Origin of the sequence: Actibacterium mucosum KCTC 23349 (assembly GCF_000647975.1) — a bacterium.
Lineage (GTDB): Bacteria > Pseudomonadota > Alphaproteobacteria > Rhodobacterales > Rhodobacteraceae > Actibacterium > Actibacterium mucosum.
Genome location: NZ_JFKE01000001.1, coordinates 563,795 through 618,613, shown reverse-complemented (window position 1 = coordinate 618,613; position 54,819 = coordinate 563,795). Strand labels below are relative to the sequence as shown.

The following is a 54,819-nucleotide window of genomic DNA, read 5'->3' as shown; positions in this document are numbered from 1 at the left end:
GGGTTTCGCCCACGCCAATTGCGCCGAAAGGCCAACGTGGCGCGGCCAGCCGATTACACAGGAATACATCGACACCCAGGAAGACCCGGTGGTCAGGGCGCATCTGGAGATCGCTCGATACTGGGCGGGATTCTCGGTGGACAGGCAGAAATCTTTGAAACGTAAACTGATGCCACCCGCCATTTATTCACATGAGGGTGACAAGGGAGAATTTCGAAAAAAGCTGGTCGCCGGAACTTTGCTGGATGTTGTGGACGCAATTGACTTTGGCAGCGAACCTCATCGGTTTCGCCACGAGGGTATCGAAGCCTATTGGCTGAACGGATGCGTAGACGAAGCAATTCAAGTTCTGATGGGCGGGCCCGGCGCGTCGGCCGACCAATACCAGATACCGATCGCCACAAGCTCGGCTGACTTGATGTATGAACTGGCCGACAGGTTCGAAGACGACGCAAGCCGTCAACAAAAGCTGACCGTTGCCAGACTTCTTGAGAAGCCCGATGCGGCCGAGGAGATTCTGAGGGCGTATCTTGGCTATATTGAAGCCAACACGGACAAAAGCGATCTTGAAGACCATGTCGAAAGGTCGGCCATTCGGACGGCGCTCAGCCTGTTTTCGGATGGTCCGCTGGTGTTGGACAGACCCGAGTTACCGCACCAGCCTTCCCAACATGACGTTCAGGCGTATTACCGATCGTGGAACCTGATCGTTGGGTGGTCACTACTGGCCGGTCATTGCGATGCGTTCGAAACGGCCAAAAGCGAATTGCTGGTTTTTCCAGACTCTACAATTTGGTCTTTTGACGAGTTTCTCGCGGCGGCCGCCATTCGCTGCATTGTGCTGACAAACGGGTAAGGACCAAACCGCACCTAACGGGGTGCAAAAGCGCGGCTGGAGATCTGGATCGAGTTGCCGGCGGGATCCTTGGCATTGGCGAAGGTATAGCCGTCGGCCTTGAACGGCCTGCCGAAGGTCAGACCGTTGGCCTTGGCCGTTTCGCAGAACCCGGCAACGTCTTCGATGTCAAAGACCAGTTTCACCATCACCTGCCCTTCTTTTTGCCGCGCCGAGGCCGGGTGCAGCAAGATCGCGGCTCCGGGGCCTTTGGGCGTTAGCTCGACAATCCGGTCACCTTCCAACCGGGTGATGGTGAAGCCGAAATGGCGGGCATAAAACGTCGCCATCTCGTCGATCTTCTTGGTGTAAATGACCAATCGGCCCAGCGGCGTGGACATGGGTTTACCCTTCGGTTTGTGTCGCCTTTCTATAGCATGCAAACGGCTGGGTTGTCGGTTTATCACCCGGTGCCGGCTGAAGAACACTCTGCGTCCCGTTCAACCGATTTGTGCCGCCTGCCACTGCGCCTGCCCCGCCAGAGAAACGCCGTGCGAGAACACATCGAACGAGAACTCGACCGGGGTCTGACCAGCGGCGATTTTTTGTGGCAGGTCGGGGTTCACCAAGGCCGATTTACCGACCGAGACAAAATCAGCCTCGCCCGCCGACATAATGTCCCGCGCCAGTTGAGGGTCTTGCAACCCGCCATTGGCGATCACCGGCAACCCGGTGCGCATCCGCGCCAGTTTGGTCAGGCTTTCACCCTGTTTGGTACGGCTGTGATAGGTGTAACCTTTGATTTCGCTGGCAAGGTGGATAAAGGCCGCCCCGGCCAGATGCACCGCGTCAAAGATCACCGCGGCGTCTTTCAGGCCGCCCTGCCAGAAATAGTCCGGCTGCGTGGCCTTGGCCTGTGACAGGCGCACACCCGTGGCGAAATCCTGGCCTGTGACTGCGCGAATTTCGGCAATGATCTCGCATGTCAGGCGGATCCGGTTTTGCAGTGAACCACCATACGGCGCGGTGCGCGAATTGGTTTCGGGTGTCAGGAATTGATCCAGCAGATATCCGTTGGCGCAATGGACCTCGACGCCGTCGAACCCGGCGCGTTCGGCGCGAAGCGCGGCCATGACAAACCCGGCCTTTGTTTCAGCGATTTGGTGGTCTGACAGGGGGACCGGAACGGGATAGGCGCCTTGCTTGGGGCCATAACCCTGCAACATCATACCATCGGGGCGCACGGGCGAAGGCGCGTGCGGAGTATCGACAACTTGCGAAACAGCACCGGCGTGAATCAGTTGCAGGATGATTTTGCCACCCGCAGCATGCACCGCGTCGACGGTGGCTTTCCAACCATGCGCGTGGGCATCCGTGCACATGCCGGGCTGGTTGCCATAGGATTGCGCCAGGATGGTATCGGTGTAGGCACCCTCGGCGATGATCAGGCCGTAGCCACCTTGAGCGAAACGGGCATAATACGCGGCCATTTCCGATGTGGGCACGCCGTCCTCCCCTGCACTTGCGCGCGACATGGGCGCGACGACATAGCGGTTCCTGAGGGCGAGGTTGTGGATTTTACCTGCGTCGAGGGCTGGATGTTGCGTAGTTTGGCTGTTCATCGGTTCCGGCTTTCGTTTGCGATGAGGCCGAGTTAGGCCTTGCATGCAATTGCCGCAAGAATGCACATTTATGGTATATACCTACAAAAAGGTAAGTAAGGGACCCCATGGCAAACCCATCCAAAGCGGAACAGCTGTTCTGCCCAACCGAGACAGCTTTGGGCATAATCGGTGGCAAGTGGAAAGGCATGATCCTGTGGTGCCTATGCCAAGGCACGATGCGGTTCGGGCAATTGCACCGGACCATCCCCGGCATCACGCAACGCATGCTGACCAAGCAACTGCGCGACTTGGAAGAATACGACATCATCACGCGCAAGGTGTACCCGCAGGTGCCCCCGAAAGTGGAATACGCACTGAGCGCGCACGGGCAGACCCTGAAACCAATTCTTGCAAACCTAGAAGCTTGGTCTAAGGACTACCTTGAACAAAAAATTGGCCGCAACGATGCGGGCTAGACTTCTGAGGCGTCGAAAAGGGCTATGAAACCTGCAAATGTGCATGCCGTGCTGATTGCATGGAATGACAAAATCGAGGATGCACGGGCCATAGGGGCGCAGCTGCTGCCTGTTGTCGACCGATTGACAACGGTTTGGTCGGATCCCGGGCACAAAGACCAAACTGGCCCGGGTGAGTGGATCCGCACTTCGCACAAAGAATTCTTCGGCCCCAAGATGGCCGTCGCGTTAGAGGCCTGCCATGGCGATATTCTTTTGTTGGTACATGCGGACACCCATTGCGATGACTGGGCAAAACTGGTGGCTGCCTGTCGCAACGATTTTGCCAATCTGTCCGAACTTGGCGTCTGGTCACCCGTGATCCGTGATACCTATTGGCACCAAGAAGACGTTTTGGTTGGGTCGATACGCGGCCATCCGCAACTTCGGTCAATTGCGCAAACAGACGGCATCGTGACTGCGTTTGGGCCACATGTTGTTGAACGGTTGAAGGCACTCGATTGTCGCAGCAACAATCTGGGCTGGGGGATCGATCACGCCGCTGTGGCCTTTACGCGTGTCTCGAATGGTTTTGTCGTTCAAAACCAAGACGTCGTGGTACTGCACGAGTTAGGGTCCGGGTATGACAACAGCGAAGCCTCTGTTCAAATGCGCCGTTTTTTAGGTCAGCTGACACCACAAGAGCAGGACCAAATTGCAATGCTTGAAGGTTATGCGCAGCGGCAACGAGGCTACAGGCTGAACCTTCGTAAAAGGCTGAAACGAAGGCTAAGGAAGCTTCTGAAGAAGTCCTAACGGCCCACTTTTGCGCAACCCGACTTGCCAGTGTCGGCAAGTTCAGCAATCCTGCCACGCGGGAGGATCGCTGTGAGTTTTGCCGGACGCAACGTGTTGTTGGGGCTTTTGCTGGCTGTTGTGGCTGGTGTTGCGTTGTTCTTTGGGTCGTCAGCGTTTTTCCGCACCGAAGAGGTGAACAAGGCTCAGGCGCGGCTGTCGCTGCATCGCGGGTTGCTGGTGGCCGAGGTTGGGCGGTTTGCCCATCTGACGTTTGTGCTGGCACGCGACGCCCATGTGCAGCGCGCCACGCTGGGCCACGACCGCGCGGCGCTGAACAGCCGGCTGGCAGCCTTTGCCGAACAGGCCGGGCTAGAGGCGATTTACCTGATGGACATGACCGGGCTGACCATCGCGGCGTCGAATGCCGGGCAGCCGGGCACGTTTTTGGGGCAGAATTACGGGTTTCGGCCCTATTTCCGCGAGGCTGCCGCCGGCCGGCACGGCACGTTTTACGGCATCGGTGCCACAACGCGGCGGCCGGGCTATTTCATCGCTGACCCGGTGCGCGGGCCGTCGGGTGACGTGGTGGCGGTGATTGCCATCAAGATCGATCTGGGCACCTTGTCGGCGGCCTGGGCCGAAAGCGGCGAGAACGTGTTGCTGGCCAATGATGACGGCGTTGTCTTTCTGGCCTCGGACCCGGCGTGGCGGTACCGCGCCTTGCAGCCTCTGACGACGGCGCAGCGGGCCGATATTCGCGCCGGTCAGCAATTCGCCGACGAACCCCTGACGCCACTGAACTGGGACGAAACCGGCGACCAGGGCGCACGGATCGGGGCCAAGGCGTTTCTGCACGTCACCAGCGATGCGTTGCCGCATGGCTGGGTTCTGCACTACTTTGCCGACCCGCGCGCGATGTGGGTGCGCAGCTGGCTGACGGTTGTGATTGCCGCGGTGGTGGCGGCGGCCACGATCCTGATCACGCAAGCGCGGCGCAATGTGCGCATCCGCCAAGCGCTGCACAAATCCGAGGCCGAAGAGGCGGCGCTGCGCGAAGCAAACGCGCGGCTGGCTGTCGAGATCGAGGAGCGGCGCACCGCGCAGCGCCGGTTGCACCGCACGCAGGACGAGCTGGCGCGCGCCTCGCGGCTGGCGGTGTTGGGGCAATTGGCGGCCTCGGTCACGCATGAGCTGGGCCAGCCCATCGCGGCGATGAAGAACCACCTGACAGCGGCCGAGATATCGGGCCAGAGCGGCAGGATGACGGGCCGTCTGCAAGGGTTGGTGGCGCGGATGGAGGCGATCACGCGGCAGCTGAAATTCTTTGCCAGCCCCGCCGCCGACGAGGCGTTGGAGCCGGTGGACCTGAACAGCGTGGTTGACGAGGCGCGCGCGCTGCTGGCCCCCAATATCGCGACATTGGGGGTGGAGGTGCAGGTAGAGACCTCGACCGGGCCGTTGCAGGTGCATGGCAACCGGATGCGGCTGGAACAGGTGATGACCAACCTGATGCGCAACGCGCTGGACGCGATGGAGGACACCGACACGCCGCGCCGGCTGCGCGTGGGTCTGGCCGCCATCGGCGACGAGGCGACGGTGACGTTGCAGGATACCGGCACCGGGCTGCGCGGTGCCGATCTGAGCGATTTGCAGGAACCGTTCGTGACCACGCGCTCGTCCGGCCAGGGTATGGGGCTGGGCCTTGCCATTTCGGGCGAGATCCTGCGCGAACATGGCGGGCGGATGAGCGCGCGCGACCTGCCCGAGGGTGGCGCCGAGTTTCGGGTGACCCTGCCCCTGATCCAAGCCGGCAGGGAGGCCGCCGAATGAACCAGAGCCCCGCGTTTCGGGTCTTGATCGCCGATGACGACAAGGCCATGCGCGAATCCCTTGCCGAATTGCTGGACGCCGCCGAATGGAACACCGCCGCCGTGGCGCGGGCGGACTACGTGGCCGACGAGCTGACCCGGTTTCAGCCCGATGTGATCCTGTCGGATGTGCGCATGCCGGGGATGAGCGGGCTGGAACTGCTGGGCAATCTGGGGGCCGACGCGCCGCCGGTTGTGCTGATCTCGGCCCATGGCGACATTCCGATGGCCGTGCAGGCGATGCAGGATGGCGCCTATAGCTTTATCGAGAAACCATATGATCCGCGCCGGTTGCTGACCGTGCTGCGCCACGCGGCAGAACAGCGCCGGATGGCGGCCGATACGGCACGGCTGAGGGCGCGGCTGGCGCGGCTGTCGGGGCTGGACCGCATCCTGTTGGGCCAGACCGACGACATCCGCGCGTTGCGCACCGACGTGATGGACCTGACCGACACCGACGCCGCGGCGCTGTTGCTGGGCGAGACCGGGACGGGCAAGGAACTGGTGGCGCGCGCGCTGCACGATCTGGGCCCGCATGGCGCAGGGCCTTTCGTAGCGCTGAACTGTGCCGCGCTGCCCGCTGACCGGTTCGAGGCCGAGATGTTTGGCCGTGCCGATGGCCCGCGCGGGCATCTGGCCGCGGCCGAGGGCGGCACGCTGTTTCTGGACGAGGTCTGCGCCTGTCCGATGGATTTGCAGGCCAAGCTGCTGCGCGCGCTGGAAACCCGCGAGTTCACGCCGCTGGGCCAATCGACACCGGTGCCGGCGCGGTTCCGGCTGGTCTCGGCCTCGAACGAGGACCCCGACGCGGCGGTGGCTGCCGGGCGGTTCCGGGCCGACCTTTTGTACCGGATCAACACGGTGGTTCTGTCGCTGCCCACGCTCAGGCAACGGCGCGATGACCTGCCGCTGTTGTTTGACCATTTCGCCGCCGAATACGCCCGCATCTACGAGGTGGCCCCGCCCGAGCGCACGCAGGACGACACCACCGCGCTGATGGCCCATGACTGGCCCGGCAATGTGCGCGAGCTGCGCCATGTGGCCGAACGCCGGGTGCTGGCGGCGCGGCGGGGGCGCGGCTCGGTCGCCGAGGCGATCCGCGCCGATCAGGGCATCAGCGACGTGCCCGATACGCTGCGCGAGGCCGTGGCCGCCTTTGAACGCGAGCTGGTCGCGCGCGCCATTCGCAGCCACCAGGGCCGCATGGACGCGGTGGCCGAGGCGCTGGGCATCGGGCGGCGGACATTGAACGAGAAGGTGGTGAAGCTGGGCCTGGACAAAGAGGCGTTGTTGTAGCCGATGCATGTGCTGTGCGTGATCGACCACCCCGAACCCGGTTCATTCTCTCACCAGATCGCCGCGCGCTTTGCCGAAGGGCTGGCGCGGGCCAGCCACAGCCACGAGGTTGCCGATCTGCATGCCGAGGGGTTTGACCCGCGCTGGACCGCGGCCGATGCGGCGGTGTTCCGGGGCGCGGCGGTTCCGGGCGACGTTGCCGCCGAACAGGAACGGATTGACCGGGCCGATGCGCTGGCGCTGATCTTTCCGCTGTTCTGGTACGGGATGCCGGCGATGACCAAGGGCTGGTTCGACCGGGTGTGGTCCTTTGGCTGGGCCTATGATCAGGTCGACGATCCCGGTGCCTCGTTGCAACGCCCGCGCCGCGCGCTGATGCTGATCCCGGCGGGTGGGCGGCCCGAGGATTGGCACCCCAAAGGCGTGGACAAAGACATCGCGCGGATCTGGCGCGACGGCATGCTGGGCCTGTTTGGCATGGGCACCGCCGATATCCGCCTGCTGACCGGTGCCGCGGTCGAGCCCGAGGCGCGGCGCGACGCGATTTTGACCGAGGCGTTCGAGGCCGGGCGCGCGTTTTGACCGCCTTGCGGGTTTCCGCAGGGCTTTGCCGCAGCAATGCGCGTTTTCCTTCATAGTCCGCCAATCGCCAATCGCTATCTTATCCACATAACGTTTCCGAATCTCAGGGAGGATAGAAGATGAAACGTGCATTCCGTGGCGCAGCGATCGCCGCGATTTCCTTTGCATTTGCGACCGAGGCCATGGCCGAAGAGTGGAATGTCTCGCTCTGGGGCAAACGCCGCGCCTTTACCGAGCATGTCGAAAAACTGGCCGAGCTGGTCAGCGAAAAGACCGGGGGCGAGTTCACGCTGAACATCAGCTATGGCGGCCTGTCGAAAAACCGCGAGAACCTGGACGGGATCTCGATCGGGGCGTTCGAAATGGCACAGTTCTGCGCCGGGTATCACCGCGACAAGAACCCGTCGATCACCGTTCTTGAACTGCCATTCCTGGGTGTCAGCACTCTGGAAGAAGAGCGCAAGATCAGCCAGGCGCTGTATCAGCACCCTGCCGCCATCGCCGATCTGGCCCGTTGGAACGCGACGCTGCTGATGCCGTCGCCGCTGCCGCAGTATAACATCGTGGGTGTGGGTGACGCGCCTGCAACGCTGGCCGATTTCGAAGGGCTGAGCGTGCGCGCAACCGGCGGCATCGGTGCCGCGATGGGTGCCGTGGGTGCCGTTCCGACCTCGATGAGCGCCACCGAAGTGCGCCAGGCGCTGGACAGTGGCGTGGTCAAGGCCGTGGCCTTTGCCCCGCATGCCCATATGTCGTTTGGCACCGTGGAAACCGGCAAGTGGTGGACCACCAACCTGAACCCCGGCACCGTGAACTGCCCGGTTGTGGTGAACACCGACGCGCTGAACGGTCTGTCGGATGCGCATCGCGACGCGCTGCTGGGTTCGGTGGACGAGGCGCTGGACTATTACATCGCCACCTATAACGGTGCGACGATGGATGCCTGGGGCCCGACGCTGGAGGAAAAAGGCATCGCACAGGTGACCTTTGCCGACACCGAGATTGCGGCCTTCAAGGAAGCTGCTGCCGGCCCGGCCGCCGCAGCCTGGATCGCCGACAACACCGCGCGCGGCCTGCCCGCGCAGGAGCTGTATGACTTCGTCACCGGCATGATCGGCCAGTAACGTCACGACATTTTGCCCGGCCCGCCAACACGCGGGCCGGGCTTTTTATTGGGGAGAGGGACAATGGCGGGGCATTCCGCGATTTTGGAGGATGGCAGCGCGCTGAGCCGGTTGGACCGGGCGCTGCTGCGGCTGGAACGGGCGCTGGCGCTGCTGAGCGGTTTGGCGGTGTTCGGGCTGATGGTTTTGGCGGTGGTGTCGGTGGGCGGGCGCAATTTCTTTGCCTCACCCCTGCCGGGCTATGTGGACTGGATCGAGCAGGCCATGCCCTTGATCGCGTTTATGGGCATCGCCTTCACCCAGCGCGAGGGCGGCCATATCCGCATGGATATCCTGGTGGGCCAGCTGCGCGGGCGGCCCCTGTGGGCGGCGGAGTTCGTGACCACCGCGTTGATCCTGATCCTGATGGTTTTGATGGTCTGGGGAAGCTGGGCGCATTTCGCCCGCAGCTTTGACTTTGCAGCACCGATGTGGAGCCGCGACAGCTCTATGGATATCGCGTTGCCGCTGTGGCCGGCGAAACTACTGGCGCCGGTGGCGTTTTCGGTGCTGTGCCTGCGGCTGTGCCTGCAATTGTGGGGCTTTGGCCGCGCCTTTGCCGGCAATCTAGAGCGCCCCGTCGCCGTGCCGCTGGTGCAATCGGCCGCCGAACAGGCCGCTGCCGAGGCTGAAACCGTATCGAACGGAGAGGGCTGAACCATGGAACCTATCGAAATTGGATTGTGGGTCAGCGGCGGGCTGCTGATCATGGTGGTTCTGGGCATGCGCGTGGCCTTTGCCGCGGGTCTGTCGGGCATGATCGGGTTGATCTGGATTTTCTGGGCCAAGAAAGATTACGGGCTGGACGATTTTGGCTGGGCGCTGACCGTGGCCACCAAAACCGCCGGCCAGGTGCCGCATTCCAAGGTATCAGCGCAGGAGCTGAGCCTGATCCCCACCTTTATCCTGATCGGCTATCTGGCCTATTACGCGGGCCTGACCAAGGCGCTGTTCGAGGCGGCGAAAAAATGGGTCGGCTGGTTGCCGGGCGGGTTGGCGGTGTCGACCGTGTTCGCCACGGCGGGCTTTGCGGCGGTGTCGGGTGCGTCGGTCGCGACGGCGGCGGTGTTTGCCCGCATCGCCATCCCCGAGATGCTGAAGATCGGCTATGACAAACGCTTTGCCGCGGGCGTGGTGGCCGCGGGCGGCACGTTGGCCAGCCTGATCCCGCCCTCGGCCATTTTGGTGATTTACGCGATCATCGTGGAACAGGATGTGGGCAAGCTGCTGCTGGCGGGGTTCATCCCCGGCGTGGTCTCGGCGCTGATCTATGGCGCGCTGATCGTGGGGCTGGCGCTGACGATCAAGGGGTTCGGCCCGCCGGTGCGCGGCTTTACCTGGGGCGAGCGTCTGCGCGCCCTGCCCCCGGCGCTGCCCATCGTGTTCGTGGTCGTGGCGATCATCTTCTTCGTCTACAACCCATTTGGCGGCGACGCCTGGGGCACCCCGACCGAGGGCGGGGCCATCGGCGCCTTTGTTGTGTTCCTTGTGGCCGTCTATCGCGGCATGCGCTGGACGCAGTTGCGCGACGCGCTGATGGAAACCGCCAAGCTGGCCGTGATGATCTTTACCATCATCTGGGGCGTGCTGGTCTATGTGCGGTTCCTGGGCTTTGCCGATCTGCCGGGCGCGTTTTCGGACTGGATCACCTCGCTGACCATGTCGCCGATGCTGATCCTGATCTGCATCCTGCTGGCTTATGCAGTGCTGGGCATGTTCATGGACGCCATCGGCATGCTGCTGCTGACCTTGCCGGTGGTTTATCCGGCGGTGATGGCGCTGAACGGGGGCGAGTTCGTGTCGGCCGCCGACAGCACCTTTGGGATGAGCGGCCCGATGTGCGCGATCTGGTTCGGGATCCTGGTGGTGAAGATGGCCGAGTTCTGTCTGATCACGCCACCCATCGGGCTGAACTGTTTTGTCGTGGCGGGTGTGCGCCCGGACCTCAGCGTGCAGGACGTGTTCAAAGGCGTGACGCCGTTCTTTATCGCCGACGCGGTGACCATCGCGGTGCTGGTCGCCATGCCGCAGATCGTGCTGTGGCTGCCCAGCCAGATCTAGAAAACCCGGCCCCGGCGTGTGATGCGCCGGGGCTTGTCCATTTACGCGGCCTCTTGCTGTGCGTCCGATTTGCCCCAGCGACGGGCGGCCAGCGCAACGTTGCGGCCATAGGCCCGCGCCGTTTCCAGGTCGGCCGAGGGGGGCGACTGATCCGGGCCCTGGTCAGCCAGCGACTGCGCCACCGCGCCCAGGCTGGCACCCATCCGGTTCAGGGCAGTGTCTGACCCTTGGGTCGAATTGTTGCCCGGCAGCATGTCCAGACCCACCCAGACCATGCCGTGCTGGATCGCAAAGACCGACAACGCCTGCAGGGTTGAGCCCTTGTCGCCCAGCTGGCTGGACGAGTTGGTGAACCCACCGGCGATCTTGCCCGACCAGCCGCGGTTCAGCCAGATACGGCTGGACTTGTCCATAAAGGATTTAAACGGCCCCGACACGTTGCCCATATAGGTGGGCGAGCCAAAGATCATCGCGTCCGCATCGGCCAGTTCCGACAGATCGTCGCTGAGATCATCCACGGCGTAAAGCGCGGCATTCACCCCGGCACCTTCGTCGGCGCCGGCATGCACGGCTTCGGCCTGAACTTTGGTATGGCCGTATCCCGAATGGTAAACGACCGCGATTTTGATGGTGTCCGACATCGTAAGTCTCCGTTTGTTGCGTTGCTGAAGACCTAGCTTCTTGATTATCTAATAAAAGTAGGTATTTAAAAGTAACCAAGTAACAACACGCTGGATTGCCCCATGACCAAGCCCGAAACAAGCTGTCCGATGGATGGGCTTTTGCGTTTGATCTCAGGCCCTTGGACCACCTTCATCCTGTGGCAGATGTCGCAGGTGGAAAAAATTCGGTTTGGCGAACTGAAACGCGCCGTGCCAGGGATTTCCTCGCGGGTTCTGACCGAACGGCTGCGCAAGCTTGAGGGCGCGGGGCTGGTGCATCGCGAGTATGTGCCCACGGTGCCGCCGCAGGTCAGCTATTCGCTGACCAAAGAGGGCTGGATGCTGCGCGGGGTGCTGGAACAGATGAACGACGTGGCGCACAAGCTGGGCCTGAACGTGCCCTGCCATATGAGCAATTCAAAAGACGCCGCCTGAGGGGTTCCGAGGCCCAGGATTATCGCTTAGGTTGAGGTCACATTTTGTGACCTCAATTGAATTGCGATCCCTCCGATGCCTGATATCGAAGCGCCTGCCGGCATTTACACCCTGCGTGGCCGTCTGGTTATGCTGGACCGCGATGTGGCCGATCTGTTCGGCACCACAACAAAGCGGTTGAACCAGGCGACGCTGTCCCGAAACGCGGACAAGTTCCCCGAAGACTATGCCTTTCGCGCAACCGACGCAGAGACCGAGGATTTGAGGTCACAAATTGTGACCCGAAACCCGGACGCCAAGCGCATCACGGCCCCCACGGTTTATACCGAAGAGGGTGTGATCATGTGCGCGACGGTTCTGAAGACAGACCGCGCGGTTGAGGTCACCAAGCGCGTGGTGCGCACCTTTGTTGCCGTTCAGCGGCAGATGGACGAGAGGCGCAACCGCGACGTGTCAGACCCCCTGCCCGATCTTGGCGCTGTCGAGGCCGTGCAGGTGCCACCGGTGCTGTCGCAAAAGGTGCAGGGCTATATCGACAAGCTGGCCAACGTGACCCTGACGCAGGCCCAGCGCGACGCGGTGATGGAAGAGGTGCAGGCGTTCAAGGCGGAAGGATTTGCCGCCCTTCATGCCTTCACCAAGCGCCCAACGATCAAAACAGCTACGGCCGCAGCAGATTTGAGAAAACGCATGGCCGAAGCAGAGTTGGCCGAAGAAAAAGTGCGTCAGGAACGCACGGAAACACGCGACAAGGAACGATTGGCCCTTATCCGCGACGCTCTGCTGGTAGCCGAATTCGAGCGGGCCCAAAAGGCTGCTACGGCAGAGGAATTTGCGCGCATTCTGCGCGGGTTGGACCCCGCGCAGAACTAGGTCGGATTACGACGGCAGTTTGGTTTTGCGCAGGTAGGGCAGGACGGCGTCGAAGCTGCCGAATTTGGCGGTGGCGTCGTCGTTGTTGACGGTGGGCGGAATGATCACATCCTGACCCACGGTCCAGTCCGCCGGCGTGGCTACGCCATGTTTCGCGGTTGTCTGCAGCGCATCCAGGGCACGCACGATCTCGGCAAAGTTGCGGCCCACGGTCATCGGGTAGGTCATCATCAGTTTCACCTGCTTGTCGGGGCCGATGATGAAGACGCTGCGCACCGTGGCGCTGTCCGCGGGGGTGCGGCCATCGGGCAGCACGGCCTCGGCCGGCAGCATGTCAAAGGCCTTGGCAACCTCCAGCCCGTCATCGGCGACAATCGGGAAATCGGGCGCGGTGCCACCAACCTTGGCGATGTCCTCTTTCCATTTGATGTGATCCTCGACCCCATCAACCGACACGCCCAGCACCTTGGTGCCGCGGGCGTCCCATTCCGATTGTAGCGTGGCAACGGCACCAAATTCGGTGGTGCAGACAGGGGTGAAGTCCTTGGGGTGCGAGAACACGATGGCCCAGCCATCGCCGACAAAATCATGCAGGGCAAAGCTGCCTTTGTCGGTGGTGACGGTCAGGTTGGGGATGGTGTCGTTGATACGCATGGGACCCTCCGTTGATGCGGTATGGCGCGACCTTAGGCGGGGGCTCGAGTCGCTGCAACCGGAAGGGTCAGAACGGACACTTTGCCGTGAAGGTCATGCCTCGCCCGCCGTCCGGATGGTTCACCCGCAGCTGTTCGGCATGCAGCATCATGCGCGGCGCCTCGGACGCATCCGCATACAGCGGATCGCCGATGATCGGGTGGCCCAGCGCCAGCATATGCACCCTGAGCTGGTGGCTGCGCCCGGTGCGCGGATACAGCCGCACGCGGGTTTCACCGTCGCGCTGGCGGACCACGCGCCAATCGGTGATCGCCTCTTTGCCGTTTTCATGATCCACCATTTGGCGCGGCCGGTTGGGCCAGTCGACAATCAGCGGCAGATCGACGGTGCCGGTTTTGGGCGTCAGCGCCCCGTGCACGCGCGCGACATAGGTTTTCTTGGTCTGACGCTTCTCGAATTGCATCGACAGGTGGCGCTGGGCGTGCGGGGTCAGGCCAAAGATCATTACGCCCGAGGTGTCGCGGTCCAGCCGGTGCACCAGCAGTGCCTGCGGAAAGGCCTCTTGCACGCGCGCAATCAGGCAATCGGCAAGGTGCGCGCCTTTGCCCGGCACCGATAACAGGCCCGCGGGTTTGTCGACCACGGCAATTTCATGGTCGGCATGCAGGATATTCAGCGGATCGTTCGGCGGGGCATAGGTGTCGGACATGGCCGGCGTTTTAGTTCAACAAGAGCTTGCCCGCCAGCCCGGCATAAACGGCCGCAGCCACCCGGTTCATCACCCGGCCCGCGCGGGCCAGACGCTGGCCCAACGCACCCGCCAGGGCGCCATAGCTGCAGGTGATAAAGGTGCCGGTAACCGTCAATGTCAGGCCCAGCACCGCCATTTGTGGGGCAACGGGCCCCAACGCGGGGTCAGCGAATTGCGGCAGAAACGCCAGCACGAAGATCGCGACCTTGGGGTTCAGCACGTTGGTGATCCACCCTTGGCGCAGGGCCCGGCCATAGCTGATTGCGGCCGTTCCGGGCGCGGGTGCCGGGGCGGTCCATGACTTATAGGCCAGCCACAAAAGGTATCCTGCGCCCGCCCAGCGCAGCGCGACAAAGGCCCAGGGTGCAGCCGCCAAAAGCGCCGCCACCCCGCCAACGGCCAGCGCGATATGTACCAAGCTGCCCAGCCCAACGCCGATGCCTGCCACGATCCCGGCCAACGGCCCACCGCGCAGTCCGGTGGCCGAGGCGAACATGACATCCGCCCCCGGTGTCAGGTTCAGCGCCAGTGCGGCGGCAAGGAAGGCCAGCCAGGTGGCGGCGGGGATGCTGAGGGCGGCCTCGATCATTGATCGCGCTGCGGCAGGCCGTCATTCAGGTGATAGCAATCACCCTTGTCGGCAACAAAGATGTGCTGGCTGATCATCATACCGGTTGGCTCGTCCATCGAGCCCATGGACACCGCAATTTCGCCCTCGCCATCCCCGGCCCAGAACAAAAAAGACCCGCAATCGCCGCAAAACCCGCGCCGCGCGGCGTCGCTGGCACGATACCAGCGCACCGGCCCATCGATGGTCAGCGCATCCTCGGCGACCGAGACCGAAGCCCAGCCATTCCCGGCCTGTCGGCGGCATTGCTTGCAATGGCAGATCACCGGTTCGCGCAGGGGGGCGTCGAACGCGTAACGAATGTTGCCACACAGGCAGTGTCCGGTTGGCATAAAAACCTCAGCCGTTAGAAAACAGGGTCTGGCGCGTTGGTGAATGCGGCCTCGAGGATGGGCGTCAGGGCCTCGGCATCGGCCCGAGTGAATGCCGCAGGCTGGTCGCTGTCAATATCCAACACGCCCAAAAGAGTGCCGCGCGCGTTGGTCACAGGCATGACAAGTTCAGACCGGGTAGAGGTGGAACAGGCAATGTGGCCGGGAAAGGCCTCGACATCTGCCACGATCTGCACCTCGCCCGTGCGGGCCGCAGCCCCGCACACTCCGCGTTCAAAGGGGATCACCAGGCAGCCATGGCCACCTTGGTAGGGACCAATCTTTAGCGTTTGTGGCGCAACCACGCGATAAAACCCGGTCCAGTCGAAGCGGTCATCGGCATGGTGCAGCTCGCAAGCAACCGTTGCCATCAACGCAACGGTGTCGGCCTCGCCCTCGGTCAGGGCTGCGATGGTTTTGGCGAGGGCGGTGTAATCAGCCATGTAAGTCAACCCGTTCTGTTGTCAGTTAAAAGGCGGCAGTGGCGCCTCTTACCCTTGGATACCGAATGGTAAGGATTGCCGTCTAGCTTCTGCAGTAACAATTGCAGGAGGACAAAATGGATCTGCGCGTTGAAGATCGCGGCGAAGCGCTGTTGGTAACAGTAAAGCAGGAACGGATCGATGCCGCCTGCGCCATTCAGTTCAAGGATCGGGTGCGCGAAGCCGTTGCCACGGATCATGAACGTGTTGTGATGGACATGTCCTGCGTGCGCTTTCTGGACAGTAGCGGGCTGGGCGCTGTTGTGGCCGCGATGAAACTGTTGGGGCCCGAACGAAAACTGGAACTGGCCAGCCTGACCCCGGCTGTAGCCAAGGTGTTTCGACTGACACGCATGGAATCGGTATTCAAGCTGCACAAAACCGTCGACGAGGCTTTTGGAAAGGATGCCAGCGCCGCATGAGTCGGGTCGCACAACGGATCAAGAACATGGCCAGCGAGAAGACAGCGGCCGAAACCCGCCTGCATGTCGGGTTTGTGGCTGATCCCTTTGCAGTCCGCGATTCACTTGGTCAGGCAACTGGCTGGATGGAAGGGCGTGGAATTTGTCAGTCCGACCGGGACCGGACCGAATTGGTTCTGGCCGAGATTCTGAACAACATCGCGGAGCATGCATATGCCGGACAGGACCCCGGTCCTGTTGAAATGTGGCTGATGCAAAGGCCCGAGGCTTTGACGGTTCAGATCGAGGACTGCGGGAGCCGTTTACCCGGCGATTCCCTGCCGCCAGGCAACCTGCCGTCCCACGATACCGCCCTCGCCGATCTGCCCGAAGGGGGCTTTGGCTGGTTCCTGGTGTTCAGCCTTACCGAGGATCTGACCTATTACCGCAGCCATGGTAAAAATATTGTGCATTTCCGAGTGCCTTTTGAAGATGCGGTTGCCAATTAGAGCAGCAGCTGCCCCGAAATTGCCGCAATTTTACCAAATCACCGCTGCATTGGCCGGTGATTGTCTCCGATGTAGCTGCAAAAAGCTTCCCTCGGCGCTGTGTTTACAGCCCCCACCCAGAACACGGCGTCGAGGATCTATTTGCTTTTGCCCACATTTCTCCAAAATGACAGTTTTATTGCTGCGCGCACGCGACTAAGCTCTGCAGAAATTCTTACGTAGGACGCCCCACATGCGCGATTTCCATCTGCCCGGCCGATCCGCCGTTTTTGCTGAAAACGGGATCTGCGCGACGTCGCATCCGCTGGCGGCGCGCACCGCCATTCAGGTTCTGGAAAGCGGTGGCAACGCCGTGGATGCCGCGATCGCAGGCGCGGTTCTTCTGGGCTTTTGCGAGCCGCAGATGACCGGGCTGGGTGGTGACATGTTCGCGCTGATCAACAAAGGCGGCAGCGACGAGATTATCGCCCTGAACGGATCGGGGCGCGCGCCCGCCGGGCTTTCCGCGGCCGAGATGCGCGATCGTGGCCTGACAGTTGTGCCGCCAAGCGGGGTAGAGGCTGTCTCGGTTCCCGGCGCGGTTGACGCGTTCTGCAGATTGTCAGCGGATCATGGGAAACTGGGCCTCGACCGCGTTCTTGCCCCTGCGATCCACTATGCTGAAAGCGGCGTGCCGGTTGCCCCGCGCACAGCGTTTGATTGGAACCTTGCCGCCCCCAGCTTGCAGGGATCCGCCCGCACGCATTTCCTTTTCAACGGCACCGCACCGCAACCCGGTCAGGTTTTTCGCGCCGCAGGACAGGCCGAAGTGTTGCGCAAGATCGCCGATCAGGGCCGGGCCGGGTTTTACGAAGGCGAAGTGGCCGATGATATGATCGCTTCGCTGAATGCGTTGGGCGGCAGCCACACGGCCGAGGATTTTGCCAATACGGCCTGCACATACACCGATCCTGTGGTTGGCACATATGGCGGTGTTGATCTGGTCGAGCATCCGCCAAACGGTCAGGGCGCAACTGCGATCCTTATGGCCAACATTCTGAAACACTTCGATATTTCCGGGATGGAGCCGTTTGGCACCGAACGCGCGCATATCGAGGCCGAAGCCGCAAAACTGGCCTATGACGCGCGCAATCGGTTTCTGGCCGACCCCGACCACATGACACGGCTGGACCACATGCTGTCGCCGGACACCGCGGCACGTCTGGCCGCATTGATCGATCCGAAACGCGCGATGCCAGACGCGCACAAGCTGTCGGAAATGACGCACAAGGACACGATCTACATCACCGTCGTCGACAGCAACCGCATGTCGGTCAGCCTGATCTATTCGATCTACGCCAGCTTTGGCGCCGGGTTGGCGTCGGACAAGTTCGGCATCTGTTTCCAGAACCGCGGGGCGGGCTTTACCCTGGAAGAGGGGCACCCGAACGAAGCCAATGGTGGCAAACGTCCGATGCACACGATCATCCCGGCTATGCTTCGTGAGAACGGGCAGGTCACGATGCCCTTTGGGGTCATGGGCGGCGCGTATCAACCCAACGGCCACGCCCGTATTGTGTCAAACATGGTCGACTTCGGGCTGCACCCGCAGGCCGCGATTGATGCGCCCCGCAGCTTTTCCGACGAGGGCAATATGAAGGTCGAACGTGGCTATTCCGACGCGGTCCGCCAAGAGTTGACGGATCTGGGGCACAAGGTTTCGATCCCCGAGGTGCCAATCGGCGGGGCTCAGGCAATTCGGATCGACCACGCGGGGGGTGTGCTGCAAGGCGCATCGGACCCTCGCAAGGACGGTTGCGCGCTGGGATACTAAGCGCGCCCATTTCCGAAATTTGGCCGTACGGTCAGTTCAACTGAAACTGTAGCGGATAATGGCCGTCTTCGAAGTCGCCGAAAAGGTCCGGCAGGTCGGGGTGGCCTACGGGCTCACCTGTTTCGTCAGGCAAGAGATTCTGTTCCGAAACATAAGCCACGTAATAGCTCTGCTCGTTCTCGGCCAGAAGGTGATAGAACGGCTGATCTTTCGACGGGCGGCTATCCTCGGGGATCGAGGCATACCATTCGTCGGTATTGGCAAACATGGCATCCACGTCAAAAACAACCCCGCGAAACGGGTGTTTGCGGTGACGGACAACTTGCCCAATGTGAAACTTGGCGTTTGACTTCAACATGCGTTCTTAACCCCCACCAAGGGTAATATCGTGTTATTCGCGCGCTTGTCCATGAACACGGCGCCGAATTCAAGAAACAGTGTGTGGACCGGTATCCGACAGTAAGAATCAGTCACCAATCCCGGCGAATTCACGCCTATTGGGCTGTTTTGATCTTAAATTATCGGAAATTTGAACGAATCTCTGCCAGTGGTTATTTCCTATCAGCCCGCAATTTCCTATTCTGTCGCAAAGAAAAAGAGCGAGGCGGGTATGAGCAGAAGTCTTCGCATTCTGGTACTGGTTCTGTTGGCCGGTTGCGGCGGTGGTGGGTCCACTCCTCCGCGCAACCTTGACGATGCGTGCAGCATTGTCAGCCAGCGCCCCAACTACCTGCGAGCGTTTGAAAAGACCGAAAGACGGTGGGGCGTGCCGGTGCATGTGCAGATGGCCACCATCTATCAGGAAAGCAAGTTCGACGGCGACGCACGGACGCCGTTGCGGTTTGCGCTGGGTGTGATCCCAATGGGTCGCCAAAGCTCGGCTTATGGTTACAGCCAGGCGCTGGACGCTACGTGGGACGAGTACCGGGTTGAAACAGGAAACCGCAGCGCGCGGCGTGACCGGATCAACGATGCGACCGATTTCATGGGCTGGTACATGAACATCACACGCGAGCGGAATGGCATCGCGTTGACCGATGCGCGCAACCAGTACCTTGCCTATCACGAAGGACATACAGGTTATGCCCGCGGCAGCTACAGGGCCAAGTCGTGGCTGGTACGTGTGGCGGGCGAGGTGGACGCCCGCGCCGATCTGTATGCCGCGCAACTGTCACGGTGTCGTTAAGGCGCCTAGTCGTTGGTGCCCAGGCGCTTTTCAGCTTCGAACACGATGTTGAACAGGAAACCCGAGAGTTTCACCCCAAGCTCCAGATCGCCGAGGATCACGGTGGTCTGATCGCCGGCCCCGTTTGTCACGACCCACCGGCGCAGGACCACCGGGTTGTCGGTAAAGGACATCGCGATCGAGCCGTATTCCGGGTGCTCGGGGTCTTGCGCAATTACGGTTGTGGACGTGTCGTCACTGGTGTGGCCAACAACCATGTTCGCCTGCTTGAGGTTCACATTGCGCTTCAGGATGATCGACAACGGCGTGCGACGCAGCGGGTATTCTTCGGGCCCCTGGTTCGACTTGTTGTCAAAGATCGCAACCTTTTGGCCACCGGCAATCACCAACGCATCGTTGGGCGCATCGTATTCAAACCGCATACGGCCGGGACGATGCAGGTACAATGTACCCGTTGACAGCGACCCGTCGCTGTTGATCTGGGTAAAGTCACTTTGTGCGGTTTTGAACCCGTTGAAATAGGCCGAGATCTGATCCAGCGGGATCTTGTCGGCCCAGGCGGGCAACGCGGTACAGGCGGTGGCCAGCGCCACCAGGGTCATACGAAGTGTTTTCATATTACTCAAAATAGCGAGGCCCCGATGATATTCCATATCACCGGGGCCAATGTCGCGCGGAATTGCAATTTACTGCTGATCGGGCACCAGGATTTCGCGTTTGCCCACGTGGTTGGCGGGGCTGACCAGACCGTTTTCCTCCATCTGCTCCACCAGCCGGGCGGCCTTGTTGTAACCGATGGCCAGCTTGCGCTGGATGTACGAGGTCGAACATTTGCGATCCTTGATCACGATCTGCACGGCGGTGTCATAGAGCGCATCCTCGGCGTCGGTATTGCCGCCCAGACCCAGCACAAGGTCGATATCGCTTTCCTTTTCCTCGTCCGGGCCGTCCACCACGCCGGACATATAGTCGGGCGGGCCAAAGGCCTTGAGGTAATTCACGATCTCTTCGACCTCTTCATCCGACACGAACGGGCCATGCACGCGGGTAATCTTAGAGCCGCCGGCCATATACAGCATGTCGCCCATACCCAGCAGTTGCTCGGCGCCTTGTTCGCCCAGGATGGTGCGGCTGTCGACTTTCGAGGTCACCTGGAAACTGATCCGGGTGGGGAAGTTGGCCTTGATTGTGCCGGTGATCACATCCACCGACGGGCGCTGCGTGGCCATGATCAGATGAATGCCCGAGGCCCGCGCCATCTGCGCGAGGCGCTGAATGCAGGCCTCGATCTCTTTGCCGGCAACCATCATCAGGTCGGCCATCTCGTCCACGACCACCACGATAAAGGGCAGCAGTTCGGGCGCAAATTCTTCGGTCTCGAAGATGGGTTCGCCGGTGTCCTCGTCGAACCCGGTCTGAACGGTACGGCTGAACAGCTCGCCCTTGGCCTGAGCGTCGCGGACGCGGCCGTTATAGCCCTCGATATTGCGCACACCCATCTTGGACATCTTGCGATACCGGTCCTCCATCTCGCCCACGACCCATTTCAGCGCCACAACGGCCTTTTTCGGGTCGGTCACAACAGGGCTGAGCAGATGCGGGATGCCATCGTAAACCGACAGTTCCAGCATCTTGGGGTCGATCATGATCAACCGGCATTCCTCGGGCGTCAGCTTGTACAGCAGCGACAGGATCATGGTGTTGATCGCCACCGACTTACCCGACCCCGTGGTCCCTGCAATCAGCAGATGCGGCATCTTGGCCAAGTTGGCCACCACGGAATCGCCGCCGATATCCTTGCCCAGCGCCAGCGGCAGGCGCTGATTGCCATCGCCGAAATCGCGGCTGGACAGGATCTCGCGCAGAACCACTTTCTCGCGGTTCAGGTTGGGCAGTTCGATCCCGATGACCGAGCGGCCGGGAACGGTGCTGACACGCGCCGAAAGGGCCGACATCGACCGCGCGATATCATCGGCCAGCCCGATCACGCGGCTGGCTTTCAGGCCGGGGGCCGGTTCAAGTTCGTACATGGTGACGACCGGGCCGGGGCGGACGCTGACGATCTCGCCCTTGACGCCGTAATCTTCCAGCACGTTTTCCAGCATGCGGGCGTTTTCCTCCAGCGCTTCGTCGCTGAGGTGGTGGCGCTCGATGGTGGTCGGGTTGGTCAGCAGGGCCAGCGGCGGGTGTTCGTATTGGGTGGCGGCCTCGTCAAACATCAATTGGGGTTGCGCTTCGGCCTGGGCCTGGCGGGACGGCTGTACGGGTTTCTTCGGCGGATGCTGAACAACCGATTGGCGCGTAACCGCAGGTGCGGCAAAGCTGGGTCGCTGAACCGGCTGCGGCGGTGCGATGTTTTCGAACTCGGGGTTTTCGGGCACCGGCATGCTGTCTTCGACCACTGGCATCGGCGCGTCAGCCAACGGTTCGTCTGCCGCCAGTGGCTGCGGGGGTGGTGCGTATTTGGGTGCGGTATCCGCAATCAGCGGTTTGGGGCCCCGGCGCCGTGCGACGGCGGCGCTGGCGATCGAATGCGCTTCGGCAGCCATCAAAGGCGGCTCGGCCCGCCCGGTCGGCGGGGGAGCGACCACCTTGCCCTGTGCGGCGCGGTTACGCACAACGTCAGCGATACGGGCGCGGATGTGATCCTCGGAAACGGACGGGGCATCGCCCAGATGGGCGGTGGGTTCAACCAGCTCGGGTTCGGGATCGGGTGCACGGCGGAACGGCACGCCAACGCGGGCAAAAAGGCCCGGTTGCGGCGCAGGCTCGGGATCATATTCGGGTTCCACCCCGGCGCGGTGCACAACAGGTTCGGCCTCGGCGGCTGCAACCTTTGCTGCGCGGCGTTCGCGATGTACGCGGTGCATTGTCTGTGCGCCGTTGACCGCCCCCACGGCCCCGCGGCTAAGCAGGAACCGAACGGTGGCGTAAATTGTGATCACGCCAACCAGAAGAAAGCGGGCAAAGATACGCCATTCGCGGCGATTGACACCCAGCACCCAAGCACCCGCCAAAACCAACAGCGCAAAGACCACCAGCGAGACAATCTTGATCGACAGCGCAGCCGAAAACGGCAACAGCGTAACGAACAGCGCGGCGATCATTTCGCCCAGTTCGCCCCCTTCACCGTAATGCGCCCAGAAACCCAGGCCGGGATCGGTGGTATGGGTGTATCCATAGGTCGCCAACAGGATCGTCGGCAAAAGGAAAAACGCGCTGATCAGCACCCGGTCTTCGCCAACATGCGCGATCAGACGGGTTCCCCAGACGGCAAGCGCCAGCGGCAAAAACCAGACCCCCGCACCAAAGACCCGCAACGTGGCAGAGGCAATTGTAGCGCCCAATGTGCCCATCGCATTGTGTACCGGCGCGTCCGTGGCTGCAAAGAACCCGGGGTCTTCGGGGTCGAACGTGCCATACATCAGCGTCACGATCAGCGCCGCGATCAGCAAGCAAATACCGATCAGCTCTTTGCCGCGCTGTTCGATAAAAGCCTGTGTTTTGCTATCAAAAAGCGGATCGCGTTGTTTCGCCTGAAAGGATGCCATGGCCTCCCCCTCTTACCTGTACAAACAGTCGCGGATGGCTGTCAGCCCGCGCTGCGTTTCTGTCATTGGGGCCACCAGAGCGGCCCGGATATAATGTGTGCCCGGATTGTGCCCATCCGCGTCACGCGCCAGATAGCCACCCGGCAAAACCATCACCCCGGTTTCGGTCCAGAGCTTGACGGTTGCGGCCTCGCCATCTTCGACGGGCAGCCACAGAAAGAACCCGGCCTCGGGCGGGCGATAACCCGGTACGTTACCAAGGATGCGGTCGGCGGCTTCGAATTTCTCAGCATAAAGCGCGCGGTTTTCCTCTACATGCACCTCGTCCGCCCAAAGCCGTTCTGCGGCGCGTTGCAATGGCAGCGGCAAGGGCGAGCCCGCATAGGCGCGCAGCTGCTTCAGCGCGCGGATGTTGCGCGGGCCGCTGGCCACAAAACCGGAACGCAACCCCGGCAGGTTCGACCGTTTCGACAATGAATGGAAAATCGCGACCCGTTCCGGATCGGCACCCACCTGGCGCGCCACCTGAATGGCACCGGGTGGTGGGGTGTCGCGGTAGATCTCGGAGTAACATTCGTCGGCGAAGATGCGGAAATCGTGCTGTTCGGCCAAGGCGATGAGGTCGGCCCAGTATTCCTTGGACGCAACCGCACCCTGCGGGTTCGAGGGCGAACAGAGGTACGCCACCGTCGTGCGGTCCAGCACCTCGGATGCCACCGCGTGGAAATCAGGCAAAAAGCCGTTTTCGGGATCGGCGGGCAGGTAAACCGGCTCGGCCCCGGCAGTCAGGGCGGCCACGGCATAGCATTGGTAGAACGGGTTGGGCAGCAGAACGACCGGCTTTTGGCCGCGCTTTTCCTCGGGGCTGAGCGCGATACAGGCGTTGAACAGCCCCTCGCGCGTGCCGTTGAGCGCCAAAATCTCGGTCTCGGGGTCGATCTTGGTGTCAAACCGGCGGCCAACCCAATCCGCCATCGCCGCCAGAAGTTCCGGCGCGCCGTCATTTGGCGGGTAGTTCCCGAAACCAGCGGCGTTTTCGGCAATAATCTCGGTGATCCATGGCGGAAACGCATGTTTCGGCTCGCCAATGGACATGCGGATCACGTCGCCGCCCGGCGTATGACCATCCAATAGCTGCCTCAGACGCGGAAACGCGTATTCTGGCAGTTCTGAAAACCGCTTGGGAAAGTCCATCGGGACCTGCTCTATCTGCCTCATTCTTCGGAGTCATTACGCCCCGTTAGTTATAGAATACAGACAGTTGGCGTGTTGGTCCAGAAAAACGCGGAATTTTCCTGTGGATGGGTTTTGCCGGCGCTGGCGGGCCAAGGCTGCGGCAAGCCGGGAAAGACCGCGGGTTGGCGATCCTACAGGGGTTTCAGTGCACTTTATGGCGGCAACTCGCATCTGTCGGATTTGCCCAGGTGCGGCCCCAAGCAAAATCGCCAGCCCTTCCGGGCGGTCTGGCGATCAGCCGGGCGCCTTCGGCGCTGTTAACCGGCTGGGTATACGGGGTTCAGGCCAAGGCCGCTTCGGCCGCCGCGCCAAGGCGCAACAGGCGGGCCTCGGAATTTGGTGGGGTCAGGAACATGATGCCTGTGGACGGCACTCCGGTGGGCAGGGTTAGCCCGGCCAGTCCCATCAGGTTTCCGATCCGCGTGTTGCGCAGGGTCAGCAGGTTTTCGGTGACGTAATAGTCACTGTCGGTTTCCAGCCGCGCCTTGTTGGGCGGCAGATTGGGCGCGGTTGGCAGGATCACGGCATCGTAACGGGCGGTTGCGGCAAGGTATTCGCGGCGCAGACGATCCAAGGCCAGCCAAGCTGCCACATAATCGGGGCCCGAGTATTGTGCGCCTCCACGGAACCGGGCGAGGATTTCGGGAAACATCTTGTCAGGCGCGTCTTCGATGACGTCTTTCCATGTGCCATAAGCCTCGGTCGCGTAAAGCACACCGGTCAGGTCCATCGCATCAGCGACTTGCGGGATTTCAGCATGAGAAACATGCGCGCCCGCTGTCTCCAGCCGCATAACGGCGTTTTCATAGGCCGCACGTGGAGCGTCACGCAGGTCATCCTGCGCCACAGTGCGCAAGGACAGCAGCCGCACACCGTTCAAGCTGCATTCACGAAGATCCGGGGCCTTGATGCCCGCCATCATCGCAAATCCCAACGCGGCATCTTCGACATTGCGGGCCAGCGGGCCGATTGTGTCAAACTTGGCGGCCAGTGGCACCACCCCGGTCAGGGGCAACAGTCCGGGGGTGGTTTTCAACCCTACAAGGTCATTCCACGCCGCGGGAATGCGCACCGAACCGCCAGTGTCCGAGCCCATCGCCATCGGCGCTAAACCGTGTGCGACCGAGGCTGCTGCCCCTGAAGACGAGCCACCAGGCACCGCGCCCGCGTCGTTTATGCAAGGTGGTGTTGCCGTAATCGGGTTCAGGCCCAGCCCGGAAAAGGCAAGTTCAGACATGTGGGTTTTGCCAAGGCATACGCTGCCCCTCAGCGTAGCGCGGCGCAAAACTTCGGCGTCTTGCGCCGGGGTGCGGCCCGCCAACAGGGCGCTGCCGGCCTCGGTTGCCACAGCCGCTGTATCGAAAAGGTCTTTCCAACTGACCGGCACGCCGTCCAGCGGACCAAAGCGCAGGCCGGACCGCGCGCGCGCCGCGGCGGCCTGTGCTTCGGCCAAGGTGCGCGTGCGCATCGTGCGCGCATAGATCAAGGGGCCAAGGTCATGGGCGTCGATGGCGTCGAGGAAATGCTCGGCCAGCGTGACCGGGTCGATCTCGCCCGCGTCGATCCCCCGGCCCAGTTCCGCCGCACCCATACTTTGCCAGTTGTTGCTCATGCCCTGCCCCCGCTCTTTGCGCGCAGCCTAGCGGCGACAGCGCACATGGACAATCCCGCCAATGCGCGCATAGTGCGGCCATGGATTTTGATTCCGATATCGTGATTGCCGGTGGCGGGTTGAACGGCCCGGCCCTGGCCTTGGCGCTGGCGGGCGCCGGCCTGCGGGTGACGCTGGTGGACCCGGCCAAACGAGCCGACCGAAAAGCCGACGATTTCGACGGGCGCGCCTATGCGCTGGCCCATGGCTCACGCAACCTGCTGGCCGCGGTGGGTGTCTGGCCCGCCGTTGCCGACAAAGCGCAGCCAATTCTGCACGTGCAGATCGGCGAGGGGCATGCCGGGCAAGGCGCGTCGCCTTTTTCGCTGGATTTCGACCATGCCGAGATCGAGGAAGGCCCCATGGGCTTTATGGTGGAAGACCGGCATTTGCGCCCTGCCCTGCTGGATGCGCTGGACGAAGCCGCGGGCATCGATTGCCTGCGCAACACGGTTACGGATCACGAGGCCCTGGCTGCCGGGGTGCGGGTCACGCTGGCATCCGGGCAGCAGATCATGGCGCGATTGCTGGTTGGCTGTGACGGGCGGAAAAGCTCTACCGCGCAACGCACCGGGATCACACGTCAGGGATGGGATTACGGCCAGACTGCTCTGGTCTGCGCGATTGATCACGAACGCCCGCATCGCGGCACCGCGCATCAGCTGTTCCTGCCCGGTGGCCCATTCGCCATCCTGCCGTTGCAGGGCAACCGCAGTTCTATCGTGTGGAGCGAAGAGCGCGCGCAAGCCGATGCCTTGGCCAAGATGGATGACACGGCATTTCTGACAGCATTGCGCCCTCGGTTCGGCGATTTCCTGGGACAGATCGGGCTGGCTGGCGCGCGGTTCAGTTATCCTTTGAACCTCACATTGGCCCAGGCAATCCACGGTCCACGCGTCGCGCTGGTGGGGGACGCGGCCCACGGCGTACACCCGATCGCGGGGCAAGGGCTGAACCTTGGCCTGCGCGATGTGGCCGCATTGGCCGAGGTCATTGTGGACGCGAAACGGCGTGGCGAGGACTTGGGCACCGAAGCCGTGCTAAGCCGCTACGCCGGCTGGCGCCGTTTTGACAGCGCGGCAATCGGGTTGGGATCGGATGTGGTCAACCGGGTCTTTTCCAGCCGCATGCCGGCGATCCGGGCCATTGGCGCGGCAGGGTTGAGTGTCACAAACGCGTTGCCAGGATTGCGCCGCCGCCTGATACGCGAGGCCGCGGGCCTGTCCGGGGACCGGCCGAGACTGCTGCAGGCCAAGCCGCTTTAGTCCAGTTGCCGCGCCTCATCGACCAGCAGGATCGGGATACCATTGCGGATCGGATAGGCCAAACCGGCTGTCTTCGAGATCAGTTCTTGGGTGTCCGCGTCAAACCTCAACGTGTCCTGTGTCAGCGGGCAAACCAGCGCCTCCAGCATGCGGCGATCGGTCTTGGTGGTTTCGCTCATTGCAACACCTCTTTGTCGCCGCCCGCCAGCAGTGCAAATTCTATCAGCGTGGTCATTGTTTTTCGCCGCTCAGCCAACGTTGCGGCCTGCAACAGCGCCTGCTTGTCCTCGGGCTCGAACGGGCACATCATCGACAACGCGTTTATCATCAGCTCTTCGTCGGCTTCCTTAAGACTGTCCCAATCGGTCGAAAGACCGGTCTCGTTGAAGTATTTTGACAATAGCGCAAGGAATACCGGGCGGTCGAACCCGTCATCATGTTCCGGGCCACCCAAATCACGGGCAAAACCGTCCCAGGCGACCTGCGCCCTGCGATACGGGGTGAATCCGGGCTCTTCCTGCAGGACCTGAAACCGCGATACGCCGGTCAACGAGATCATATAGCGACCATCATCGGTTTCGTTGAACCCGGTCACACGCCCCGCGCAGCCGACCTTGTGCAATGCGTCACCGTCACGACCCAAAGGCTGAATCATTCCAATCAGCCGATGCGAGGTTTTCAGAGTATCGTCCAGCATGGCCAGATAGCGCGGTTCAAATATCTGCAGCGGCAGCCGGCCGCGCGGCAAAAGCAGCGCGCCAGGCAGCGGAAAAACCGGGATCGTCTGGGGAAGGTCCGCAGAAGTGAACATGGCCTACACGATAGCCCGGAATGGGCGTCAGGCAAATATCATCGACGACAGGCGGCGGCGACCTGACAGAACCAGCGGGTCCTCGGGCTTGAGCGCATCAAAGATTGTGAACAATTGCGCCTTGGCGGCCCCATCGTTCCATTCACGGTCGCGCCGGAACATTTCAAGAAGTTCGTCGATGGCATCCGAAACGTCACCCGCCGCATGCAAAGCCTGCGCCAGATCCAGACGGGTTTGCATGTCGTCGGGGTTGGCCTCTACCGCGCTACGCAGTTCGGCCACAGGGCCCGCATCGGCAGCCTGACGCGCCAATTCCAGCTGTGCGCGCGCGGCCTCAACCTCGGGCGTTTCCGCAAGCTCGGCGGGGGCACCATCAAGGAACTGTTGCGCGTTTTCCAGGTCATTCAACGCAAGGTGGGCGCGGATCAGTCCCCCATATGCGGCGGCGTTCGAGGCGTCTTCGCCAAGAATGGCGGCAAAGGTCTGTGCGGCGTCTGACGCGGCCCCTTCGGCCAGCATTGCCTCGGCCGCTTCAATGGCTTCTGAAAGACCACCATCGCCGCCCAGCGCGGCAACCCGATCCACAAACGCCGTCAGTTCGGATTGCGGCAACGCACCTTGGAACATGTCTGCGATCTGGCCGTTATGAAAGGCCACAACCGTGGGGATCGACTGCATGGGCAGGCCCTGCTGCGCCAGCATCTGCACAAGGCGCTGGTTTTGATCCACGTCGATCTTGGCCATTTTGACCCGACCACCGGCGGCAGTTACCGCGGCTTCCAGCATGGGCCCCAGCGTCTTGCATGGCCCACACCAAGGTGCCCAGAAATCAACGATCACCGGAGTTTCGCGGCTGGCCTCGACCACGTCTTGCATGAACGTCGCTTCTCCCACGTCCTTGATCAGGTCCGCATCAGCGGGTGAAGTGTTCTCGGCGCCAAGTTCCAGCATGTTCGTCCCCAATAATCTTGGTATGTTGCCCCCTATATGCGCATCCTTGCGCAAAAGGCCAAGACCATTTCAGAAAGGACCCCCAACATGCCGACACTTCTGACCTTTGGGGACAGCAACACCCATGGCAGCCTGCCCATCGCAAAGCGCGGCGAGCGGCGGCGGCTGGGGCCACGCAAACGGTGGCCGGGCGTTGCCGCACGGCGGCTGGAATGGGAGCTGATCGAGGCCGGATTGCCGGGCCGCACGGCGCAGTTTCCGGACCCGGTGATGGGTGCCTATATGGACGGACGCGAAGGGTTGAACATCGCCTTGCGCAGCCACGGCCCCATTGATGTGATGACATTGATGTTGGGCACCAACGATCAAAAGACCCGGTTTGGTGCTGACGCGTCGATGATCACCGCCGGAATCGCGGCGCTTCTGGACATGGCTTTGGGCGACGAACTGCAGGATCGTCATGAAGGGTTCAAGGTCTTGCTGATCTCGCCACCGGCCGTGCGGGAAGTTGGTCTGTTGGCAGGCGAATTCCTTGGCGCGGCCAAGAAAAGTGCCGCATTGCCGGGCCTTTATGCAGAGTTGGCCGACAAGCGCGGCGCAGAGTTCATGGATGCCGGCGCAGTGATTGAAACGTCAGATATCGACGGCATTCATTTTGGAGCCGAGGCACATGCCGCATTGGGTAACGCCGTGGCAGAAAAGCTTGGGACGATGCTGACCTAGAGGTCAAAGGTTGCAAACACCGGTGCGTGGTCCGAGGGTTTTTCCCACCCGCGTGCGTCCCGGTAAACGCGACTTGAATGGGCGGCATTGCTGATATCTGGCGTGGCCCAGACGTGATCCAAGCGCCGCCCCTTGTCCGCCGCATCCCAGTCACGGGCGCGATAAGACCACCAGCTGTAAAGCTTCCCCTCGGGGATATCAGCGCGTGTCACATCAACCCAGCCGCCGGCATCCTGCGTTTCTGCCAGCTGTTCAACCTCGACCGGCGTGTGGCTGACCACTTTCAACAGCTGTTTGTGGCTCCACACATCGTCTTCACGCGGGGCGATGTTCAGATCGCCGACAAGGATCGACTTTTCCGGCTTTTCCGCATGGAACCAGTCGCGCATGTCGGTGAGATAGTCGAGTTTCTGGCCAAATTTCTCGTTCTGCTCCCGATCCGGAACGTCACCGCCGGCCGGTACATAGAAATTGTGGATTACCGTGCCGTCTTCCAACCGCCCGGCAACGTGGCGCGCGTGGCCTAGATCAGCAAAATCCTTGTCACCCACATCCTCTATCGGCAGTTTCGACAGGATCGCCACGCCGTTATACCCCTTTTGCCCGCGTGCCACGAGATGGGTGTAGCCCAGCGCGGCGAAACCTTCGGTTGGGATTTTTTCAACCGGGCTCTTGCACTCTTGCAGGCACAAAACATCGGGCGCTTCTTCCTGCAGAAGCTTCAGAACAATAGGTTCGCGCAGGCGGACCGAGTTGATGTTCCATGTGGCAAGGGTGAAAGGCATGACTGGGCTCACATTTCTAAAGGCTTGGCCACGCTAGCCGCTGCGCTGCAGTGCCTCAACCCGGAAGCTGCCACATGCCGACATAAAAAAACCCGGGCACGCGGCCCGGGCAAGTCCAACAGGGAGGTGCGTGCCATTGCCCCGGCACGCGAAGGGGGCTCTCTAACTCAAGCGTTCAAACGATACCCGCCCGATTCGGTCACAAGAAGGCGGGCGTTTGACGGATCTGGTTCAATTTTTTGACGCAAACGGTAAATGTGGGTCTCCAGCGTGTGGGTCGTCACACCGGCATTGTACCCCCAAACCTCGTGCAGCAGCACGTCGCGGGCCACCACACCTTCGGAGGCACGGTAGAGGAATTTCAGAATATTGGTCTCTTTCTCGGTCAGGCGGATCTTGCGATCATCCTCGGTGGTCAACATCTTGACCGCCGGCTTGAACGTATACGGCCCAAGCTGGAACACCGCGTCTTCGGACTGTTCGTGCTGGCGCAGCTGGGCGCGGATGCGGGCCAGCAGAACCGGGAATTTGAAGGGCTTGGTCACATAGTCATTGGCGCCGGCATCCAGGCCAAGGATCGTGTCGGCGTCGCTGTCATGGCCGGTCAGCATCAGGATGGGGCATTTCACGCCCTGCTTGCGCAGCAACCGGCACAGCTCGCGGCCATCGGTGTCGGGCAGACCCACGTCCAGGATCACAAGGTCATAGATCGCCTCGCGGGCTTTCTCCATCGCCTCGGCGCCATTGCCGGCCTCGAAGACGTCAAAGTCTTCGGTCATCACCAGCTGTTCGCTCAGCGCCTCGCGCAGATCCTCGTCATCGTCGACCAGAAGAATTTTCTTCAGGGTGCTCATGGGTGTCCCTCCGTGTCTGTTGTGACAAGAATTGTTGCCGGACGGCCTTACCGCAAGGTTTGCTACAGGAATTTCACGCGTACGTGTGTGCATGTGTCAAAAACCTGCGTAATGTTTCAATTCCGTGCGGGATACCCTATGTCCCTGACAAGGAATGTTACGGAATAACGTATGTCGCTGAAGCCCAATATCGTCGAATTGCAAGCCCGCGCCCGGTCAGATTTGCGAATGGGGTTGCCTGTTGTCTTTGGTCTGCGAGGAGACTTTGCGGTTGTCGCCTCGGCCGAGGCGTTGCCGCCGTCGCGATTGGACGAGTTGCGCAACCTTGCCCCCCGCCTGATCCTTGCGATCACGGCTCGGCGTGCAGAAACCCTCAAAGCTCGCGCCTATTCCGATCAGGTAGCGCGTGTTGTGATGCCGGCTGATGCTGACTGCGGCTGGGCGAAATCGGTCGCCGACCCTGCGGACGATATGCACAATCCGATGAAGGGACCCTTGCAAACACTGCGCGGTGGGGAAGAGGGGCTTTTCCGTGCCGCGATTACCTTTTGCAAGGCCGCGCGTTTGCTGCCCGCCGCCTTCGTGGCCGAAGTTGGCTCTGACGGGCCGGAACTGGCGGCACGGTACGGCCTGACATTGCTTGACGCAGATGAAGCTTATCCGGTGATGCATGACACCAGCCCTCTGAACCCCGTTGCCGCGGCGCGTCTGCCGATGCAGGCGTTTCAGGCGGGACGGCTGCACATTTTCCGACCTGAAGATGGCGGCGAGGAACATTATGCCGTTCAAATTGGCATGCCCGACCGCCAAAAGCCGGTTCTGGCCCGGCTGCATTCGGCTTGTTTCACCGGCGACGTTCTGGGATCGCTGAAATGCGACTGCGGCCCGCAGCTGAACGCGGCGCTGATGCAGATGGGGGCCGAGGGGGCGGGCATTCTGCTGTACTTGAATCAGGAAGGGCGCGGGATCGGGCTTGCCAACAAGATGCGCGCCTATTCCCTGCAGGACCAAGGGTTCGACACCGTCGAGGCCAATCACCGGCTGGGGTTCGAGGATGACGAGCGCGATTTCCGCATCGGTGCCAAACTGCTGGAGCGGATGGGGTTCGACCAGGTGCGCCTGCTGACGAACAATCCGGCCAAGGTCGCAATGCTGGAAGGCCACGGGATCAAGGTGACTGAACGGGTACCCCTGAAAGTGGGCCTGAACCCAATGAACGAAGCCTATCTGGCCACCAAGGCGCGCAAATCCGGCCATCTGTTATGAGCCACCTTGTCGTTACCCGCTGGGGCGCAAGGGTTGGTGCCCGCCGAATGCCATGTGCCATTGGACGTGGCGGGCTAACAGGCGACAAACGCGAGGGTGACGGCGCGACGCCGCTGGGCGCGCATCGTGTTGTTGGAGGCTATTACCGCGCCGACAGGATGGCACAACCGGCGGCCTGGCTGGCCCCGATTGGTCCCCGCGACCTGTGGTGCGATGATCCGACCCATCCTGCCTATAACCTGCCGGTACAGGCGCCGTTTGATGGCAGTCACGAAAGGCTGCGCCGGGGCGATCCGCTTTATGACCTTGTTTTGGCGACGACGTGGAACTTTCCCGATGCTGAACCCGGCCGCGGATCCGCCATATTTGTGCATCAATGGCGCAAACCCCGCCATCCCACTGAAGGATGCGTTGCATTTCACGCGCGCGATTTAAGGTGGTTGTTGCGCCATATAGGTCCGGGATCGGTGATCGAGATCAGCGGCTAACCCGCCGGGCGCACACGGTCCCCGAAAATGGCGGAACCGACACGTACATGGGTTGCCCCCAATGCGACGGCACGCTCGAAATCGCTGCTCATTCCCATGGACAGGCCGGCCAACCCATTGCGCTTGGCGATCTTGGCCAGAAGGGCAAAATGCAGGCTGGGTTCTTCATCCACCGGCGGGATACACATCAAACCTTGCAGGTTCAGGCCCAGTTCACGGCAGGTTGCAACCAAGGTATCAACCTCGGCCAGGGCGACACCGGCCTTTTGCGGTTCGTCGCCTGTGTTCACCTGAACGAAGATCTTCGGTGTCACCCCAATTTCACCCGAAATCATCGCAATGCGGCGGGCCAGTTTTTCACTGTCGACTGTATGAATGGCATCAAATAATTCTAATGCGGCGCGCACTTTATTGGATTGCAACGGGCCGATCAGGTGCAGTTCCACCCCGCCAAAGGCTTCTTTCAACGCTGGCCATTTGCCTTGTGCCTCTTGCACGCGGTTTTCACCAAAGACCCGGTGGCCGGCCTTCAACACCGCCTCAACCCGTTCAAGCGGCTGCACCTTGGACACGGCAATCAGCTGTGTGCTGCCTTCTTCACGACCGGCATTCCGCTCGGCCGCTGCAATGTCGGATGTGATCTGATCCAGTCCCATGGCCCATGCCTAAATCGGGTGGCCAAAAAAGAAAAGAGCGGGCCGAAGCCCGCTCTTCCGTAATTCAGAGAAACTCTGAATTAGAACTTCATGGCTACGCCCAGCGACCAAGTGCTTGCGCCACCGCTTACGTCGCCGTAACCAGCTTGCAGCTTGGCACCGCCCAGGTCGTACTGAGCAGCAACGCCCCAGCCGTCTACGCCGCCTTTTTCGCTGTACTGAGCGTTGAAGCCGTAAGCGCCGGTTTTGTAGCCAACACCAACACCCCAAGCTTCATTGCTAGCACCCGAAGCGTCTTCGTAGCGACCACCGAAGGCAAAGCCGTTGTCCAGCTTAACAACTGCCGAGAAGCCGAATGCGTCAGCAGCGCCAGCGTCCGAGTAACCCAGACCCAGGTCAACCGAACCCGAAGCCAGGTCGAAGGTGTAGCCTACACCGATCGAGTAGTGGTGGTCGTTCGAACCAGCAGCGTCGTCCAGGTTGATCGAAACTACGAATTCCAGACCGTTGAAGGTGTTCTTGTACGACAGGGTCTGCGAGTCAGGCTGACCAACACCGTCGCCATCGCTGGTGTTTGCTTCGTGTGCGCCGTCGATCGAGCCAGCGCCGCCCAGGCTGTGGATTTCGTCCAGAACAGCGTCGAAGCCCGAGTCGGTGTCACCCATGGTGATGGTACCGAAGTCACCCGAGATGAAGATGGTTTCGCCACCGGCCGACTTTTCAGCAAATGCAGGTGAAGCGCCCGAAACCGAACAAGCAACTGCGCCGTTGGCAAGGATGCCGCCAGGCAGGGTGCACGAACCCGAACCGTCCGACTCGTCCAGATCGATCGACGCGCCAAAGGTCAGGCCGTTGTCGGTGGTGCCTTCCATTTTGAAGGTTACGTCGATGTCGGTGTGGAACTGAGTTTCCTGAGCCGAGCCGCCTACGACGCCCATTTCAGCCGAACCCGACAGATTAACTTCTGCTGCGGCGATGCCTGCCGACGCTACCAGAGCGGTCGTGGCAAAGAGAACCTTTTTCATGGTTTTCCCTCATTTATCTAAAGGTGCACCCCAATCCAGGAATTGAATTGGGTATGCCGGATGTGTCGCGCTTTGGTTGGCCAATTGCAACAAACGCGTCCCGCCGCCGAGTTTTGCGGGCCAAATTGATGCAACGATGCCACACCGGCAAAACAGCGCCAAATCGCGCCCATCTAAGCAGCAGGCCAAAAAACCTTGCTGGCATCTTGGCGCTCGGCTAGACATCGTGAAAGCAGCAATGGGGCTCGACCTAATGACCTTTGGATCCAAACTCCGCCTTGGCATACTTGGCCTTACTGTATTGGCCGTTGGGGCCTGTGGCGGCAGAATTAGCAGCGGGGACAGTGGGTTATTCCGTTCGCGCGACAAAGCGCCCGAGGAACGTGCACGCCCACAGCCGGACGAAGATCGGCGCGACACGATCTGGACGCTTTTTGACAATGCGGACGACCCGAACTCGACGATCGAGGTCAACAAGTATCTTTGGAATGCGTCACTGGAAATCCTGAACTTCCTTCCGATTCGGTCAGTTGACCCGTTTTCGGGTGTGATTGTGACCGGTTACGGCACGCCACCGGGCGGCGGCACGGCCTATCGCGCAACGATTCTTGTGCAGGACCCGGCGTTGGACGCGCGTTCGCTGAAGGTCTCGCTCAGCACGCGCCGCGGCGCCGTATCAACCGCGACAGTGCGCGCCGTCGAAGACGCAATTCTGACGCGTGCAAGGCAACTGCGTATCCGCGACGGCGACCTTTAAGCCATCCGGCGCTGGACGGCGCTGCGAACAGAATTTAATACCGCGCCGGGCCCTGTTGCCCGGCGTTTGACTTGAGAGGACACGCGACATGGCGCGTTACGAGCCGCAGACCAGCGAATCGAACTGGCAGACCGCATGGGATGACGCAGGCGTTTTCACCGCGAAACGCGACCCGGCCAAGCCCAAATACTATGTGCTGGAGATGTTCCCCTATCCGTCGGGCAAGCTGCATATCGGGCATGTGCGCAATTACACGATGGGCGACGTGATCGCGCGTTACAAATCCTCCAGCGGCTTTTCGGTGCTGCACCCGATGGGCTGGGACGCGTTTGGCATGCCGGCCGAAAACGCCGCGATGGCCAGCGGTGGCCACCCGGCCGATTGGACCTATGGCAACATCGCCACCATGCGTGACCAGATGAAACCGCTGGGCCTGTCCATCGACTGGTCCCGCGAGTTTGCCACCTGCGACCCCGAATATTACGGCCAGCAGCAGTCGATGTTCATCGACTTCATGGAAAAAGGGCTGGTTTACCGCAAAAACGCCACCGTGAACTGGGATCCGGTAGATATGACGGTTCTGGCCAACGAGCAGGTGATCGACGGCTGCGGCTGGCGGTCGGGTGCGCCAGTGGAACGGCGCGATCTGACGCAATGGTTCTTTAAGATCAGCGACTATTCCGACGAATTGCTGACCGCCATCGACGGGCTGGATAACTGGCCCGACAAGGTGAAGCTGATGCAGCGCAACTGGATCGGCAAGTCGCGCGGGCTGCAATTCGCGTTTGAGCGTACCGATGGCGGTGAGGCGATCGAGGTGTATACCACGCGGCCCGACACGCTGATGGGGGCCTCGTTTGTGGGGATCTCGGCCGATCACCCAATCGCCAAGGCGCTGGAGGCTGAAAACGCCGAGGTTGCCGCCTTTGTCGCCGAATGCCGCAAGGGTGGCACCACCGAAGAGGCGTTGGAAAAGGCGGAAAAGCTGGGCTTTGACACCGGCATAAAAGTGCGCCACCCGCTGAACCCGGAATGGGAGCTGCCGGTCTGGATCGCCAACTTTATCCTGATGGATTACGGCACCGGTGCGATCTTTGCCTGCCCCGCGCATGATCAGCGTGATCTGGATTTTTGCCGCAAATACGACCTGCCGGTGATCGACACCTTCCTGTCGCTGGACGATCCCAAACCGGTCGAGACCGAGGCCTTTGTGCCGCCAAAAACCGAAAAGGTGAAGTGGATCAACCATTTCGCCGGTCTGGACGAGGCCACGGGTGATGCGGCGATCAACGCCACCATCGACCTGGCCGAGCGTGACGGATGGGGCAAAGGCCAAACGCAGTTCCGGCTGCGCGACTGGGGGCTCAGCCGCCAGCGCTATTGGGGCTGCCCGATCCCGGTGATCCATTGCGACACCTGCGGCGTGGTACCCGAGGCCAAGGAAAACCTGCCGGTGGAACTGCCCAAGGACGTGTCGTTTGACGTGCCGGGCAACCCTCTGGACCGGCACCCGACATGGCGCGACTGTATCTGCCCGCAATGCGGCGGTGCGGCCAAGCGCGAGACCGATACGATGGACACGTTCGTCGATTCGTCGTGGTATTTCGCCCGCTTCACCGCGCCGCGCGCCGAAACGCCCACCGATCTGGCCGATGCCGAATACTGGATGAACGTGGATCAGTATATCGGCGGGATCGAGCACGCGATCCTGCACCTGCTCTATTCGCGCTTCTTTGCGCGCGCCATGCATATCTGCGGCCACCTGCCCGCCAGCGCGGTGGAGCCGTTTGATGCGCTGTTCACTCAGGGCATGGTCACCCACGCGATTTATCAGACGCGCAACGCCGAAGGCCGCCCGGTCTACCACTATCCTGACGAGGTCGAGCTGCGCGATGGCGGCGGGTTCCTGAAAGATGGAACCGAGGTAGAGATCATCCCCTCGGCCAAGATGTCGAAATCCAAGAATAATGTGGTGGACCCGCAGGACATCATCAGCGCCTATGGCGCCGATACCGCGCGCTGGTTCGTTCTGTCCGACAGCCCGCCCGAGCGCGACGTGGAATGGACGGCCGCAGGCGCCGAAGCCGCCAACAAGCATCTGGCCCGCGTACACCGCATCGCCACCGATATCGCCGCGCAAACCGGCGACGGCAAAGGTGACGAGGACCTGCTGCGCGCCACCCACAAGGCCATCCACGACGTGACGATGGGCATCGAAAGCTTTGGCTTCAACACTGCGGTGGCCAAGCTTTATGCCTTTACGAACGTTGTTCAAAAATCCAAGGCCGGGGCCGAGGCGCGGCGCGAGGCGATGCGCGTGCTGGCGCAGCTAATGTCGCCCATGACCCCGCATCTGGCCGAAGATGTCTGGGCGATGCTGGGCGGCGAGGGCCTGATTGCGCAGGCACCCTGGCCCAAGGCCGATCCGGCCATGCTGGTCGAAGACAGCGTGACCATGCCGATCCAGATCAACGGCAAGCGGCGGTCGGAAATCAGCGTGCCAAAGGATATGGCCAAGGAAGAGGTTGAAAAGCTGGCGCTGGCTGACGATGCTGTGGTCAAGGCTTTGGCAGGCAACGCGCCGAAGAAGCTGATCGTTGTACCGGGCCGCATCGTCAATGTTGTTATCTGATCGCCGTCGCATTCTGTTGTGTCTTGCCGCGCTGCCACTGGCAGGCTGCGGCTTTGAACCCGCTTTGGGAACCGGATCCGCGGCGCGTGGTTTGGTGGGCCAAGTGCGCGTAGCCGACGCAACCGATAACCTCAGCTTTGCGCTGACCGGTCAGTTGGAACGCCGCCTGGGCCGTGGCGATGGCGGGCGATTTACCCTGACTTACGCCATTCGCACAAAACGCGACGGGCTGGGGATCACACCGGGGCAGGTAACCACGCGGTTCAACCTGTCAGGCGACGTCGACTATGTGCTGACCGATGCCACCACCGGCGCAGCGGTCGCCCAAGGGACGGTCACGAACTTTGTCGGCTACAGTGCCACATCAACCACGGTTGCCAACCTACGGGCGGAAAGCGACGCGAAAGAGCGATTGATGGTCATCCTTGCCGACCAACTGGTAACGGAACTGATCGCGAAAGTTGACGCATGAAGCTATCGGCGCGGGATGCCAACCGGTATTTCGAAAAGCCGGATCCCGGCAAGACAGGTCTTTTGATCTTTGGCGCCGACGCCATGCGCGTGGCTTTGAAACGCCAGCAGGTGATTGCTGCGTTGATTGGCCCACAAGGCGAAGAAGAAATGCGCCTGACCCGCATTCCCGCAAGTGAGTTACGTGGAGATCCGGCGCAATTGCTGGACGCGTTAAAAGCCCAAAGCTTTTTTCCCGGCCCCCGCGTGGTGTTCGTCGAAGATGCCCCCGACAGCGCCGCCAAGGCGATCACCGCGGCGATGGAGGATTGGGCCGAGGGCGATGCACAACTGATCGTCACCGCAAAACAGCTGACCCCACGCGCGGCGTTGCGCAAATTGTTCGAAGCCCACAAGAACGCTTTTGCTGTCGGTATTTACGATGACCCGCCCGGACGGGACGAGATCGAGACCGAGCTGCGAAAGGCCGGGTTGCAACCGGACCGCGACGCGATGGCGGATCTGACGGGGCTGGCGCAAGTTCTGGACCCCGGTGATTTCCGGCAGACGCTGGAAAAGATCGCGCTTTACAAGCTAAACGACGACACACCTGTCACGCCCGAAGATGTGGCCAACTGCGCCCCCGCCTCGACCGAGGCGGCGACCGACGATGCATTGATGGCGGTGGCCGAGGGCCGCGTCGGGGATATCGGTCCGCTTCTGCGCCGATTGCAGGCGCAGGGCACACAGCCTGTGGCGCTGTGCATTGGTGCGAATCGCCACTTTCGTGCCTTGCATGCAGCGGCCAGCGATCCCGGTGGCCCGTCGCAGGGCATTGGCCGTTTGCGCCCGCCTGTACCCTTCAAACTGCGCGACCGCATGGGGCGTCAGGCGTCACGTTGGGGGGTTCACAAGCTGGAACAGGCTTTGGGCATTCTCACCGAAACCGACTTGACCCTGCGGTCTTCCCAAAAGGCACCGCCCATGGCGACCGTTGAACGGGCCTTGATCCGGTTGGCCATGCTGGGCGCGCGCTGACGGGGTTGCAATCGCCTCCAACCGCGCCACATTTGCAGCAACGGGGGGCAGCACATGTATCAAGTCTATGGAACGATCCTAACGCGCACTTTTCGTGTGCTTTGGGTATTGGAAGAAATCGGGCAACCTTACGAGTTGATCGCTGTTAGGCCGCAATCGCCCGAAATCCGCGCCCAGAACCCGTCGGGCAAGGTGCCGGCAATGGTGGCCGACGGCGTCACACTGACCGATTCCGTAGCGATCATGACATATCTGGCGGACAAACACGGCGCATTGACCTATCCGGCCGGCAGTATTGAACGTGGCCGACAGGACGCCCTAACCCATCAAATCCTTGATGAGATGGACGCCGTTCTGTGGACTGCCTCGCGCCACAGTTTCATTCTGCCCGAAGACCTGCGAACGCCCGAAGTGAAGGACAGCCTGAAATGGGAGTTCTCGCGCGCGTTGCAACGCATGACGGACCGATTGGGTGACGGGCCATACCTGATGGGTGAAACAATGACGATTGCCGATATTCTGTTGGCGCATTGCCTGCGCTGGTCTGCCGGTGCGCGATTTCCGCAGGATCAGCAGGCACTTCTGGCGTATCGTGACCGGATGTATGCCCGCCCGGCAGCCGTTAAGCTATTGGCGCAGGCGGCGGCCTGATGGGTGTGATGATCAACGGCGTCTACCACGCCGACGACCCAACCCCTGACAGCGCCGCAGACGGCGAATACCGCCGCGCAGCCAGCAATATTCGCGACCGGATCACTGTCGATGGCGCCGAAGGGTACGCGCCCGAGCCGGGCCGCTATCACCTCTACGTCGCGTGGAACTGCCCATGGGCGCACCGCACTTTGCTTGCGCGTGGCATTCTGGGACTTCAGGACGTGATCAGCACCTCTTACGCCAAACCGCGCCGCAACGAGGATGGCTGGATATTCGACGTTGACGGCCCGTTTGCCGATCCCGAGCTGGGCGTTTCCGCGATGCATCACGTCTATGCACGTCAAACTCCGCCATATACCGGTCGTGTGACGGTACCCGTTCTGTGGGACCGGCAAACCCAACGAATCGTGTCGAATGAATCAGCGGACATCGTTCGGATGCTGGGGCAAGCATTTGCACCCGAGGCGGGCCTTTACCCCACCGATTTAGCCAACGAAATCGATCGCTGGAATACCCGTATCTATGCCGACGTCAACAACGGCGTCTACCGCGCCGGTTTTGCCCGCACGCAAGCGGCCTATGACACGGCGGTAATTACCCTCTTTGACGCGCTGGATGTGATCGAGGCGCAGCTGTCCCGCACCCGCTATCTGACCGGGGATCGGTTTACCGAAGCTGATCTTCGGCTTTTCCCCACGCTTGCGCGGTTCGACGTCGCCTATCACACAGCCTTCAAATGCAATCGAAACCGGATCGCGGATTACACCAACCTCTGGGCCTATGCGCGCGATATCTACCAGATGCCGGGGGTTGCCGGGACGGTGGATTTTGACATCTATAGGCAGGGCTATTTCTCTCCCTCACCGCACCGCAATCCGCATGGGATTGTCGCCATCGGCCCGCGCTTTGACTGGACCGCTTCGCACGGCCGGGGCTAGGTCAGGTATCTGACAGCAGCCTGTCCGGCCCAGCGTCCCGTCGCCATGCAGGCCGTCAAAAGATAGCCCCCGGTCGGCGCTTCCCAATCCAGCATCTCGCCCGCGGCAAACACCCCTGACCAATTGCGCAGCATCAGCCCATTGTCCAACGCAGGCCAAGGCAGGCCACCAGCGACCGAGATCGCCTCGTCCAAAGGGCGTGGCCCGTTGTGACGCAGAGGCAGACGCTTGATCACGCGGGCCAGCGCCTCGCCTTCGGACAAAGGGCGGGCAAATTCCATCAGAAGCGCCTGTTTGACCGGAGACAGGTTCAGCGCTTTGCGCAAATGGTTGGCGACCGTAGCTTTGCCACGCGCGCGTGCCAGGCGGCCGGCGATCTGTGCAATACTGCGGTCAGGCAAGAGATCGACGAACAGGGGCGCCCCCCCTCGCAAGGCCCGCGACAAAGCATAAATCCCGCCGCCTTCCACCCCGCGTTGCGACACCACGAATTCACCCCGATGAACCGCCGCGCCGCACTGCAAAGCCACCGCTTTCACCGGAGCCCCGAAATGGCGAACCATGTGATCGGACCACGCCACTTCCAGCCCCATATTGGCCGGCACAAATGGCGTAATGTCGATGCCTTTTTCGGCCAACACCGGCGCCCATTGTCCGTTTGATCCCAGCCTTTCCCAGCTTGCGCCGCCCAGCGCCATGACGGTGACTTTGGCCGCGACTGTGGTGACACCATCGGGCGTTTCGAACTGCATCACGTCCCCCGCGCCACCCAGCCACCGCCAACGCGTGCGCAACTGCGCGCCCCCCGCCTGCAGTCGTGCCAATTGCGCGCGTAACAGCGGTGACGCCTTCATTGCCTTGGGGAATACCCGCCCAGTAGAACCGGTAAAGACATCCTGCCCTAAACCTTGCGCCCAATCCACAACCTGCGCCGGACCAAATGCGCGCAGCATGGGTTCCAATTCGGCGGGCCGGTCAAAGCTCTGTAGGAAGGTATCGAACGGCTCGTCCTTGGTCAGGTTCAGACCGGACTTGCCAGCCATCAGGAACTTGCGCCCGACCGAGGGCTTGGCCTCGACAATCAGCGTTGCGTGCCCAGCCGCAACCAACACCTCTGCCGCCATCAGCCCTGCAGGCCCGGCCCCGATGATCAGCGCGTCAGTGGTGATCGCATTGTTGTCCATCCCGTCCCTATACCGCATCCTGCGGGCATGTCCGACCCGATCTGCCCTTTATGCCTGCGCCCCATTCCGCCTGACGTGCGCCAAAGCCTGCACCATCTGACGCCAAAGCTGAAAGGTGGCAGGGGTGGGCCGGTCGTCCGTTTGCACCAAATCTGCCACACCATGATCCACGCCACCTTTTCCGAAAGTGAACTGGCCCGGCGCTACAACACGCCCGAGGCCTTGCGCGCGCATCCCGAGATTGCGCGTTTTGTCGATTGGGTGGCCAAGCGACCGCCCGGGTTTTACGCCCCCACGCCGGGCCCGCGACGCCGTTAAGGCGTGCACATGGCCTTGATCGCATTGCGGTGGTCTGCATTGGCCGCCGCCGGCGCAGCGCAAAGTTCGGCTGCACGGTCCACAAGCGCTTCGCCTGCAGCCAATTCGTCGACCAACCCGAACTGCAACGCCTGTTCGGCGCTGATCTTTTGCCCGGCCATCAGGATCAGCTTGGCCCGCGCTGGCCCCACAAGCGCACGAAGGCGCAACGGGTCCGAGGGTTGTGGCAGAAAGCCCAGCGACATAACCGGATAGAAAAACCGCGCACTTGGTACCGCAATGCGCAGATCACAGGCCAACACCATCCCGAAAGCTCCGCCCGCCACCGTGCCGTTCAGCGCGGCAACAGACAGCCCCTGAAACGCAACCATCGCGCCCGAGACCTCTTCCCACAAGGGACTGGTCGCCAATCCGGCCCGTGCCGCGTCCAGATCGGCACCGGCAGAAAACACCTTGCCGCGACCTGTCAGGATCAAGCTTGGCGCGGCTTCTTTTTGAGCGCTCACAAACGCGGCGGCAAGATCTGACAGCATCTCGGGCGTCAAGGCATTGGCTTTTTCGGTCCGGTTCAACGTGACAACCATCCCGACATCGGTCCGTTCTGTTTCGATCATTGCGCCCCTCCGCGGTTTTTCGAACCATGACGTAATTTCGTCATTCCGGCCAAGCGGCAGTTTGACGCCAACTGCACAAATTTTCCCCTGACCTTTTCCTTGACGGGCTGTGCCACAAGACCGAATTGTTAGGTAATGGATTTTACCTGGGAGGGATGACAATGCCCCGTTTTTCAATTGCAACAGCTTTAATGACAACCGCGCTTACCGCGCCCATGGCAATGGCAGATGTTACTGCCGAGGACGTGTGGAATAACCTCGTCACCGCTGGTGACCTGTATGGCGAGCAGTTTTCCGGCTCGATCGCTAAGAACGGCAATATCACGCAAGTGAGCGATCTGAACGCAAGCGTTGTCTTGCCCGATGGTACCTTCAAAATTTCGCTGGGCGGCATGTCGATGACCGAACGCGGCGACGGCACTGTTCTGTTGCAATTCGACGCCAGCAGCGATGTTGAGATTGAAGGCGACATGACGTCCATCGGTGAAAGCTTCAAGCTCAGCGGCAAGATGAACGTTTCCGGCCTCGACGCCGTTGCGTCGGGCGAGCCGGGCAATCTGACCTACACTTACGCGGTTCCGAACGCCAATGTGACCCTGACAGACTTCAAACTGGAGTTTGACGGTTTGTCCGAAGAGGACGTGAACGCCGACGTGACGGTCAGCATCGACATGACCGAATTCAACAGCGTCTATCAGATCGATACGACCGCGGGACTGACATCTTCGGGCAATGCGAACTACGGTGGAGTATCCATCGATGTGGACGCGGAAATCGTGGAAGGCGGCGAAGCCGGAACCATGTCGTTCAACATTGATATTGCGGACCTGCTTGGGACGTTTGATTTCACGTTGCCTAACAAAGCCGCAGCCCCTGACCTGCCATCGTTGATCGAAGCCGGCCTTGATATGGTCTATACTTTGACCATGGGCGCGTCGAATACGTCCATGTCCGTCGATGCACCGGATGAACAATTCGCCTTCAATTCGACGTCAACGGGCGGCAAGCTGGATTCCGTGGTGAATACCAAAACCCTTTCCTATGGCTTTGAAAGCACCGGCACCAACATGGCGCTAAGCGGTTCGGACATTCCGTTCCCCGAAGTTACCGCAGGAATAGGGCGCATGGCCTTGGGTCTGACGATGCCCTCGGGCGTTTTGGCCGAAGATGGCGACGTTGGCCTTGAGATCGCTTTGGAAGACGTGACCATTGCCGATTTCCTGTGGGGACTGTTCGACCCCACCGGCAAACTGCCGCGTGACCCGGCCACGGTTGCCGTTGAACTGTCGGGCAAGGGTAAATTGCTGGTCGACATCTACGACCCACAGGCGTTGGAGACGATGGCCTTTGGCGGCATGCCGGCCGAACTGGCGAATATCGACATCGACCGTCTGGAAGTTCGCGCTGCTGGTGCCGAGGCGACCGGTTCGGGTGGCTTCACTTTCGACAATACCGACCTGGCAACTTTCCCGGGCATGCCGCGTCCCGAAGGCAGCGCCAGCATCCGCATGACGGGGGTTAACGGCCTGATGGACAACCTGGTGGCGCTGGGTTTGCTGCCGAAGGATCAGGTTCTGGGTGCGCGGATGATGATGGGCATCTTTGCACGTCCCGGCGAGGGCCCGGACACGCTGGAAACGGAACTGGAGGTCACCGCTGACGGTGCGGTAATGGCCAACGGCCAAAGTTTGCGCTGAACGCACGAACGATAAATTCTGACACATGCGCGCCCCGTGTTTCCTTGCACGGGGCGCGTTTGCATATTACCTCGGACTGAACTCATAACGCGCAGAGACCCCATCCATGACCCAATCGCTTGAACGTCTGACCGGCGCCCTGATCGAAGCTGCGACCAAGGCGGGCGCCGAGGCCGCCGATGCGATTGCCGTTGATGGCACCTCGCTGTCGATTGACGTGCGGGGTGGAACACTGGAACAGGCAGAACGCGCCGAAGGTGTTGATCTGGGCCTGCGTGTGATCATCGGCCAACGGCAGGCGTGCGTGTCAGCATCCGATACCGCGGATCAGACCATTGCCGAAATGGCGGAACGGGCTGTCGCCATGGCACGCGAAGCACCCGAAGACCCCACCGTGGGGCTGGCCCAAGCCGCGCAGCTGTCGACGCGCCGCGATGCCGACGGTTTGGAACTGGCCGATGACGCCCCGGAACCCGCCGCCGCCGCGTTGGAGGCCAGCGCCCGCGAGGCCGAGGCAGCAGCGATGGCCATAGAAGGGGTGACACAGGTTTCGTCGACATCGGCCGGCTACAGCCGTCACAACATCCATCTGGCGGCCACCAATGGGTTTTCAGGCGGTTATACGCGCACCAGCCACGGGCTCAGCTGCGTGGCCATATCGGGGGAAGGCACCGATATGCAGCGCGATTATGCCGGTGAAAGCCGCGCAATGGCGGCCGACATGCCCAGCGCGGCCGCGACCGGCACGCTGGCCGGCACCCGTGCCGCCGAGATTGCCGGGGCCAAACAACCGCCAACCGGGGCTTATCCTGTGCTCTTTGACGAACGTATTTCGTCCAGCCTGATCGCCCATCTGGCCAGCGCGGTGAACGGCTCGGCGATTGCGCGGGGCGCATCGTGGCTGCGCGATGCGCTGGATCAGGCAGTTTTGCCAGACCACTTGTCGCTGGAGGAAATTCCGCACCAACCACGTCTTGCCGGCAGCCGGTATTTCGATGCCGAGGGTCTGCCCACAGCCAACCGCAAGCTGGTGGATAACGGGGTTCTGACCGGTTGGGTTCTGGACCTGGCCACAGCCCGCAAGTTGGATCTGCAATCTACTGCCAACGCGCAACGCGGAACCTCATCCCCGCCTTCACCCGGCCTGACGAACTTGCGTTTGACCCAAGGCGAAGTGACCCGCGAAGACCTTCTGGCACAGATGGGAACCGGCCTTTTGGTGACCTCGATGATCGGTTCGACCATTAACCCGAACACCGGTGACTATTCGCGCGGCGCTTCGGGGTTTTGGGTGGAAAACGGCCAGATCACCTATCCGGTGAACGAATGCACCATCGCCGGCAATCTGCGTCCGATGCTGCGCAGCATCATCCCGGCCAATGACGCGCGGTTGCATCTGTCGCGCCAGGTTCCCAGCCTGCTGGTCGAAGGGTTGACCCTTGCCGGCGCGTGATCTTGCCCTGTTGGTCGAGGCTGCAAAGGCCGCGGGCGAAGTTGTTGCTCCGTTCTGGCGCCACGCGCCCGAACATTGGGACAAACCCGATGCCCAAGGCCCTGTATCCGAAGCGGATCTGGCGGTAGATGCCTGCTTGCGCGACATCCTGTTGTCGGCGCGCCCAGACTATGGCTGGATTTCAGAAGAAAGCGTCGACGAACGCGATGGCGCGGCCGAGCGCAATCGCAGTTTCATCATCGACCCAATCGACGGCACGCGCAGCTTCCTTGAAGGGGCACGGACCTTTGCCCATTCGCTGGCCATCGCCGAAAACGGGCGAATCATCGCAGGTGTGGTGTTCCTGCCCATGCATGACCGCATGTTTCAGGCGGCTAAAGGCGGCGGTGCTTTTCTGAACGAAACGCCACTGCGCGCGGGGGCGCATATGGGAATGGATGGCGCAGATATCCTTGCCGCCCGTCCGACATTGGCCGCTGAAAACTGGGATACGCCCGCGCCTGCCGCCAATCGCCATTATCGCGCTTCGCTGGCCTACCGCATGGCGTTGGTTGCCCAGGGCCGGTTCGATGCAATGATCACCCTGCGCCCCACATGGTTTTGGGACATAGCCGCCGGTACCCTGATCGCAGAAGAAGCCGGGGCCGAAGTGCGAAACGCCTTTGGTGATCACGTCGATTTCGCAGACACCGATCCGCGGGCGGCTGGCATCGTCGTTGCGAACCCGACCCTACGTGCCGATATTCATGCCCGACTGTCACCCACGGGCCTTTCAAGCCGCCTCGCCATCCAGTAAGTTAGCGCCAAAAGCCTGATTTCAGTGGAGATTGAGATGACCCAGCGCCTGCACCTTGTATTCGGCGGCGAGTTGGTTGACCCTACCAAGTCGACCTTCAAAGATGTCGATGACATCCATATCGTGGGTATGTTCCCCGACTATGCAACCGCCTATAACGCCTGGAAGGCCGAGGCACAGCGCACCGTGGACAACGCCCATATGCGTTACTTCATTGCGCATATCCATCGCTTGCGCGACGAGGAAACAGCGGCCAGCGCCACCGAAGAGCTGGGCGGCTGAGGCCCGCGCCTTGGGCATCTTGCAGCGTATACGGAATTGGCTGCGCCGGATAAGCATCAGGCTTGGCCGGCACGCGCTGCCCAACGTCCAAGCCGACCTTTCCAATGAAAACCAACGGGCGGTGCTGATCTTCGCAGAAACCGCGCTTGCCCGCGCATCGTTAACCGCGCTGGTCCGGTCGATCGCAGAACGTGAACCGGACATGGACGTGTTGCTTTCCGCCGATCCCGAAGATCGGGACGAACTGGGTATTGAAGCGTGTAAAGCGCTGCCGTCGCTTGCACGGCTGTCACGCCGGGACCTTGCGCAGATATTTGACTCGGAGGCCCCGGAAATCATGCTTGTATTTGCATCAAGCATGCCCGCCGCTGCCGTGCGCGCAGCAACCGCACGCGGGGTTCGTGTGCACCTGATTTGTGATGCCACGCCTTCGGAATTGCCACGCGGCGTCTTGCGGAACCTGACCCATGTCTTTGCCGCAGACAGTCGACAAGTGATTGCCTTGCGAAAACTTGGAGTTCCCGACAGTGCCATTGTGGTTACGGGCCGCCTTTCGTCAGGCCGCCCACCGCCCCATTGCGATTGGAACGAACATGCCCGGCTTTCGTCATTGCTGGCTGGGCGCCCCATGTGGTTTGCAAACGCCGCACATGCCGGAGAGATTCCGACCCTGATTGCGGCGCATGCCCGCGCTGCTCGTCTGTCGCATCGCCTGCTTCTGATTTTGTCGCCGGTCGATATGTCGTCGGCGGACCAGATGGCCGAGGATCTGCGCGCACAGGGGTGGCGCGTTGCAAGACGCTCCAAGGCAGACGAACCAACAGAAGAAACACAAATATTCCTGTGTGACGAAGAAGATGAAAGCGGACTGTTCTGCCGCCTGTCCCCACTAACCTTCGTAGGTGGCACTCTGGTTCCGTCGCAGGGCGCGACGGGGGGCAATCCCGCGCATCCTGCAGCGCTGGGATCTGCCGTGATCCACGGCCCATTCACAGGGCGGCACGAGAATTTTGCACGGCGACTGGACGCGGCCAAAGCCGCTCGGCTGGTGGTCGACGCGCCCAGTTTGACCCGCGCACTCGAGGCTCTGATTGCACCGGATAAAAGCGCACAATTGGCGCGAAACGCGTGGGAAGTTGTGACCGAAGGGGCCGAGGCCACGGAACTGGTCGTTTCAACACTCGTGGCCCGCCCGGCCCGACAGCGGGAAGCCGCGTGATGCAGGCCCCGAGATTTTGGTTTAAGCCTCCGAAACGCCCCGGCTGGCAGGCGCACGCATTGGCGCCACTTGGTGCGATCTATGCCGCAGCAACCGCCCGCCGGGTTTCACGAAACGGGTATTGTGCCGATGTGCCGGTGATCTGTGTCGGAAATATCAATGCAGGCGGAACCGGCAAAACACCAACCGTAGCGTGGTTGCTGCAACATTTCGGCGATGCGGGTCGCTCAGCACACGTGGTCACGCGCGGCCATGGTGGCAACCTGGAAGGCCCGGTTGCGGTTGATCCGCGCAATCACCGGGCCGAGGACGTAGGCGACGAGCCCCTCTTGCTGGCCGCTTTTGGTCCTGTCTGGGTCGCCAAGGACCGCGCCGCCGGTGTGCGCGCCGCCCAGGATGCCGGGGCACAGGTCGTTATTCTGGATGACGGCTTTCAAAATCCGGCGGTGGAAAAAGACCTGTCCATAGTTGTGGTGGATGCATTGCGCGGGTTTGGAAATGGCCGCGTTATTCCTGCCGGTCCGCTGCGTGAACCCGTTTCCAAAGGCATGAAACGCGCGGATTTGCTGTTGTCCATCGGGTCAGAGAAAGACAGTGATCGCATGCTTGAAGCTTGGTACGATCCAAGTTGGCCACCAGTAGTCAGCGGATCTTTGGAGCCGTTACAAACGGGCATGGCGTGGGACGGGCTGCCCGTATTGGCATTTGCCGGAATTGGCCACCCCGAGAAGTTTTTTGCCACGCTCAGGTCGCTCGGCGCAAAAGTCATCCACGGAGAGGCTTTGTCCGATCATCAGCCCCTGACGCCAGCGCTGATGCAACGGTTGCAATCCGATGCCAATCGCACAGGCGCACAGATGGTGACGACGGAAAAAGATGCTGTCCGTCTGCCGGCAGAGTTTCGTGCAAAGGTGCTGTCGGTCCCGGTGCGCTTGTCATTGCGCAACCCGGAACCACTTTTGTCAAAGCTCGACGCGCTTTAGCTTTCCAGCTGCGCGTCCAGCTGTTCTTTCAGTTGTTCGAATGACATGTTGCCATGGACAGTGCCGTTGATCACCAGGCCCGGCGTGCCCCGAATTTCGTACTCGGCCATGTTTTTCTCGTAATGTGCCACCATGGCTTGGGCCATGTCACCGTCGGACAAACAAGCCTCCATTTCCGCCTCGCCCAAACCGGCTGCGCGCCCGATGGTGCGCAGGTTGTTGGCAATGACGGCGCCGCCTTGGCTGGGCACGTTCCACTCGCGTTGCTTTTCGTAAATCATGTCGGCAATCGCGAAATACCGCATCTCGCCACCACACCGCGCCAGCATCGCGGCCCACAGACCGGGGCGGTCAAAATACACCTCGCGATAAACGAAGTTGATCATGCCGGTATCAACATACTCGGCCTTGAGCTGAGGCATCACATCCGAATGGAACCGGGCACAGTGCGGACAAGTAAACGACGCGTATTCGATCAATGTCACTGGCGCGTCGGGGTTGCCCAGAGTCATGTCGGCAACCTCGACCCCATTTTGGGCCTCCTGTGCAAGGGCAGGCATCGCGGCTGCGGTGGCCAGGCCAGCGGCCCCAAGGGACAGAAGGTTTCTGCGGTTCAACATCTCAGCGGCTCCTTACCGTTTTGGTTGTCTCGATAGTACGTTTTTGCCCAAGGTTTCCAGCGCATTGCGCAGCCCGTCGTCAGCCACATCCTGCGACATGTCCGCGGCCCGGCGGGCCATTTCAGGGGTGGGAGTTGTCTTGGGGCCTTCGAACGCCGTTGCAGGCTCGGCAAAGCCTATGGGCGCAGTTTGGGTCAGCTTGATCCGCGAAATCGCAGAGTAGCCGTAGCAGGCGTTCACCCGTTCGCGGATGGATTCCTTTTGCATTTCCAGCATCGGCGCCTGCGCGCCGGTGGTCAGCAATGTCAGTGTGGCCCCAAACCCCTGGCGGCCATATTGCACCTTTACCGGGCGGGCGGCACGGGCGGTTTCAGCGCCAACAACGTCTTCCCAGTGAGTTAAAAGGCGTGAAACGGCAAAGCCCCGGCTTTCCCCTGCCTTTGCAATCCGCGCAGACAAAAGCGACGCGGTTCGTTCGAACCCGCGCTTGCGGCGTTTTGGTTGATCGGGGCGTCTGGGTTGCATTGCACCGTGGCTTCCGTTCACATGAAGCTCATCGTACTGCGCCAAAACCGTGCCAGCCAGCCCCAACGCCCAAGAGGAAGCATAAAGATTGTGTGAAGATGCGGTGAGTCAGCGGCTTTTGGCCTGGTATGATATAAACGCGCGCAAACTGGCGTGGCGCGTGGGGCCCGATGCATGGCGAGCAGGGCAGCGGGCCGACCCGTACGCGGTCTGGATGTCCGAGATCATGTTGCAACAGACCACCGTTGCCGCGGTGGACAAGTATTTTCGCCGCTTCACCACTCTGTGGCCCGATGTTCATGCGCTGGCCTCGGCAAAGGATGCCGATGTCATGGGCGAATGGGCCGGGCTTGGCTACTATGCCCGGGCGCGCAACCTGCTGAAATGTGCCCGCGTGGTCAGCGGCGAATGGGGGGGCGTCTTCCCGGGTACACGCGCCGGACTGCAGGCCCTACCGGGCATCGGCCCTTATACGGCCGCAGCCATTTCGGCGATTGCTTATGACCGGCCGGAAACCGTTGTGGATGGCAATGTCGAGCGTGTCATGGCCCGTCACTTCGCGGTTCAGACGCCCTTGCCCAAAGCCAAGAAGGACCTGACAGACCTGGCGGGCGCAGAGACACCCGAGCATCGCCCCGGCTGCTATGCGCAGGCGGTGATGGATCTGGGTGCCACGATCTGCACCCCGCGCAACCCGGCCTGCGGCATTTGCCCGTTGTCAAAGACTTGCCTTGGCCGCGCCCGCGGCATTGCAGCCGAATTACCCCGCAAAACACCAAAGAAACCCAAACCCACCCGCAGGGGCATTGCCTATTTGGCCCGGCGTGACGATGGTGCCTGGCTGTTGGAGGATCGCCCGGCGCGTGGCCTGTTGGGCGGCATGTTGGGTTGGCCCACCGAGGGCTGGGACGGCACCGATGACGGTGCACCGATGCCTGCCAATTGGCAGGATGTCGGGGTGGAAGTCACCCACACGTTCACTCATTTCCACCTGCGCCTACAGGTTCTCGCAACACAGGTTCCGCAAGGTGCCAACCCGGCTCGCGGCAACTTTCGCGCGTTGCGGCCCGCCGACTTGCCGACGCTGATGCGCAAAGCCTTTGATGCGTCGCAACGTTACTTTGATCAATCCGAGCCGGACACATTAGGGTAGCGGCAGGAGGACCGGCGACATGAGCACCGCACAGATTTCCACCACAAATGCCCTGCCGTTCTGGATCTCGGTCACCGGGGTGCCGCTGATCTTTGCAGGAGCTTATTTTGGCGGCTGGATCCTGATCACGCTGCCGGTCTATTTTGTGCTGTCCAGCACGTTGCTGGATGCGCTGGTGGGCCTGAACACCGACAATGCCGACCCCGATACGCCGGATGACGATCTGTTCTGGTACAGGCTGGTCACACTGATCTGGTTCCCGCTGCAATGCGCCACCCTGATTTGCCTGGTCTGGTGGGCCGGGCGCGGCCAGTTGGCGGTGTGGGAGTTCCTGGTACTGGCTTATTCCACCGGCCTTTTGACCGGCGGGGTGGGCATCAACTACGCGCATGAGCTGATGCATCAGAAGAACCGGCTGGAACGGTGGCTGGGCGATCTGCTGATGGCCAGCGTGCTGTACAGCCATTTCCGCAGCGAGCATTTGTTGGTGCACCACCTTTATGTCGGCACCCCGCGCGATCCGGTCAGCGCCCGGTATAACGAGGGGTTCCACCGCTTCTTTCCACGCGTTTTGCGGCAATGCCTGGCGTCGGCATGGAAGGCGGAAAAGGCGATGCTGGCCCGGCGCGAACGGCCCGTCTGGCATGCGTCCAATCCGTTCTGGCGCTATGGCGCGCTGCAGGTTGGGTTCCTTGCCCTGGCGCTGGCTGTGGGCGGCTGGGCCGGGCTGGTGTTCTTTGTGCTGCAGGCGTTTTTTGCGGTGCTGTATCTGGAGCTGACCAATTACGTGGAGCATTACGGGCTGACCCGAAAGCATCTGGGCGATGGCAAATACGAGCATGTGCAACCCCGCCACAGCTGGAACGCCGCGCACCGGGTGACCAACTGGCTGTTGATCAACCTGCAGCGCCATTCCGACCACCATTATAAACCCAACCGCCGGTTCCCGCTGTTGCAGACCTATACCCCCGACGAAGCCCCGCAATTGCCGCTGGGATACCCGTTCATGACCGGCATGGCGCTGATCCCGCCCCTGTGGCGGCGGCGCATGAACCCGCGGGTTCGGGCCTGGCGCAAGACGTTTTATCCAGAGATTGAAGACTGGACCGCCTATAACAAGGGCACATTGCCCCTGCCCAAAGGAAGCTGACCGCATGATCATCCGAAAAGAGGAACCCGGCGACATTGCGTTGATCCGGGACCTGACCGAACGCGCCTTTGCGCCTATGCCCTATAGCGATGGGACCGAGGCGCCGATTATCGATGCGCTGCGCCGCGACGGCGACCTGACGCTGTCGTTGGTGGCAGTTGACGGGGGGCTCATCGGCCATGTGGCCTTTTCGCCAGTGACCATCGAGGGGGTGCGCAACTGGTACGGGTTGGGCCCGATCTCGGTAGAACTGTCGCGGCAAAAACAGGGGGTCGGCTCGGCCCTGGTGGCCGAAGGGTTGGCCCGGCTGCGTGATATCGGCGCGACGGGTTGTGCGCTGATTGGGCGGCCGGCGGTCTATGGCCCGATGGGGTTTCGCAGCAACGGGCAGCTGAGCTATCGCGGGGTGGACCCGGCCATCGTGCAGTTCATCACCTTTGGCGATGAACCAACGGGCGCGCTGCGTTTTGCGCCCGCGTTCGACAAGGACACCGCCGGGACATGAAAAAAGCCCCGCCAACAAGGGCGGGGCGAAGTCGATGCCGTGACTTTGGCCACAGGCATTGGCGGTATTCGATTAATTCGGGCGCGCGGCCATTTCGGCGCGGATCTGTTGGCGCAGCAGGTCAATTGGCACATTCTTGCCCTCGCGCTTGAACTGCCAATAGGTCCAGCCATTGCAGCTGGGCGCGCCTTCCAGCGCGGCGCCAACCTGATGGATCGAGCCCTTCACGCCATCGGCCACCAGCGAACCGTCGGCACGCACCTTGGCGACCTTGCCGCGCGGCGAAGTCAGAACCTCGCCCGGTTGCAGCAACCCGCGTTCGACCAGCTGGCCGAAGGGCACGCGCGGCTCGGCCCGTTTCGAAGCGCTGACGATCAGCGATTCCTTGTCGAACTTACGGACATTGGCGATACGGTCGGTTGCGACCTTGCGGTATTTCTCTTCCCGTTCGATGCCGATGAACTCACGGCCCAGTTTCTTGGCCACCGCACCGGTGGTGCCGGTGCCAAAGAACGGGTCCAGCACAACGTCGCCCGGATTGGTCGTGGCCACCAAAACGCGGTGCAGCAGGCTTTCAGGTTTTTGCGTCGGATGCGCCTTGTCGCCGTTTTCATCCTTTAGCCGCTCGTGCCCGGTGCAGATCGGCAGCACCCAGTCGCTGCGCATCTGCACACCTTCGTTCAGCGCCTTCAGCGCCTCGTAATTAAACGTGTATTTGCTGGCTTCCTGTTTCGAGGCCCAGATCATCGTTTCATGCGCATTGGTCAGCCGCTTGCCGCGGAAATTCGGCATTGGGTTCGACTTGCGCCACACCACGTCATTCAGGATCCAGAACCCCTGGTTCTGCAGCTCGGCACCCATGCGGAACACGTTGTGATAGCTGCCGATCACCCAGATCGCGCCGTTGGGTTTCAGGATGCGTCGCGCGGCCTTCAGCCAGTCGCGGGTGAACCGGTCATAGGCGCGGAAACTGTCGAACTGATCCCAGTCGTCATCCACCGCATCCACTTTGGAGTTATCGGGGCGGTGCAGATCACCCTTGAGCTGCAGGTTATAGGGCGGGTCGGCAAAGATCAGGTCAACCGAGTTCTCGGGAAGTGCATTCATCACTTCCACACAATCGCCATCCAGAATCTGGTTCAGCGGCAGCGTGGCTGCCGGT

60 protein-coding genes (2 of these 60 only partly in view) are annotated in these 54,819 nt (G+C 61.5%); 35 read left to right on the top strand and 25 right to left on the bottom strand.

Going from position 1 to position 54,819, the window contains the following annotated elements; genetic code table 11:
* Window positions 1-856 carry the 3' portion of a hypothetical protein gene (locus ACMU_RS03030; protein WP_152544484.1) on the top strand. 134 nt of this gene lie to the left of the window's left edge, so the window shows 856 of its 990 coding nt (coding positions 135-990); the start codon falls outside the window, past its left edge; it ends in the stop codon at window positions 854-856.
* Between the two features lie 14 nt (window positions 857-870).
* Here the strand turns inward: ACMU_RS03030 and ACMU_RS03025 are convergent, their stop codons facing one another.
* Entirely contained in the window at window positions 871-1,236 is a 366-nt protein-coding gene (locus ACMU_RS03025) for a VOC family protein (RefSeq protein ID WP_035255879.1), read from the bottom strand.
* Between the two features lie 99 nt (window positions 1,237-1,335).
* Window positions 1,336-2,457, bottom strand: a complete 1,122-nt coding sequence (locus tag ACMU_RS03020; RefSeq protein WP_035255877.1) for an oxidoreductase — start codon at window positions 2,455-2,457, stop codon at window positions 1,336-1,338.
* 107 nt (window positions 2,458-2,564) lie between these two features.
* On the opposite strand from ACMU_RS03020, the gene ACMU_RS03015 reads away from it, so the two are divergent.
* The 8 genes from ACMU_RS03015 to ACMU_RS02980 all read left to right on the top strand — a co-directional run bounded on the left by ACMU_RS03015 (window position 2,565) and on the right by ACMU_RS02980 (window position 10,662).
* Entirely contained in the window at window positions 2,565-2,915 is a 351-nt protein-coding gene (locus ACMU_RS03015) for a winged helix-turn-helix transcriptional regulator (RefSeq protein WP_035255876.1), read from the top strand.
* Between the two features lie 24 nt (window positions 2,916-2,939).
* On the top strand, window positions 2,940-3,710 hold the full coding sequence (locus ACMU_RS03010; protein WP_035255874.1) for a hypothetical protein: 771 nt from the start codon (window positions 2,940-2,942) through the stop codon (window positions 3,708-3,710).
* Window positions 3,711-3,782: 72 nt separating this feature from the next.
* Window positions 3,783-5,522, top strand: coding sequence for an ATP-binding protein (locus tag ACMU_RS03005; RefSeq protein WP_081805362.1), 1,740 nt, complete (start codon window positions 3,783-3,785; stop codon window positions 5,520-5,522).
* Window positions 5,519-6,856 (top strand): sigma-54-dependent transcriptional regulator, encoded by a 1,338-nt coding sequence (locus tag ACMU_RS03000; protein WP_035255873.1) that lies wholly within the window; start codon window positions 5,519-5,521, stop codon window positions 6,854-6,856. The genes ACMU_RS03005 and ACMU_RS03000 overlap by 4 nt, the downstream gene beginning before the upstream one ends.
* A 3-nt stretch (window positions 6,857-6,859) precedes the next feature.
* The gene (locus ACMU_RS18595; protein ID WP_051587840.1) at window positions 6,860-7,438 is read left to right on the top strand and encodes an NAD(P)H-dependent oxidoreductase; all 579 of its coding nucleotides are present in this window, start codon (window positions 6,860-6,862) and stop codon (window positions 7,436-7,438) included.
* A gap of 119 nt (window positions 7,439-7,557) precedes the next feature.
* A complete protein-coding gene (gene dctP, locus ACMU_RS02990; RefSeq protein WP_035255872.1) occupies window positions 7,558-8,562 on the top strand; it encodes a TRAP transporter substrate-binding protein DctP in 1,005 nt (334 codons plus the stop codon).
* 63 nt (window positions 8,563-8,625) lie between these two features.
* Window positions 8,626-9,258, top strand: coding sequence for a TRAP transporter small permease subunit (locus tag ACMU_RS02985; RefSeq protein ID WP_035255871.1), 633 nt, complete (start codon window positions 8,626-8,628; stop codon window positions 9,256-9,258).
* Between the two features lie 3 nt (window positions 9,259-9,261).
* The gene (locus ACMU_RS02980; RefSeq protein WP_035255869.1) at window positions 9,262-10,662 is read left to right on the top strand and encodes a TRAP transporter large permease; all 1,401 of its coding nucleotides are present in this window, start codon (window positions 9,262-9,264) and stop codon (window positions 10,660-10,662) included.
* Window positions 10,663-10,703: 41 nt separating this feature from the next.
* Here ACMU_RS02980 and ACMU_RS02975 read toward each other — a convergent pair whose 3' ends face one another.
* The gene (locus ACMU_RS02975) at window positions 10,704-11,303 is read right to left on the bottom strand and encodes a flavodoxin family protein (RefSeq protein WP_035255867.1); all 600 of its coding nucleotides are present in this window, start codon (window positions 11,301-11,303) and stop codon (window positions 10,704-10,706) included.
* A gap of 102 nt (window positions 11,304-11,405) precedes the next feature.
* On the opposite strand from ACMU_RS02975, the gene ACMU_RS02970 reads away from it, so the two are divergent.
* Window positions 11,406-11,759 carry a winged helix-turn-helix transcriptional regulator gene (locus tag ACMU_RS02970; protein WP_051587838.1) on the top strand — a complete coding sequence of 118 codons (354 nt, stop codon included), beginning with the start codon at window positions 11,406-11,408 and terminating at the stop codon, window positions 11,757-11,759.
* Between the two features lie 75 nt (window positions 11,760-11,834).
* Window positions 11,835-12,632: an ORF6N domain-containing protein gene (locus ACMU_RS18590; protein WP_051587836.1), complete on the top strand. Its 798-nt coding sequence runs from the start codon at window positions 11,835-11,837 to the stop codon at window positions 12,630-12,632.
* A 6-nt stretch (window positions 12,633-12,638) separates the two neighbouring features.
* On the opposite strand, the gene ACMU_RS02960 is transcribed toward ACMU_RS18590, so the two are convergent.
* The 5 genes from ACMU_RS02960 to ACMU_RS02940 all read right to left on the bottom strand — a co-directional run bounded on the left by ACMU_RS02960 (window position 12,639) and on the right by ACMU_RS02940 (window position 15,479).
* A complete protein-coding gene (locus ACMU_RS02960) occupies window positions 12,639-13,286 on the bottom strand; it encodes a peroxiredoxin (protein ID WP_035255864.1) in 648 nt (215 codons plus the stop codon).
* A 67-nt stretch (window positions 13,287-13,353) separates the two neighbouring features.
* Window positions 13,354-13,995, bottom strand: a complete 642-nt coding sequence (locus ACMU_RS02955; protein ID WP_035255862.1) for an RluA family pseudouridine synthase — start codon at window positions 13,993-13,995, stop codon at window positions 13,354-13,356.
* 10 nt (window positions 13,996-14,005) lie between these two features.
* Window positions 14,006-14,626 (bottom strand): LysE family translocator, encoded by a 621-nt coding sequence (locus ACMU_RS02950; protein WP_035255859.1) that lies wholly within the window; start codon window positions 14,624-14,626, stop codon window positions 14,006-14,008.
* Window positions 14,623-14,997: a GFA family protein gene (locus ACMU_RS02945; RefSeq protein WP_035255856.1), complete on the bottom strand. Its 375-nt coding sequence runs from the start codon at window positions 14,995-14,997 to the stop codon at window positions 14,623-14,625. The genes ACMU_RS02950 and ACMU_RS02945 overlap by 4 nt, the downstream gene beginning before the upstream one ends.
* 14 nt (window positions 14,998-15,011) lie before the next feature.
* Window positions 15,012-15,479 (bottom strand): GAF domain-containing protein, encoded by a 468-nt coding sequence (locus tag ACMU_RS02940; protein WP_035255854.1) that lies wholly within the window; start codon window positions 15,477-15,479, stop codon window positions 15,012-15,014.
* 116 nt (window positions 15,480-15,595) lie between these two features.
* Here ACMU_RS02940 and ACMU_RS02935 point away from each other — a divergent pair, with 116 nt between their 5' ends.
* From ACMU_RS02935 to ACMU_RS02925, 3 genes are all read left to right on the top strand, one after another.
* On the top strand, window positions 15,596-15,940 hold the full coding sequence (locus ACMU_RS02935; protein ID WP_035255852.1) for an STAS domain-containing protein: 345 nt from the start codon (window positions 15,596-15,598) through the stop codon (window positions 15,938-15,940).
* A complete protein-coding gene (locus ACMU_RS02930; RefSeq protein WP_051587835.1) occupies window positions 15,937-16,428 on the top strand; it encodes an ATP-binding protein in 492 nt (163 codons plus the stop codon). Before ACMU_RS02935 ends, ACMU_RS02930 begins: the two co-directional genes overlap by 4 nt.
* Before the next feature lie 232 nt (window positions 16,429-16,660).
* The gene (locus tag ACMU_RS02925) at window positions 16,661-18,241 is read left to right on the top strand and encodes a gamma-glutamyltransferase family protein (protein ID WP_035255850.1); all 1,581 of its coding nucleotides are present in this window, start codon (window positions 16,661-16,663) and stop codon (window positions 18,239-18,241) included.
* A gap of 31 nt (window positions 18,242-18,272) precedes the next feature.
* Here ACMU_RS02925 and hspQ read toward each other — a convergent pair whose 3' ends face one another.
* A complete protein-coding gene (gene hspQ / locus ACMU_RS02920) occupies window positions 18,273-18,599 on the bottom strand; it encodes a heat shock protein HspQ (RefSeq protein WP_035255848.1) in 327 nt (108 codons plus the stop codon).
* Window positions 18,600-18,851: 252 nt separating this feature from the next.
* On the opposite strand from hspQ, the gene ACMU_RS02915 reads away from it, so the two are divergent.
* Window positions 18,852-19,427: a transglycosylase SLT domain-containing protein gene (locus ACMU_RS02915; RefSeq protein WP_035255847.1), complete on the top strand. Its 576-nt coding sequence runs from the start codon at window positions 18,852-18,854 to the stop codon at window positions 19,425-19,427.
* A 5-nt stretch (window positions 19,428-19,432) separates the two neighbouring features.
* Here ACMU_RS02915 and ACMU_RS02910 read toward each other — a convergent pair whose 3' ends face one another.
* From ACMU_RS02910 to ACMU_RS02895, 4 genes are all read right to left on the bottom strand, one after another.
* The gene (locus ACMU_RS02910) at window positions 19,433-20,044 is read right to left on the bottom strand and encodes a LolA family protein (protein WP_035255845.1); all 612 of its coding nucleotides are present in this window, start codon (window positions 20,042-20,044) and stop codon (window positions 19,433-19,435) included.
* A 69-nt stretch (window positions 20,045-20,113) separates the two neighbouring features.
* Window positions 20,114-22,978, bottom strand: a complete 2,865-nt coding sequence (locus ACMU_RS02905; RefSeq protein ID WP_035255844.1) for a DNA translocase FtsK — start codon at window positions 22,976-22,978, stop codon at window positions 20,114-20,116.
* 12 nt (window positions 22,979-22,990) lie between these two features.
* Window positions 22,991-24,172, bottom strand: coding sequence for an aminotransferase class I/II-fold pyridoxal phosphate-dependent enzyme (locus tag ACMU_RS02900; RefSeq protein ID WP_035255843.1), 1,182 nt, complete (start codon window positions 24,170-24,172; stop codon window positions 22,991-22,993).
* Between the two features lie 322 nt (window positions 24,173-24,494).
* Window positions 24,495-25,826, bottom strand: coding sequence for an amidase (locus tag ACMU_RS02895; protein ID WP_035255842.1), 1,332 nt, complete (start codon window positions 25,824-25,826; stop codon window positions 24,495-24,497).
* Between the two features lie 80 nt (window positions 25,827-25,906).
* On the opposite strand from ACMU_RS02895, the gene ACMU_RS02890 reads away from it, so the two are divergent.
* Window positions 25,907-27,130, top strand: coding sequence for an FAD-dependent monooxygenase (locus ACMU_RS02890; RefSeq protein WP_035255840.1), 1,224 nt, complete (start codon window positions 25,907-25,909; stop codon window positions 27,128-27,130).
* Here ACMU_RS02890 and ACMU_RS02885 read toward each other — a convergent pair.
* Genes ACMU_RS02885 through ACMU_RS02875 form a run of 3 tightly spaced genes read right to left on the bottom strand, consistent with a single transcriptional unit; the run spans window position 27,127 to window position 28,892 of the window.
* Window positions 27,127-27,309: a Trm112 family protein gene (locus ACMU_RS02885; RefSeq protein WP_035255839.1), complete on the bottom strand. Its 183-nt coding sequence runs from the start codon at window positions 27,307-27,309 to the stop codon at window positions 27,127-27,129. The two genes, ACMU_RS02890 and ACMU_RS02885, sit on opposite strands and share 4 nt — an antisense overlap.
* Window positions 27,306-27,941 carry an LON peptidase substrate-binding domain-containing protein gene (locus ACMU_RS02880; protein ID WP_035255837.1) on the bottom strand — a complete coding sequence of 212 codons (636 nt, stop codon included), beginning with the start codon at window positions 27,939-27,941 and terminating at the stop codon, window positions 27,306-27,308. Before ACMU_RS02880 ends, ACMU_RS02885 begins: the two co-directional genes overlap by 4 nt.
* 27 nt (window positions 27,942-27,968) lie before the next feature.
* Window positions 27,969-28,892, bottom strand: coding sequence for a tetratricopeptide repeat protein (locus ACMU_RS02875; protein ID WP_035255835.1), 924 nt, complete (start codon window positions 28,890-28,892; stop codon window positions 27,969-27,971).
* A gap of 87 nt (window positions 28,893-28,979) precedes the next feature.
* On the opposite strand from ACMU_RS02875, the gene ACMU_RS02870 reads away from it, so the two are divergent.
* The gene (locus tag ACMU_RS02870; RefSeq protein ID WP_035256125.1) at window positions 28,980-29,615 is read left to right on the top strand and encodes an SGNH/GDSL hydrolase family protein; all 636 of its coding nucleotides are present in this window, start codon (window positions 28,980-28,982) and stop codon (window positions 29,613-29,615) included.
* Here the strand turns inward: ACMU_RS02870 and ACMU_RS02865 are convergent.
* Both ACMU_RS02865 and ACMU_RS02860 read right to left on the bottom strand, forming a co-directional pair.
* Window positions 29,612-30,400 (bottom strand): exodeoxyribonuclease III, encoded by a 789-nt coding sequence (locus tag ACMU_RS02865; RefSeq protein ID WP_035255834.1) that lies wholly within the window; start codon window positions 30,398-30,400, stop codon window positions 29,612-29,614. The genes ACMU_RS02870 and ACMU_RS02865 overlap by 4 nt on opposite strands.
* 167 nt (window positions 30,401-30,567) lie before the next feature.
* On the bottom strand, window positions 30,568-31,254 hold the full coding sequence (locus tag ACMU_RS02860; protein ID WP_035255832.1) for a response regulator transcription factor: 687 nt from the start codon (window positions 31,252-31,254) through the stop codon (window positions 30,568-30,570).
* Between the two features lie 171 nt (window positions 31,255-31,425).
* On the opposite strand from ACMU_RS02860, the gene ribA reads away from it, so the two are divergent.
* Both ribA and ACMU_RS02850 read left to right on the top strand, forming a co-directional pair.
* Window positions 31,426-32,520: a GTP cyclohydrolase II gene (ribA, locus tag ACMU_RS02855; RefSeq protein ID WP_035255829.1), complete on the top strand. Its 1,095-nt coding sequence runs from the start codon at window positions 31,426-31,428 to the stop codon at window positions 32,518-32,520.
* On the top strand, window positions 32,517-33,008 hold the full coding sequence (locus ACMU_RS02850) for a L,D-transpeptidase family protein (protein ID WP_035255827.1): 492 nt from the start codon (window positions 32,517-32,519) through the stop codon (window positions 33,006-33,008). Before ribA ends, ACMU_RS02850 begins: the two co-directional genes overlap by 4 nt.
* On the opposite strand, the gene ACMU_RS02845 is transcribed toward ACMU_RS02850, so the two are convergent.
* On the bottom strand, window positions 33,005-33,664 hold the full coding sequence (locus ACMU_RS02845) for a YggS family pyridoxal phosphate-dependent enzyme (RefSeq protein WP_035255825.1): 660 nt from the start codon (window positions 33,662-33,664) through the stop codon (window positions 33,005-33,007). The genes ACMU_RS02850 and ACMU_RS02845 overlap by 4 nt on opposite strands.
* An 80-nt stretch (window positions 33,665-33,744) precedes the next feature.
* A complete protein-coding gene (locus ACMU_RS02840; RefSeq protein ID WP_035255823.1) occupies window positions 33,745-34,689 on the bottom strand; it encodes a porin in 945 nt (314 codons plus the stop codon).
* Between the two features lie 253 nt (window positions 34,690-34,942).
* Here ACMU_RS02840 and ACMU_RS02835 point away from each other — a divergent pair, with 253 nt between their 5' ends.
* From ACMU_RS02835 to ACMU_RS02810, 6 genes are all read left to right on the top strand, one after another.
* A complete protein-coding gene (locus ACMU_RS02835) occupies window positions 34,943-35,446 on the top strand; it encodes a DUF3576 domain-containing protein (RefSeq protein ID WP_035255820.1) in 504 nt (167 codons plus the stop codon).
* A gap of 88 nt (window positions 35,447-35,534) precedes the next feature.
* On the top strand, window positions 35,535-38,078 hold the full coding sequence (gene leuS, locus ACMU_RS02830; protein ID WP_035255818.1) for a leucine--tRNA ligase: 2,544 nt from the start codon (window positions 35,535-35,537) through the stop codon (window positions 38,076-38,078).
* The gene (gene lptE, locus ACMU_RS02825) at window positions 38,065-38,550 is read left to right on the top strand and encodes an LPS assembly lipoprotein LptE (RefSeq protein ID WP_035255816.1); all 486 of its coding nucleotides are present in this window, start codon (window positions 38,065-38,067) and stop codon (window positions 38,548-38,550) included. Before leuS ends, lptE begins: the two co-directional genes overlap by 14 nt.
* On the top strand, window positions 38,547-39,566 hold the full coding sequence (gene holA, locus ACMU_RS02820; protein ID WP_035255814.1) for a DNA polymerase III subunit delta: 1,020 nt from the start codon (window positions 38,547-38,549) through the stop codon (window positions 39,564-39,566). Before lptE ends, holA begins: the two co-directional genes overlap by 4 nt.
* Window positions 39,567-39,620: 54 nt before the next feature.
* Entirely contained in the window at window positions 39,621-40,217 is a 597-nt protein-coding gene (locus tag ACMU_RS02815) for a glutathione S-transferase family protein (protein ID WP_035255812.1), read from the top strand.
* On the top strand, window positions 40,217-41,158 hold the full coding sequence (locus tag ACMU_RS02810; protein ID WP_035255810.1) for a glutathione S-transferase family protein: 942 nt from the start codon (window positions 40,217-40,219) through the stop codon (window positions 41,156-41,158). The genes ACMU_RS02815 and ACMU_RS02810 overlap by 1 nt, the downstream gene beginning before the upstream one ends.
* On the opposite strand, the gene ACMU_RS02805 is transcribed toward ACMU_RS02810, so the two are convergent.
* Window positions 41,155-42,342: a TIGR03862 family flavoprotein gene (locus ACMU_RS02805; protein ID WP_035255808.1), complete on the bottom strand. Its 1,188-nt coding sequence runs from the start codon at window positions 42,340-42,342 to the stop codon at window positions 41,155-41,157. The two genes, ACMU_RS02810 and ACMU_RS02805, sit on opposite strands and share 4 nt — an antisense overlap.
* A 27-nt stretch (window positions 42,343-42,369) precedes the next feature.
* Between ACMU_RS02805 and ACMU_RS02800 the strand changes: the two genes are divergently transcribed.
* Window positions 42,370-42,660 carry an HNH endonuclease family protein gene (locus ACMU_RS02800; protein WP_035255806.1) on the top strand — a complete coding sequence of 97 codons (291 nt, stop codon included), beginning with the start codon at window positions 42,370-42,372 and terminating at the stop codon, window positions 42,658-42,660.
* On the opposite strand, the gene ACMU_RS02795 is transcribed toward ACMU_RS02800, so the two are convergent.
* Entirely contained in the window at window positions 42,657-43,274 is a 618-nt protein-coding gene (locus ACMU_RS02795; RefSeq protein ID WP_035255805.1) for an enoyl-CoA hydratase/isomerase family protein, read from the bottom strand. The two genes, ACMU_RS02800 and ACMU_RS02795, sit on opposite strands and share 4 nt — an antisense overlap.
* Window positions 43,275-43,465: 191 nt before the next feature.
* On the opposite strand from ACMU_RS02795, the gene ACMU_RS02790 reads away from it, so the two are divergent.
* The 6 genes from ACMU_RS02790 (at window position 43,466) to lpxK (ending at window position 49,704) form a co-directional block, all read left to right on the top strand.
* Window positions 43,466-44,971 carry a DUF2125 domain-containing protein gene (locus ACMU_RS02790; RefSeq protein WP_035255803.1) on the top strand — a complete coding sequence of 502 codons (1,506 nt, stop codon included), beginning with the start codon at window positions 43,466-43,468 and terminating at the stop codon, window positions 44,969-44,971.
* A gap of 106 nt (window positions 44,972-45,077) precedes the next feature.
* Window positions 45,078-46,424 (top strand): TldD/PmbA family protein, encoded by a 1,347-nt coding sequence (locus ACMU_RS02785; RefSeq protein WP_035255801.1) that lies wholly within the window; start codon window positions 45,078-45,080, stop codon window positions 46,422-46,424.
* Window positions 46,411-47,220: an inositol monophosphatase family protein gene (locus tag ACMU_RS02780; RefSeq protein WP_035255798.1), complete on the top strand. Its 810-nt coding sequence runs from the start codon at window positions 46,411-46,413 to the stop codon at window positions 47,218-47,220. The genes ACMU_RS02785 and ACMU_RS02780 overlap by 14 nt, the downstream gene beginning before the upstream one ends.
* Window positions 47,221-47,256: 36 nt before the next feature.
* On the top strand, window positions 47,257-47,502 hold the full coding sequence (locus tag ACMU_RS02775) for a DUF4170 domain-containing protein (protein ID WP_035256124.1): 246 nt from the start codon (window positions 47,257-47,259) through the stop codon (window positions 47,500-47,502).
* A gap of 121 nt (window positions 47,503-47,623) precedes the next feature.
* Window positions 47,624-48,721: a 3-deoxy-D-manno-octulosonic acid transferase gene (locus ACMU_RS18585; protein WP_152544483.1), complete on the top strand. Its 1,098-nt coding sequence runs from the start codon at window positions 47,624-47,626 to the stop codon at window positions 48,719-48,721.
* On the top strand, window positions 48,721-49,704 hold the full coding sequence (lpxK, locus tag ACMU_RS02765) for a tetraacyldisaccharide 4'-kinase (protein ID WP_035255796.1): 984 nt from the start codon (window positions 48,721-48,723) through the stop codon (window positions 49,702-49,704). The genes ACMU_RS18585 and lpxK overlap by 1 nt, the downstream gene beginning before the upstream one ends.
* On the opposite strand, the gene ACMU_RS02760 is transcribed toward lpxK, so the two are convergent.
* Together ACMU_RS02760 and ACMU_RS02755 are read right to left on the bottom strand one after the other, a co-directional pair.
* On the bottom strand, window positions 49,701-50,324 hold the full coding sequence (locus tag ACMU_RS02760; protein WP_152544482.1) for a DsbA family protein: 624 nt from the start codon (window positions 50,322-50,324) through the stop codon (window positions 49,701-49,703). The two genes, lpxK and ACMU_RS02760, sit on opposite strands and share 4 nt — an antisense overlap.
* 12 nt (window positions 50,325-50,336) lie before the next feature.
* Window positions 50,337-50,849 (bottom strand): DUF721 domain-containing protein, encoded by a 513-nt coding sequence (locus ACMU_RS02755; RefSeq protein WP_035256118.1) that lies wholly within the window; start codon window positions 50,847-50,849, stop codon window positions 50,337-50,339.
* 103 nt (window positions 50,850-50,952) lie between these two features.
* On the opposite strand from ACMU_RS02755, the gene ACMU_RS02750 reads away from it, so the two are divergent.
* From ACMU_RS02750 to ACMU_RS02740, 3 genes are read left to right on the top strand one after another with little or no spacing between them, the layout of a single operon-like run.
* Window positions 50,953-52,002: an A/G-specific adenine glycosylase gene (locus ACMU_RS02750; protein ID WP_236626175.1), complete on the top strand. Its 1,050-nt coding sequence runs from the start codon at window positions 50,953-50,955 to the stop codon at window positions 52,000-52,002.
* A gap of 19 nt (window positions 52,003-52,021) precedes the next feature.
* Window positions 52,022-53,152 carry an alkane 1-monooxygenase gene (locus tag ACMU_RS02745; RefSeq protein ID WP_035255791.1) on the top strand — a complete coding sequence of 377 codons (1,131 nt, stop codon included), beginning with the start codon at window positions 52,022-52,024 and terminating at the stop codon, window positions 53,150-53,152.
* 4 nt (window positions 53,153-53,156) lie between these two features.
* The gene (locus tag ACMU_RS02740; protein ID WP_035255789.1) at window positions 53,157-53,657 is read left to right on the top strand and encodes a GNAT family N-acetyltransferase; all 501 of its coding nucleotides are present in this window, start codon (window positions 53,157-53,159) and stop codon (window positions 53,655-53,657) included.
* 72 nt (window positions 53,658-53,729) lie between these two features.
* Here ACMU_RS02740 and ACMU_RS02735 read toward each other — a convergent pair whose 3' ends face one another.
* On the bottom strand, window positions 53,730-54,819 hold the 3' portion of the coding sequence (locus ACMU_RS02735) for a site-specific DNA-methyltransferase (RefSeq protein ID WP_035255787.1). 17 nt of this gene lie beyond the right edge of the window; only the last 1,090 of its 1,107 coding nucleotides appear in the window; its start codon lies off the right edge, out of view — the gene reads right to left on this strand; it ends in the stop codon at window positions 53,730-53,732.

Coding starts and splice junctions, on each gene's coding strand:
- ACMU_RS02975 (WP_035255867.1), bottom strand. CDS start 11,303: ATGTCGGACACCATCAAAATCGCGGTCGTTTACCATTCGGGATACGGC.
- ACMU_RS03015 (WP_035255876.1), top strand. CDS start 2,565: ATGGCAAACCCATCCAAAGCGGAACAGCTGTTCTGCCCAACCGAGACA.
- ACMU_RS03010 (WP_035255874.1), top strand. CDS start 2,940: ATGAAACCTGCAAATGTGCATGCCGTGCTGATTGCATGGAATGACAAA.
- ACMU_RS02970 (WP_051587838.1), top strand. CDS start 11,406: ATGACCAAGCCCGAAACAAGCTGTCCGATGGATGGGCTTTTGCGTTTG.
- ACMU_RS02945 (WP_035255856.1), bottom strand. CDS start 14,997: ATGCCAACCGGACACTGCCTGTGTGGCAACATTCGTTACGCGTTCGAC.
- ACMU_RS03025 (WP_035255879.1), bottom strand. CDS start 1,236: ATGTCCACGCCGCTGGGCCGATTGGTCATTTACACCAAGAAGATCGAC.
- ACMU_RS02845 (WP_035255825.1), bottom strand. CDS start 33,664: ATGGGACTGGATCAGATCACATCCGACATTGCAGCGGCCGAGCGGAAT.
- ACMU_RS02895 (WP_035255842.1), bottom strand. CDS start 25,826: ATGAGCAACAACTGGCAAAGTATGGGTGCGGCGGAACTGGGCCGGGGG.
- ACMU_RS03000 (WP_035255873.1), top strand. CDS start 5,519: ATGAACCAGAGCCCCGCGTTTCGGGTCTTGATCGCCGATGACGACAAG.
- leuS (WP_035255818.1), top strand. CDS start 35,535: ATGGCGCGTTACGAGCCGCAGACCAGCGAATCGAACTGGCAGACCGCA.
- ACMU_RS02835 (WP_035255820.1), top strand. CDS start 34,943: ATGACCTTTGGATCCAAACTCCGCCTTGGCATACTTGGCCTTACTGTA.
- ACMU_RS02800 (WP_035255806.1), top strand. CDS start 42,370: ATGTCCGACCCGATCTGCCCTTTATGCCTGCGCCCCATTCCGCCTGAC.
- ACMU_RS02870 (WP_035256125.1), top strand. CDS start 28,980: ATGCCGACACTTCTGACCTTTGGGGACAGCAACACCCATGGCAGCCTG.
- ACMU_RS02960 (WP_035255864.1), bottom strand. CDS start 13,286: ATGCGTATCAACGACACCATCCCCAACCTGACCGTCACCACCGACAAA.
- ACMU_RS02885 (WP_035255839.1), bottom strand. CDS start 27,309: ATGAGCGAAACCACCAAGACCGATCGCCGCATGCTGGAGGCGCTGGTT.
- ACMU_RS02910 (WP_035255845.1), bottom strand. CDS start 20,044: ATGAAAACACTTCGTATGACCCTGGTGGCGCTGGCCACCGCCTGTACC.
- ribA (WP_035255829.1), top strand. CDS start 31,426: ATGTCGCTGAAGCCCAATATCGTCGAATTGCAAGCCCGCGCCCGGTCA.
- ACMU_RS02905 (WP_035255844.1), bottom strand. CDS start 22,978: ATGGCATCCTTTCAGGCGAAACAACGCGATCCGCTTTTTGATAGCAAA.
- ACMU_RS02760 (WP_152544482.1), bottom strand. CDS start 50,324: ATGTTGAACCGCAGAAACCTTCTGTCCCTTGGGGCCGCTGGCCTGGCC.
- ACMU_RS02850 (WP_035255827.1), top strand. CDS start 32,517: ATGAGCCACCTTGTCGTTACCCGCTGGGGCGCAAGGGTTGGTGCCCGC.
- ACMU_RS02815 (WP_035255812.1), top strand. CDS start 39,621: ATGTATCAAGTCTATGGAACGATCCTAACGCGCACTTTTCGTGTGCTT.
- ACMU_RS02955 (WP_035255862.1), bottom strand. CDS start 13,995: ATGTCCGACACCTATGCCCCGCCGAACGATCCGCTGAATATCCTGCAT.
- ACMU_RS02940 (WP_035255854.1), bottom strand. CDS start 15,479: ATGGCTGATTACACCGCCCTCGCCAAAACCATCGCAGCCCTGACCGAG.
- ACMU_RS02810 (WP_035255810.1), top strand. CDS start 40,217: ATGGGTGTGATGATCAACGGCGTCTACCACGCCGACGACCCAACCCCT.
- ACMU_RS02775 (WP_035256124.1), top strand. CDS start 47,257: ATGACCCAGCGCCTGCACCTTGTATTCGGCGGCGAGTTGGTTGACCCT.
- ACMU_RS02875 (WP_035255835.1), bottom strand. CDS start 28,892: ATGCTGGAACTTGGCGCCGAGAACACTTCACCCGCTGATGCGGACCTG.
- ACMU_RS02860 (WP_035255832.1), bottom strand. CDS start 31,254: ATGAGCACCCTGAAGAAAATTCTTCTGGTCGACGATGACGAGGATCTG.
- ACMU_RS02745 (WP_035255791.1), top strand. CDS start 52,022: ATGAGCACCGCACAGATTTCCACCACAAATGCCCTGCCGTTCTGGATC.
- ACMU_RS02785 (WP_035255801.1), top strand. CDS start 45,078: ATGACCCAATCGCTTGAACGTCTGACCGGCGCCCTGATCGAAGCTGCG.
- hspQ (WP_035255848.1), bottom strand. CDS start 18,599: ATGTTGAAGTCAAACGCCAAGTTTCACATTGGGCAAGTTGTCCGTCAC.
- ACMU_RS02950 (WP_035255859.1), bottom strand. CDS start 14,626: ATGATCGAGGCCGCCCTCAGCATCCCCGCCGCCACCTGGCTGGCCTTC.
- ACMU_RS02790 (WP_035255803.1), top strand. CDS start 43,466: ATGACAACCGCGCTTACCGCGCCCATGGCAATGGCAGATGTTACTGCC.
- ACMU_RS03020 (WP_035255877.1), bottom strand. CDS start 2,457: ATGAACAGCCAAACTACGCAACATCCAGCCCTCGACGCAGGTAAAATC.
- ACMU_RS02925 (WP_035255850.1), top strand. CDS start 16,661: ATGCGCGATTTCCATCTGCCCGGCCGATCCGCCGTTTTTGCTGAAAAC.
- ACMU_RS02805 (WP_035255808.1), bottom strand. CDS start 42,342: ATGGACAACAATGCGATCACCACTGACGCGCTGATCATCGGGGCCGGG.
- ACMU_RS02930 (WP_051587835.1), top strand. CDS start 15,937: ATGAGTCGGGTCGCACAACGGATCAAGAACATGGCCAGCGAGAAGACA.
- ACMU_RS18590 (WP_051587836.1), top strand. CDS start 11,835: ATGCCTGATATCGAAGCGCCTGCCGGCATTTACACCCTGCGTGGCCGT.
- ACMU_RS18595 (WP_051587840.1), top strand. CDS start 6,860: ATGCATGTGCTGTGCGTGATCGACCACCCCGAACCCGGTTCATTCTCT.
- ACMU_RS02840 (WP_035255823.1), bottom strand. CDS start 34,689: ATGAAAAAGGTTCTCTTTGCCACGACCGCTCTGGTAGCGTCGGCAGGC.
- dctP (WP_035255872.1), top strand. CDS start 7,558: ATGAAACGTGCATTCCGTGGCGCAGCGATCGCCGCGATTTCCTTTGCA.
- lptE (WP_035255816.1), top strand. CDS start 38,065: ATGTTGTTATCTGATCGCCGTCGCATTCTGTTGTGTCTTGCCGCGCTG.
- ACMU_RS02740 (WP_035255789.1), top strand. CDS start 53,157: ATGATCATCCGAAAAGAGGAACCCGGCGACATTGCGTTGATCCGGGAC.
- holA (WP_035255814.1), top strand. CDS start 38,547: ATGAAGCTATCGGCGCGGGATGCCAACCGGTATTTCGAAAAGCCGGAT.
- ACMU_RS02935 (WP_035255852.1), top strand. CDS start 15,596: ATGGATCTGCGCGTTGAAGATCGCGGCGAAGCGCTGTTGGTAACAGTA.
- ACMU_RS02985 (WP_035255871.1), top strand. CDS start 8,626: ATGGCGGGGCATTCCGCGATTTTGGAGGATGGCAGCGCGCTGAGCCGG.
- lpxK (WP_035255796.1), top strand. CDS start 48,721: ATGCAGGCCCCGAGATTTTGGTTTAAGCCTCCGAAACGCCCCGGCTGG.
- ACMU_RS02755 (WP_035256118.1), bottom strand. CDS start 50,849: ATGCAACCCAGACGCCCCGATCAACCAAAACGCCGCAAGCGCGGGTTC.
- ACMU_RS02915 (WP_035255847.1), top strand. CDS start 18,852: ATGAGCAGAAGTCTTCGCATTCTGGTACTGGTTCTGTTGGCCGGTTGC.
- ACMU_RS02865 (WP_035255834.1), bottom strand. CDS start 30,400: ATGCCTTTCACCCTTGCCACATGGAACATCAACTCGGTCCGCCTGCGC.
- ACMU_RS02900 (WP_035255843.1), bottom strand. CDS start 24,172: ATGGACTTTCCCAAGCGGTTTTCAGAACTGCCAGAATACGCGTTTCCG.
- ACMU_RS02795 (WP_035255805.1), bottom strand. CDS start 43,274: ATGATCGAAACAGAACGGACCGATGTCGGGATGGTTGTCACGTTGAAC.
- ACMU_RS02890 (WP_035255840.1), top strand. CDS start 25,907: ATGGATTTTGATTCCGATATCGTGATTGCCGGTGGCGGGTTGAACGGC.
- ACMU_RS02980 (WP_035255869.1), top strand. CDS start 9,262: ATGGAACCTATCGAAATTGGATTGTGGGTCAGCGGCGGGCTGCTGATC.
- ACMU_RS02880 (WP_035255837.1), bottom strand. CDS start 27,941: ATGTTCACTTCTGCGGACCTTCCCCAGACGATCCCGGTTTTTCCGCTG.